Consider the following 51,268-nt stretch of genomic DNA (forward strand, 5'->3'; position numbering starts at 1 on the left):
TGAGCCACATCACTCGCAGTGTCTTCGCGCAAAGGTCTCCATCCTGAGCCGGCCGCGCAGCGGCCGAGTCGAAGGACGCAGGACCGTGCAGCGACGAGATGGTGCGTCCTTCGACTCACGGCCTGCGGGCCGTGGCTCAGGATGAGGGGCTTTGGTGGCTGGTTTGGAGGAAGTCTCACATCCTGTCAGGACCAGGATCAGAGTGGACGAAGAGAAAAAGGCCCCGATCCTTGAAGATCGGGGCCTTTGTTGTTGAAACTCAACACTCTTCCTCGTCCTGAGCAGGCCGCGCAGCGGCCGTGTCGAAGGACGCAGGACCTCTCAGTGCGTCCTCAGCCCTGCCAGGCGATGACCTTCTGGTTCTGCACGCCGAGGCCGTCGATGCCGACGCGCATGGTGTCGCCGGCCTTCAGGAACACCGGCGGCTTCATGCCGAGGCCGACGCCGGGAGGCGTGCCGGTGGTGATGATGTCGCCGGGATCCAGCTGCAGGAACTGCGAGATGTAGGCGATCGTGAAAGCGACGCCGTAGATCATCGTCTTGGTCGAGCCGTTCTGGACCTTCTTGCCGTTCAGCTCGAGCCACATGCCGAGGTCCTGCGGATCCTTGACCTCGTCGGTGGTCACCAGCCACGGGCCGACCGGGCCGAAGGTGGGCGAGCCCTTGCCCTTCATCCACTGGCCACCGCGCTCGGCCTGGAATTCGCGCTCGGAGATGTCGTTGCAGACGCAGAAGCCCGCGACGTGGGACAGCGCGTCCTTCTCGTCGATGTAGAGAGCGGTCTTGCCGATCACCACGGCGAGCTCGACTTCCCAGTCGGTCTTCTTCGAGTTCTTCGGAATGACGATGACGTCGTCGGGGCCCTGGATGCAGTTGGGGGTCTTGTTGAACAGGATCGGCTCGGGCGGGATCGCCGCGCCGGTCTCCGCGGCGTGGTCGGCATAGTTCAGGCCGACGGCGATGAAGTTGCCCGGACGGGCCACGCAGCTGCCGAGCCGCGTTCCGGCGGGCACGAGGGGCAGGGACGCCGGATCGATCTTGCCGAGCCGGACGAGGTTCGCCGGATCGAGCGCAGCCCCGGCCAGATCCGGAACGTGGGCGGACAGGTCGCGGATGCCGCCCTGGGCGTCGACGATGCCGGGCTTCTCCGCGCCGGGCTGACCAAACCGAACGAATTTCATGGGGTTTCCTCGTTGCTGCACAGTTGTTGCGAACGGCCTAAATCGTTTGAAATCCGCTCGTTGTCGGAAGATTGGCTGGATCATGGCCGGTCGGCAAGTCCGCTCCCGGTAGAACGGGTCTGCGCGGGCCGAGTGTCACATTTTTACAATGTCCCGCCGTGAAGTGCGCGATGCACCTGCACGATTGGCGCGTACACCTGACCAAGCTGCTCGCACGACTTGATCGTTCACGCCTGAACTGTCCACAAAATGCAGATATATGCACATTGCTGCACCAAATCTGGGCAAATCGGGCCATTTGGGGCGTTCCAGCGGCCGAAAGCGCCCGGATGCCTGCTCTTGATGCGACTCTACCAGAATGTAATCACAGTTCACGAAGGCTCGCAGAAGCCACCAGAGGGTCGAGGATCTTTTTCATGTCCAATCGTTTCTCGTCGTCGACACGCGCCGCCTTCGCGGCCGGCGTTTCCCTGATCGCTCTCGCCGGAGCCACCACGGCGCAGGCCGGATCCTTCGGATTGCGGGAGCAGAGCGCCGTGGGGCAGGGGCTTTCCTTCGCCGGCGCCGCGGCGGGCGGGGCGGGCCTGGGCTCCATGTTCTGGAACCCGGCCACCATCACCATGAACCCCGGCCTCCAGACCAGCACGACGCTGAGTGGAATTTCGCCCTACGCCAAGTTCAAGGACCAGGGGTCCTCGTCGCTGCCGTATCGTGGATCGACGAGCGGCGACGTCGGGCAGGACGCGCTGCTGGGGTCGAGCTACGGGTCATGGCAACTCAACGACGCCATCTGGCTCGGCTACCAGCTGACGACCCCGTTCGGCCTCGTGACCAAGCCGGATGCCACCTTCCCGGGGCGCACCTACGGCAACACGACCAAGGTGATGTCGATCGAGGCGGCTCCGACGATCGGCTACCGCGTCAACGACATGCTGTCCTTCGGCGCCAGCCTGCGGGTGATGGGCTTCAAGGTGAAGTACGCCTCGGTCACCGGCGGCGCGCTCGGCGCCCCCACGCTCGAGGGCGACGACGTGGGCATCGGCTACGCGCTCGGCGCGACCTTCACGCCCATGCCGGGCACCAGCATCGGCATCGGCTTCCGCTCCGCGGTCGAGCAGCAGCTCTCCGGGAACTTCACGTCCAATCTCGGGGTCGTGCCCTTCAAGGCCAACGCCCTGCTGCCGGAGCAACTCACCCTGGGCGTGCGCCAGCAGATTGGCGAGCGCTTCACCGCGCTGGCTGGCGTCGAATGGACCAACTGGAGCCGCCTCGGCTTCCCGCGGGTCTACAACCAGCTCACCGGCGCCCAGCTCGCGGCGGTCCCGGCCCTGCCGCTCGACTACAAGGACGGCTGGTTCTTCTCCATCGGCGGCGAATACGTCGTGAACCCGGAATGGACCGTGCGCGCCGGCCTGGGCTACGAGGTCTCGCCGATCGAGGACCGCACCCGCAACCTGCGCCTGCCCGACAACGACCGGATCTGGGCCTCGCTCGGCGCCACCTACACCTGGAGCAACCGCGTCTCCTTCGACGTCGGCTACACCCACATCTTCCCGCAGAGCACGCGGGTGGCCATCGCGCCCGGCAACCCGACCTACAACCCGCTGCTCGGCTCGCTCATCGGCAAGGTCGACGCGCATGTCGACATCGTCGCGGTCGCCTGGAAGTTCCGCTGGGACGACCCGTCGAAGCCGATCGGCGTCCTGCCGGTAAAGGCGAAGTACTGAGGCCGTCGGTCTCCTCTCGACCTGGATCTCTCCGCGTCATGGCCGGGCTCGGCCCGGCCACCCACGACTTACGCTTGTCCCCGGCAAAGTCGTGGATGCCCGGGCCGAGCCCGGGCAGGACGGCAAGAGGGGGAGCTCTTTGCCTCTTGACGATGCGAGAGACTACCGGTCTCAGGCCCTGACCTTCACGTAGGTCCCCGGCGCGTCGCACAGGGGCTTGAGCTTGCCGCCGCCGGGCTCGCGGGCCTTGACGAGGGCAGGGGCCTGGGCGCGGATCCACTCCATCCAGTGCGGCCACCAGGTGCCCGGGTGCTCCGAGGCGTTGGCGATCCACTGGTCGAGCGTTCCTTCGACCTTGCCGCCCGTCCAATACTGGTACTTCGGCTTTCCGGCCGGGTTCACGACGCCGGCGATGTGCCCAGAGCCGGCCAGCACGTAGGTGACCGGCCCGCCGAAGCACTTCGAGCCCTTGAACACCGACTTGGCGGGGGCGATGTGGTCCTCCCGGGCGGCGAGGTTGTAGATCGGGATCTTCACCTTCCCGAGGTCGAGCTTCTCGCCGGCGATCTCCATCTCGCCCTTGGCTAGGCGGTTCGTGAGATAGCAGTTGCGCAGGTAGAACGAGTGATTGGCCGCCGGCATCCGCGTGGAATCGGAGTTCCAGTAGAGGAGGTCGAACGGGAACGGGCTCTCGCCCTTCAAATACACGTTGACCACATAGGGCCAGATGAGGTCGTTGGGCCGCAGCATGTTGAAGGCCGAGGCCATCGAGGATCCCTCGAGGTAGCCGCGGGCATACATGCGGTCTTCCAGGCTCTTGATCTGGTCCTCGTCGACGAACACCGCGAGGTCGCCCGCGTGGGTGAAGTCGACCTGGGTGGTGAACAGCGTCGCGCTCTCGATCCGCCGGTCGCCGATCGCCGCCATGTAGGCCAGCGTGACGGAGAGCAGGGTGCCGCCCACGCAGTAGCCGATGGCCGTGACGTTCTCCTCGCCCGTCGACTCCTTCACCGCCTCGAGGGCGGCGAAGATGCCCTCGCGCATGTAGTCCTCGAAGCTCTTCTTGGCCTGGCGCTCGTCGGGATTGACCCAGGAGATGACGAACACGGTCAGTCCCTGGCTCACCGCCCAGCGGATGAATGACTTCTCCGCGTTCAGATCGAGGATGTAGAACTTGTTGATCCAGGGCGGCACGATCAGCAGGGGCCGCTTGTAGACCTTCTCCGTCGTCGGCTCGTACTGGATGAGCTCGATCAGGTCGTTGCGGAAGATGACCTTGCCCGGGGTCGTGGCCATGTTCTGGCCGACGGCGAAATTGCCTTCCGACGTCTGGCGCAGCTTGAGGGTGCCCTTGCCGGCCTCGATGTCCTCCGCGAGCATCTTCATGCCCCGGACGAGGTTCTCGCCGTTCTCCTTGAAGGTCGTGCGCAGGAGCTCTGGGTTGGTCGCCACGAAGTTCGTCGGCGCGAGCGCGCTGGCGAGCTGGCGGACGTAGAACTCGGCCTTGTGCTTGGTGTGCGCGTCGACCCCGTCGGCCTCCTGGACCAGATGCTCGGCCCAGCGCGAGGTCAGGAGATAGGCCTGCTTGATGAAGTCGAAGACCGGGTTGGCCGTCCACTCCGGATCCTTGAACCGCCGGTCGGACGGCTCGGGCGCGGCCACCGGTGCGATCTCCTCGCCGTTGAGCCGGCGCATGGTGTTCGTCCAGAGGTCGAGGAACCCCTTGGTCAGCGTGGTCTGGGACATGACCACCCGCTGCGGATCCATGGCCCAGTGCTCGACCACCTGGCCGAGCGTCTTCACCATGTCGCTCACCTCGTCGGAGACGCCGGGCTTCGCGCGCCCTTCCTCGACGGGCTTGAGGGCCGCGGCGGTCGCCCGCCCCATTTCCTCGATGAGCCGGGCCGAGTTGGCGGCGAGCGCCTCCAGGTCCGGCAGGGGCGGAACGCCACCGGCCCCGTCCTGTTTCTGCGACCCGCCCTCGGCCGGCCTGGGCGCCGGCGCAGGAGAGGCGGGCGGCGGCGATGCCGGCTTGGCCGTCAGGGGGATCTCGAGGCGCGGCGCGGGCGCCGGTTGATCCATGGTGGGCGTGGCCCGCCGGGCGGGGGCAGGGGGCTTCGGCGCGGCCGCGCGGGCGGGCTGCGGAGCCGGCGTGGGCTTCGCGGCGGCAGCTTTCGCCGTTGCAGCTTTGGCACTCGCGGCTTTGGCGCTTGAAGGCTTTGCACCCTTGGCCGGGCCCCGGGGCGCCTTGGCCGGGGCCGCAGTGGTCGACCTGGGGGCGCGGGCAGGAGCCTTTGGCGCCGGCTCCGTCACGCGGGTCTTGGCCTGGGCCTTCGTCGCGGACCGGGGCGGCGGAGGCGCGACCGTCCGTGCGGCGGGCTTGCCCGCAACCGCCCTGGCGCCGGCCGTTCGGGGGGCGGCTTCGCTCCGCCCCGCGGCCTTCGGGGGCTTGGCGAGCGCTTGTGTCGGCTTTCCGCTTGCCTGCGGCCGCTTGCCCTTGCCCAGCGACGGCTTTCCCTTTGTCTGCGACGGCTTTCCTTGGGTCTGCGACGGCTTGGCAGGCGCGGCGGGCGCCTTGGCCGCGGCCTTGCTCCGCGGCGAAGCCACGACGGCCTCGGCGGCCTTGCGCTTGGAGGCCGTTTCGGCGCGCTCCTTCGCGACAGCGGCTCGACCGCGCTTCGCCGATGTGCTGATCGTCTTGGCCGCCTTCATACGGTGCGTTTCCTCTGTCCGAGCTTTTCTTGCCCGCTCGATCTCGTTTCTACCATAATAACTCTCTACCCCGCGGCCCGGCCCACCGAAATTCGTCGAACGGCATAGACAACCGCATTGCATTGCAGCAAGACGACGACGTCTTTGAGGACACGCCCATGGAGCGCGCCACCGCCCACGAGACCCTCCGCACGCGCACGGCGACCCGCGCCGCGTCGGGGATGCGCCACGCCGCCTTCGCACTCGCCGCGGTCGCGGTCAGCGCGTTTGCCGGCGCCGGCTGTTCCCAGGCCGGCGATTCGGTCACCAGTGCGGTCAAGGCGCCCATTCGCGGTGCCGCCGAGATCACCGGCTTCGCGACGACAACCCCCGAGCCGAAGGACTTCGTGAAGCAGACACGCAGGCCCGATGCAGACTTCATGCCGGTGGGCGTGACGCCGCCGGCCCGCCCGCTGAAGGCCAAGACGCCGGAGGAGATCAAGGCCATGGAGGCCGATCTCGAAGGCACGCTGCAGCGCCACAACGCCGCCTCCGGCCGGGCCCCCTCGGGCGACAAGTTCAAGTCCGCCGCCAGCGAGACCAAGTCCACCCCGGCGCCACGCGGGTCCGATCGCTTCCTGATCCCCGCCAAGCCGAAGCCGACGCCCGCCCCGGCCGGCAAGGCGAAAGCCGACCAGAGCAAGTCCTGAGGCGAAAAAGGGGAACGGGGCTGCCCATGCGCCGCTTGCGGTGCTATAGGCCCCGCACCGACGCCGCGGGAGCATCGCTTCGTGTGGCGGACATCGATGGCCGGAGGAACAGGGCCCATGACGACCGATTTTCACCGCATCCGGCGCCTTCCGCCGTACGTCTTCGAGCAGGTGAACCGGATCAAGGCCCAGGCCCGCAACGGCGGCGCCGACATCATCGACCTCGGCATGGGAAATCCCGACCTGGCGGCGCCCAAGCACGTCATCGAGAAGCTGGTGGAGACGGCGGGCAAGCCGCGCACCGACCGCTATTCGGCCTCCAAGGGCATCGGCGGCCTTCGCCGCGCCCAGGCCGGCTACTACGAGCGCCGCTTCGGCGTGAAGCTGAACCCCGACACGCAGGTCATCGCCACGCTGGGCTCGAAGGAAGGCTTCGCCAACATGGCGCAGGCCATCACCTCGCCGGGCGACGTGGTGCTGGTGCCCAACCCCAGCTACCCGATCCACGCCTTCGGCTTCCTGATGGCGGGCGGCGTCGTCCGCTCCGTGCCGGCCGAGCCGAACGAGGAGATGTTCCGCGCGCTCGAGCGTTCGGTGATCCACTCGATCCCCAAGCCGATCGCGCTCGTCACCTGTTACCCGGCGAACCCGACCGCCTACGTCGCCTCGCTCGACTTCTACAAGGACCTGGTCGCCTTCGCGAAGAAGCACGAACTCATCCTGCTGTCGGACCTCGCCTATGCCGAGGTCTATTTCGACGAGAAGGATCCGCCCCCCTCCGTGCTGCAGGTGCCGGGCGCCATGGACGTGACCGTCGAGTTCACCTCGATGTCGAAGACGTTCTCGATGGCCGGCTGGCGCATGGGATTTGCCGTCGGCAACGAGCGGCTGCTGGCGGCGCTGGCCCGCGTGAAGTCCTATCTGGACTACGGCGCCTACACGCCGATTCAGGTGGCGGCGTCCGCCGCCCTCAACGGCCCGGACGACTGCATCCGCGAGATGCGGGAAGTCTACCGCAAGCGGCGCGACGCGCTAGTCGACAGCTTCGGCAAGGCCGGCTGGGACTTCCCCGCGCCGAACGCCTCGATGTTCGCCTGGGTGAAGATCCCCGAGCCCTTCCGTGAACTCGGCAGCCTGGAGTTCTCCAAGCTCCTCGTCGAGAAGGCCTCGGTCGCCGTGGCGCCTGGCATCGGCTTCGGCGAGCACGGGGACGATTATGTGCGCATCGCCATGGTCGAGAACGAACAGCGCATTCGTCAGGCGGCGCGCAACATCCGCCGCTTCTTCGACACCGCGGACCGGACGCTGCACAACGTCGTGCCTCTGTCGGCGCGAGGCTGAGCAGGATCCGGGACGAACTCATGGCTGAACCGCTTCGCATCGGCATCGCCGGCCTCGGGACCGTCGGCGCCGCCACCGTCGACCTGCTGCGCCGCAACGCCGCCTCCATCGCCGCCCGGGCGGGCCGCCCGCTCGAGGTGGTCGCCGTGTCCGCGCGCGACCGCCGCCGTGACCGCGGCGTCGACCTGACCTCGCTCGAATGGTTCGACGATCCGGTTGCCCTGGCGCGCGCGCCTGGCATCGACTGCGTCGTCGAACTGATGGGCGGTTCGGACGGGCCCGCCAAGGCCACCGTCGAGGCCGCGCTCGGGGCCGGGCGCGCCGTCGTGACGGCCAACAAGGCCCTGCTGGCGCGCCACGGGGCCGCCCTGGCCGCGCTGGCCGAGGCCAAGGGCGCCGGGCTGTTCTTCGAGGCCTCCGTCGCCGGCGGCATCCCGATCGTCAAGGCGCTGCGGGAGTCGCTCGCCGGAAACGCCATCACCCGCGTGTCGGGCATCCTGAACGGCACCTGCAACTACATCCTATCCCGGATGGAGCTGGAGGGCCTCGGCTTCGCCGAGGTGCTCGCCGATGCCCAGCGCCTTGGCTACGCGGAGGCCGACCCGACCTTCGACGTGGGCGGCTTCGACACCGCCCACAAGCTCGCGGTGCTGACGAGCCTCGCCTTCGGCGTGGAGATCGATGCCGACGCCATCCACGTGGAGGGCATCAGCGCCATCACGCCGCTCGACCTGAAGATGGCCGACGACCTCGGCTATCGGATCAAGCTCCTGGGCGTCGCCGAGCGCACGGCCACGGGCATCGAGCAGCGGGTGCACCCCACCATGGTGCCGAAGACGCGGCCGATCGCGCAGGTGATGGGCGTGACCAACGCCGTCACCGTGTCGGCCGACGCCGTCGGTGAGCTCACGCTGGTGGGCCCGGGAGCCGGCGGCAACGCCACTGCCTCCTCGGTCATGTCCGACCTCGTGGACGTGGCGCGCGGCGTCACCGTGGCTCCGTTCGGCCGGCCCTCGGCCTCGCTGGAAAAGGCCGAGCGCATGCCCATGCAGCGCCACGAGGGTGGCTACTACATCCGGCTCTCGGCGCTCGACCGGCCGGGCGCCGCCGCGGGCATCGCGACCCGCATGGCCGAGAAGCAGATTTCCCTCGAGAGCATCGTCCAGCGCCGGCCGTCCGGCGCCTCGACGGACCGCAGCGGCCGTTCGGGCACGCCCGTTCCGGTCGTCCTCATCACCTACGCCACCACCGAGGCCGCGATCCGCGCTGCCCTCGACGCGGTGCTGGCCGACGGCCACATCGCCGAGCCGGCCCAGCTGATCCGCATCGAGCGCGACCTCGATTGACCCTTTCGACCGCACCGGGGAGACCGTCATGAGCACGACCACCGACCTGAACGTCAAACAGAAGGACGTCATCGAGCGCGTCCTCTCGATGGAGCTGGTGCGGGTGACCGAGCGCGCCGCCGTGTCGGCCGCCCGCCTGCGCGGCCACGGGAACGAGAAGGCCGCGGACCAGGCGGCGGTCGACGCCATGCGCCGCGAGCTCAACAAGCTGCCCATCGACGGGACCATCGTGATCGGCGAAGGCGAGCGCGACGAGGCGCCGATGCTGTTCATCGGCGAGAAGGTGGGCAACGGCTCCGGGCCGAAGGTCGACATCGCCGTCGACCCGCTGGAAGGCACCACCCTGTGCGCCAAGGACATGCCGGGCGCCATCGCCGTCATGGCCATGGCCCAGGCCGGCTCGCTGCTCTACGCCCCCGACGTCTACATGGACAAGATCGCCATCGGCCCGGGCTATCCCGAGGGCGTCGTCGATCTCGACGCCGCGCCGATCGACAACGTCAACGCGCTGGCCAAGGCCAAGGGCGTGAAGCCGCACGAGCTCAACGTGCTGATCATGGACCGGCCGCGCCATGCCGACCTGATCGCCGCCGTGCGCAAGACCGGCGCCTCGATCCGCCTCATCACCGACGGCGACGTGGCGGGCGTGATCTTCACGACGATGCAGGAGAAGACCGGCATCGACCTCTATCTCGGCATCGGCGGCGCCCCCGAGGGCGTGCTGGCCGCCGCGGCGCTGCGCTGCGTGGGCGGGCAGATGCAGGGTCGCCTGATCCTCGACACGCAGGAAAAGGTCGAACGCGCCCGCACCATGGGCATCACCGATCCGAAGCGGAAGTACTCGATGACCGAGCTCGCCGATGGCGACGTGATCGTGTCGGCCACCGGCGTCACCGACGGCGCGCTGCTCGCCGGCGTGCGCTTCGGCCGCGACGTGATCGAGACGGAGACCATCGTCTACCGCTCGATCACCGGCACCGTCCGCAAGATCCAGGCCGAGCACCGCGAGTTCGAGAAGTTCCGGCTCGACTGAGCCTAGCCGACAAAGGGGCCGATCTCTCCGCCGTCATGGCCGGGCCGGTGCCCTTCGGCATGCACACTTCTGATGCGAAATCGGGGGAAGGGCGCTCTCCCTCCCCTGCAGGGGAGGGTGGCAGCCGCGCAGCGGCTGACGGGTGGGGACCGCGGCGAAGAACGAGGCGGTCAAGTCGGGGCCGGTCCTGTCGTCGTACAAACGCCTGCCGCACCGTCCCCACCCGTCTCGCGCTTCGCGCGATCCACCCTCCCCTGCAGGGGAGGGAAACCGCGCTCAGCCAGCGAGAACCAGATGTGTGAATCTCGGAGGGCCGGTGCCCGGGCAGAACGCGGAGAGCGAGCATTCCTTCCCCCGAATCCGGTGCAGAACCCGCCCCGGTTGATCCGGCCCGGGTGACAAATCACCTGCTCCGGCGCTATCGGGAGGCATGACCCGCTCCTTCCTCGGCGTCGAGCGCTCGCTCACCGGCCGCCGCTGGCGCGATCGCCTGGACGACGCGGCCCGCGCCAGCGCGCTGACGATGGTCCAGCATCATGGCCTGGACGACGTCGTGGCGCGCGTGCTCGCCGGCCGTGGCGTCGAGACCGGGCAGGTCGAGGCCTTCCTCGACCCGAAGCTGCGCACGCTCCTGCCCGAGCCCTTCACGCTGGTCGACATGGAGGCCGCCACGGGGCGCCTCGCGGACGCCGTCACGCGCGGCGAGACCATCGCCGTCTTCGGCGACTACGACGTCGACGGCGCCTGTTCCTCGGCCCTCCTCGGCGGCTTCCTCGACGCCTGCGGCACGCCCTGGCACCTGCACATCCCCGATAGGCTGGTGGAGGGCTACGGCCCCAACGTCGAGGCGATCCGCGGTCTTGCCCGCCGCGGCGCGACGCTGCTGGTCACGGTGGATTGCGGCACCACCAGCCACGAGCCGTTCGCCGAGGCGAAGGCGCTGGGCATGGACGTGGTCGTCCTCGACCACCACCAGGCGCCCGAGCAACTTCCGGAGGCGGTCGCCATCGTCAATCCGAACCGGCAGGACGACCTGTCGGGGCTCGGTGCCCTGTGCGCCGCCGGCGTCGTCTTCGTCGCGCTGGTCGCGCTCAACAGGGAGCTGCGCCGTCGCGGGTTCTGGCAGTCGCGGCCGGCGCCCGACCTGATGGCCGCGCTCGACATCGTGGCGCTCGCCACGGTGGCCGACGTCGTGCCGCTCACCGGCCTCAACCGGGCCTTCGTGCGCCAGGGGCTCGCCGTGATGCGCCAGCGCGGGCGCCCGGGCCTGCGCGCCCTCACCGACGTGGCCCGCCTCGATGGGCCGCCGCGCCCCTACGACCTGGGCTTCCTGGTCGGTCCCCGGATCAACGCGGGCGGCCGCATCGGCGACGCCGCGCTGGGCGCGAAGCTCCTCCTCACGCCCGACGACGCGGAGGCCGGCCGGATCGCCGTCGACCTGGACCGGCTCAACGGCGAGCGCCAGGTCATCGAGCAGGCGATGGTGGCCGAGGGCGAGGCCCAGGCGCTGTTGCAGGTCGGCCTCGACGAACAGGCGGGCTCCCTGGTCTGCGTGCGGTCCGACGCGTGGCATCCGGGCGTGGTGGGCCTCGTGGCCTCACGCCTGAAGGAGCGCTTCCAGCGCCCGGCGCTGGCGCTGGCGATCGGCGCCGACGGGTTCGCCACGGGCTCCGCCCGCTCCGTGCCCGGCGTCGACCTGGGCCGCGCCGTCCGCGCCGCCGTGGATGCGGGGCTGGCGGTGAAAGGGGGAGGGCACGCCATGGCGGCCGGCGTCACCGTGCCCAGTGCCGGGATCCCGGCGCTGCACGCCTTCCTCGAGGAACGGCTCGCGGCGGGCGTGTCCGAATGGCGGGACGACCGGGCGCTCGCCATCGACGCGGCGCTCACGGCCGCGGGCGTCAGGCCCGAGCTCATTCACCGGATCGAGGCCGCCGGACCCTTCGGTTCGGGACATCCCGAGCCCACCTTCGTCCTGCCCGCGCATCAGCTCGTGGAGACCGCCGAGGTCGGCCGCGGGCATCTTCGCCTGAAGCTGCGCTCGCGCGATGGCGCGGCGGTGGACGGCATCGCCTTCCGCGCCGTCGGCCAGCCGCTGGGCCAGGCGCTCTCCGGCGCGAAGGGCGAGGTCGTGCACGTGGCCGGCCAACTCGGCATCAACCGCTGGAACGGCAGCGAACGCGCCCAGATCCGCGTGACGGACGTGGCGAAGCCGTGAGGGCGTCGAGCTCGTGAATCGTTCAGCGCCTCTCTTCTCCTCATCCTGAGCCGGCCGCAACGCGGCCGAGTCGAAGGACGCAGAGTGGTGAAGTGGCAGCTTTGTGCGTCCTTCGACTCACGGCCCTGCGGGCCGTGGCTCAGGATGAGGAGATTGAGGAAACCAAGCGAGGTCCGCGCTCAAGCGCCTGGGCGCCGCGCCAGCGTCTGCTCGCGCATGAAGATGTAGAGGCCCGCCCCGACGATGATCGCGGAGCCCACGTAGAGGCCCGTTTCCGGCACGTCGCCGAAGACCAGCCAGCCGAACAGCACGGCCCAGACGATCTGCGTGTACTGGTAGGGGACGACCACGGCGGCCGGCGCGAGCTTCAGCGACCTGTTGACGCACATGTGCCCGCCGAGCGCCACGACGCCGAGCAGGGCGAGCAGGACGAGGTCGCCCGGACCGGGCGTCACCCAGGACCAGGGAGCCGTGACGGCGCCCATCCCCATCGCCCCCACCGTCGTCCAGGTGACGAGCGTGATGTCGTCGCAGCCGCGCACCTTGCGGGTGATGATCATCAGCAGGGCGAAGAAGAAGCTGCCGCCGAGCGCCACGAGCGCCGGCAGTCCCAGCGCCGCCGACGTGGGCCGCATGGCGACGACGACGCCGACGAACCCCACCAGCACGGCCGTCCAGCGGCGCCAACCGATGATTTCGCCCAGCAGCGGGCCGGCGAGCGCCGTCACCCAGATCGGCCCCGCCAGGTAGAACGTCACCACGTCGGCGAGCGGCAGGTAGGCCACGGCCCAGTAGAAGCACGACACTTCCAGCGTCGCGAACAGCACGCGCAGGAGGTGGTATCCGGGCTGCGCCGGCATGGCCACGTGCCGCCACCCGGCGCGCTGGATCAGCGGCGCCAGGACGATCAGCGCGGCGATGCTGCGGATCAGCAGCACCTGGCCCACGCCATAGGTGGTCACCAGCCACTTGCCGATCAGGTCGTTGAGGACGAACAGCAGGATGCCCAGAAGCATCAGGCCAATGCCGGGCAGCGGCGAAGCTTGGGGCCGATCCTCGGCGGTGGACATGGGCGGCGGGCTCGGCAGGCTGAGTGGGCGAACGGGAGGCGTCTTGTAGAGCCTTTGGGCCCGACATGCGAGGCCCCGCGGGCGGCCGTGGATGCCCGCACCATCGGGCTTGTCCGACGCCGCGAAGCCCCGTATAAGCCGCTCACTCCGGCGCTGACGCGCCCGAAGCGGTCTTCGTCTATCGGTTAGGACGGCTGCCTTTCACGCAGCAAAGACGGGTTCGACTCCCGTAGACCGCGCCAATCTCAAAAACTTAACGATTTCAAGCGCTTAGTGATCTGCAACGGGCCGAATAGGCACACCTTTAGGCACAGTTTTCAGGCGCAGCCCTTCAGCCTCTTCGAGCCGATTCTCGGTCGAGAAAGGCCGGGAACTGCCACGAAGTCAGGTCCGTCACGTCGGCCGAGCCACCCTTCCGGCCGAACATGATCGCCTTGATCTGCAACCGCGTTGCCCCGGCAGGAACGGTGCCCAGACGCAGCCGGTGGCTCAGCCGCAGCGGATGCCCTTTCTGCTTCCGGCGCCTGTAGGTCCCCTTGATCGGATTGCGGCGCTTCACAGCTTCTCGGTCCCATCGTCCCGGAGGTCGTCATAGACCTCCTTGTAGACCCCGTCGATCTCGGCCAGCGCCACGCCTCGGGCCAGCAGGTTTACGCCAGCTTGCGCCTGATCGAAGTTGTAGATCGAGACGAACGCTGCCCACGCCATGGCCGGCGTCATCTGCCCTGACCGTTCGCCCTCGATGAGGAGGTCGATGCTTGGCACCACCGTGCGAGAAAGTGAAACGTGAGCAGAAAGGCCGTCCCAATGACCAAGTTCATCGCGTACCTGAGAGTCTCGACGCAGTCGCAGGGTCGGTCGGGCCTCGGCCTCGAAGCTCAGCGGGAGATCGTCGAAGCCCACGCTCGTCAGCACGGTGGTGAGATCGTCGCCGAATACGTCGAGGTCGAGAGTGGCCGCAAGGACGACCGCCCACAATACGCAGCCGCTCTGAAAGCCTGCCGCAAGGCCAAGGCGACCCTGCTCATCGCCAAGCTCGACAGACTCTCGCGTCGCGTGTCGTTCGTGGCCAACCTCATGGAGTCGAAGGTCAACTTCGTGGCCTGCGATCAGCCCCACGCTACGCCCTTCACCATCCACATCCTCGCTGCCATGGCCGAGTTCGAAGCTGCCCAGATCAGCAGCCGCACGAAGGCGGCTCTCAAGGCCAAGAAGGCCCGTGGGGAGCGTGTCGGTGGCGACATGACCAACGTGACGCCCAAGGGTCTGGAAGCCCGTCAGGAGAGTCGAATAGCAGACAAAGCTCGTCGAGCTTCTGCTGGTCTTCATGACTCATCCGAATGGCCTTGTTGAAGCGCGGAGCGATCACGTGTCGGTTGTAGACCGTGGTGGGATTGCGCCCATAGACCTGCGGCCAATCAGGACCGAGGACCTCGGTGCACTTCTTGGCATGGTATCGGTCTTGGGGTCTGGTCCTCATCATCCCACTGCTATTTATCTGGCCAGATAGCCCCGGCAGCTTGTCCCGACGACCCTGTAGCGAACGAACCTACAGCCGTGCCAGAATTGGGTTGGGCTAAGGGGGAGTTTTCGATGAACCCACTCAAGGTGTTTTGGAAAGAATTTAGGAGTTCTCGGTCGACACTTGTGCCGAGTATGGGAATAGCTTTTGGCGTGGGGATAATAGCAGCCGCTCTAGACCCATCTTTGGAGCGGATAAGGTCCGTATTGTTAATGCTAGGGGTGTCGGCGATATTGATATCGCTGATGAAATACGCAGCGGATTACCTAAGAAATCTTGATGCTTTGCGTGCGTATCATACGTTGACAAAATACAACGCTGAAAGGGCAGAAGTTATCATACAAAATCTCGGCAAAACGGCGACTGAGCGGGCGACATTGGAATCCGCTTTGAGCAGGTTGGCTGAGGAAAACGGACACGATCAAAAGGTAGGAGAGCCGATAAAGTACCTTCAATCGGATCTTCAAGACAGGCTTCGTGGCGAAATAAGCGCACTTGAGAAGAGAGCCAATTTGAACCTGTTGATCGGTCTATTCATAAGTTTATTTGGATTGGCCGCGTTATTCTGGTTTGTAACGCAGACGATCATCGAAACAGAGCCAAACACGCCGTGGGTCCAAACAGCCATACGATTTGCGATGCGATTCTCATTCGTTCTATTCTTGCAGGTATTTGCGTATTTTTTCCTCAGATTATACAGGTACAGCTTGTTTGAGTTAAAATACTTTCACAATGAGCTTACGAACATACAAATGGCTATTCTTGCGTTTGAGGCTGCGAGGGAAAGTCGAGATAAGTCGCTATTGGCATCCTTGGCAAAGACGATGGTCAAGACCGAGCGGAATTTCGTCATCAAAAAGGGCGAGCAGACAGTGCGCCACGAGAGTGACGATGCTGAGCGGGACTATGACAGAGGCGTATTGGACGCCATGACCAGCATCTACGGGCGCCCCTCTGGGCGCGGCGACCATGAACATCAGGATGATCCGCCGCCGCGCAGGCGGCCGAAAGCTCCGCCGAAAGGCAAGTAACTGGTATTGGGGGTGGCCTTGAACTTGCTCGTTCGCGTCGTCGCGCTGTTGTGGACGTGCTGCGCTGCGCATCCAGCGTTGGCCTCGGACTGGATTTTTGAGGAGACCAAGGACCGGCTCACTGACGCGGTGAAGCGTTCCTCAACACTTGGCGGGGGCTCGGCCGACGAACAATAGTCATCCTCGCAGCCGTCCACTGTGAGCGAGGCAAGAAGATCACCTTCCTGTTCTACACGAGGGGCTTTTTTCGCACCGGCTGGACACCCATAACGTACCGAATCGATCAGGACAAGGCCGAGACCCGCAAGTTCCTGACTCTGGTCAAGAGGGCCTTCTACGAGCGTCCTGAACCGTTCTTGGAGTGGCCAAGGCCCAGAGCCTTCTCGTTCGGATCAGGTACGCTGACCTCAAGCAGGTCGAGTACTCCAGAAGTTGCAGGCAGCGCTCTCGCAGAAGTCGACCTCGATCCTGACCTCGGCCCGTAAGCAGCGGCTGCCGCAACGAGGGCGCCTTCCAATACGTGCTCGCACTGCGCTCAGCCGGCTGTGACGCGAACGAGGCCCGCAGCCTCGTTGCCCAGACCATTCGCAACAAAAAGGGGCTCGCTGATGCGAAACGGGCCATCAAGAAATTGATGTGAGGCTGTCGGCGCAGGTCTTGTACTCTAACTGTGTGCCCACAGCGCACTGCAAGATGGGGAGCACGGCTCGATGAAGCATAGCGGCCGATCTCATGAAAGATTTGCGGCTCTCTTATAGCGTTCGCGTACGTCTTCTGGGATTTGAAGCAAAGCGGAGTCTCGAACATCGGGCTGCAGCTTCCGCAGGATCAATAGCTCCGCCGCCCTATGCTCACTTGGACTTGAGGAAAATCTTTGAAGCCGATGCCACCTGCGTACCGCCCAACGGCCGGCAGCCATCACCATAAAGCCTGCGGGAACGGTAACGAACAGTGCCACAGTCCGTACGAGCTTGGCATACTCAAACGGAAGCACGTACTCGCGAATGGGCGCATTCTCGTAGTAACCAATTGAACCGACAATGATCAGGAGTGTGATGCCCCAGATCAATATTAGGATAGCAACATCAAGGTACCTGTAAATTAGGGTTCCGCTCACAAGGCTACGAACATCCTCGTTGAACTCCTTGATTCGAAATTTTGCGATTGTCTTCCGATAAGGCCCGCTAATTTGCGGCCAGTACCGAACAATCCGCTCAGCCGCGAAGCTCAGAACTGCTCCGCCCACCATCTGCGCGATGGGGTCCTTGAAGAATTCTCGAACAGCTTCCCACATCCGACACCCCCAATGTGCTGGATGAGAGCGGAGGGTGGTCGAGAGTCAAGGCTTACGGCATACGACACACGCTTATTCACCTGACGAACAGCCCAACAACCAGCAGCACGATAATCGCCCACAGCGGCCAGCGCAGCCATGAGACGGCGCCCGCCAGCATCTTGGCGTGATCGGCCGGGCTGAGGACGGGCACAGGGGTAGGGGAGGGAGGTTGGACTTCGGGAGCCTTCCGGGGCTCGTCCTCTTCCTCGTCTCCGGTGATCGGGACGCTGGCCGTGGACTGGTTGCGCAAGGTGATCTCGATTTCACCGATCTCACCAAGCCCCGGCGGCTGGCTCTCCATGCCTTCGGGCATCTCAACTTTGTGGTCCTTGGCGTTGACCAGCACCTTGACGATGTTGGTCCGGATCGAAGGCGACCAATGCGAATAGAAGCCTGACACCCGCCCCAGCCGCACGATCCCGGCCACGGGTCTGCCGTTGGTGATCGTGGCCTTCAGGGTGTCGAACTTCTCGGGCGCCATGCCCACTTCGAGGCCCATGCAATCGTTGGTGGTCTCGGTCTCGAAGTAGGCACACAAGGAACGTTGAAAATTAAGGAGAAAGCGTCTGTTTTGGGGGTAGGGTTGCCCTCCCGTAGACCGCGCCACTCTCCCAACGCTCCATGTCCCGTGCCGCCGCGGCGCTCCGCCGCCGCAAAGCAGTGCTCGTCATCGCCAGACACATTCAGGATAGCGCACGTTTTCCTTGAGCGTTACAATTTCCGGGAAAGGTTAAGGCCCATTCACGGATTTTTCCGTCCAAATGAACCGGGGCATTAAATCGTTCAACTTTAACGTGTCGACATTCGAGGAGTTGGTCCATGCGAATGTTTACACGCCTTCTCGCCGATCGACGCGGCGGACTCTCCCCCATCTTCGCCCTGATCCTCCTGCCCATCGCCGGCGCGGCCGGCATGGCGGTCGACTATGGTCGGGCCGTCTACACGCGCGAGGCCCTGCAGGCCGCGGCCGATGCGACGGCGCTCGCCGTCATCAGCCCGCGCTACTCGCAGGCCGAGGTCAAGACGGCGGCCCAGAACATCTTTGCGGCGCAGCTGAGCGAGAAGCTCGGCCTCACCATGGACACCAAGATGGAGGCCTCGCTGTCGAACGACGGCAAGTCGGTCACCATCGCGGTGCTGGGTTCCGTGAAGAACTCCTTCATGCAGATTCTCGGCCAGCCCTACACGCCGGTCGGCGTGGTCTCGACCGGCCTGCGTGGCCTCGACAACTCCCTGGAGCTGGCGCTCGTCCTCGACAACACCGGCTCCATGTCGGAGAACAACAAGCTCTCCACGCTGAAGTCGTCCGCCAATCTTCTGGTGGACACGCTCACCGCCGACGCCAATGCGAAGGTGAAGATCGGCGTGGTGCCCTTCGCGACCTACGTGAACGTCGGCATGGGCAACCGTGGCGCGTCCTGGCTCTCGGGCTCGCAGGACTATTCGACGTCGTCGACCACGACGAGCTGCACGACGCCCACCACGACCTGCAAGACCTACGGCACCACCAACGTCCAGGCCTGCGTGAAGGTGAACTGCACGACCGTCCAGTCCTGCACGACCAATGACGGCGTGAAGACCTGCACGCCCGTCCAGCAGTGCCAGAACCAGTGCACCGTCACCGGCACGACGCAGACCTGCACCGCCTGGAACTACGGGCCCCAGGTTTGCACGCCCAAGACCACCGTTACCAACTACAAGTGGTCGGGCTGCGTGCAGTCGCGCAACTATCCGCTGAACCTGTCCGACGACAACCCGACGACGCCCTATCCCGCGCTCATGAACCAGACGTGCGGTTCCGCCATCGTGCCGCTCACCACCAACAAGACCACGGTGAAGAGCGCGATCAACGCCATGACGGCCAGCGGCGAGACCTACATTCCAGCCGGGCTGGTCTGGGGCCTGAACCTCCTGTCGCCGTCGCAGCCGTTCACCGAAGCCGACCCCTACGACAGCGCCAACCGCAAGCCGCGCAAGGCCCTCGTGCTGATGACCGACGGCGTCAACACCAAGTCGATGACCTCGACGACCGTGGGCACGCACACGGGATCGAGCACGACCCAGGCCAACGACTACACCGCCAAGATCTGCGCCAACGTGAAGGGCAAGAACATCGAGGTCTACACCATCGCCCTGATGGTGACCGACTCGGCGGTCCAGTCCATGCTCCAGGCCTGCGCCACCAGCGGCGAGAACTTCTTCAACGCCACCGACACCGCGGCGCTGGAAACCGCCTTCAAGAAGATCGCCATGTCCTTGCAGACGCCTTATCTCGGGCACTGACGGCAGGCTGCACCCGGCCGTCCAAGTCGAAAGGCCTGAATTCGAAAGGCCTGGGAATCGAAAGGCCCGGGGTCCCTTCGGATCCCGGGCCTTTCGGCATTCAGGGGCTGAAGCGCAGCGCCTTACTTGCAGTTGGCGCCGCCGCCCGACTGGCCGGGCGTGTTCATGTTCGAGGCCATGCCGCCGGCGTTCTGGCACTTGGTGTTGGCCGACTCGCGGCCGGCGCCGTTGACCGAACCCGTGGTGTCCGCCGCCGGGTTGTTGATCCCGGTGCCGTTGCCGGCGCCGGTCCCGGCCGTGCCCGGGTTGACCGCGCCGCCGGCCGCCGCGCCGCCGCCAGCCGCCGTGCCGGCCCCGGTTGCCGAGCCGCCGGCCGTGCCGGATCCGCTCGCGGTCTGCGCCATGGTGGGAAGCGTGAAGGCCGCGAGAGCCGCGGCGACGATGATGGGGGTGAGCATCCTGGTCATGGTCGTCTCCTTGGACAGTGGACGTTCTTGGACAGTGGGAGTGCGCCCAACGTCATGGCGTTGCACATGTTCCCCGAAATATTGGACGCGCAGGGTTGCCCGGGAGGGCTTGGCCTGTAATGTGCGCTTTGCGCACGGAGAACGGCATGGACCGCACGACGACCAGCGACAGGGACCTGGTGGGGGGCCTGCAGAACGGCCTCGCCGTCATCGAGGCCTTCGACGACACGCGTCCGCGCCTCAGCATCTCCGACGTCGCCCAGGTCACCGGGCTGACGCGCGCCGCCGCGCGGCGCTACCTGCTCACCTTGACCCATCTCGGCTACGCCGAGCACGACGGCAAGTACTTCTCGCTCACGCCCCGCGTGCTGCGGCTGGGCTATGCTTTCCTCTCGTCGCTGACGCTGCCCACCCGCGTGCAGCCGTTCCTGGAGCGAATCGCGGAGGAGCTCGGCGAATCCTCCTCCGCCGCCGTGCTGGACGACGGCGACGTGGTCTATGTCGGGCGCGCCGCGACGCGGCGCATCATGTCGGTGGGACTGGCGGTCGGCAGCCGCCTGCCGGCCTATTGCACTTCGCTGGGGCGGGCTCTGCTTGCGCACCGCGACGCGGCCTGGCTCGACGCCTATCTCGCCCGCACCGAGCGCCGCGCCATGACACCGCGGACGGTGACCGCGCCGGCCGACCTGCTCGCCCTGCTGGAAGGGGTCCGGGCATCGGGCTACAGCCTGGTCGACGAGGAACTCGAGCTCGGCCTGCGGTCAATCGCCGTGCCCGTCATCGACGGGCGCGGGCGCGTCGCCTGCGCCATCAACGTGGGGGTCCAGGCGGCGCGGGTTCCGGTGGCCGACATGACGGACCGGATCCTCCCCGTGCTGCGCCGGGCGGCCGAGGACCTGCGCCGCGTTCTCTAGGGCTGCCCTGAAACGACCGAGGGCGCCGCGGCCTGTCGCCGGGCGCCCTCGCCGTGGCGGCACCGGCTTGCGCCGGGGCCGATGGGAATGGTGTGGAGCGGCCGCCGCCGTCGCAGGCGCGGCCTCGCGCTCAGTTGCAGACGCGGACGCGCTCGTAGCGGATGAACCGGCCGTAGGCGTCGTAGACCGGCTGGCGCTCGAACCAGCAGCTCGGCTCGTCGTAGTAGTAGGCGCGCGGCGCGCCGTAGGCGGGCTGGCTCATGGCGCCGGCGGCCAGGGCGCCGATGGCGAGGGCACCGACGGCGCCGGCGGCGAACGCGGCATGACGGCCGTTGGCGGCGGAAGCGGGCGCCGAGGCGAGCGTGGTGGCCAGCGTCAGGGCGGCGAGGGCGGCGGTGGCGGCTTTCAGGACGGACATGGTCTCTCTCCTTCGGATCTTGGGGCCGGCGGCTTGGCGTCCGGCGATGAGGAGACCCTAAGCGGGAGCGGCGCCTGGCGATGTGCGACGCCGCACACGGCCACCAGACGTCGCAGCGTCGTCGACAGTGGCGGTGGAGCGACGCCGGTCGGGGGAGCCATGCCCCGTATTAAGCACCACCTTGAGCTTATCTTGCCGAGCCCCTTGGCTTCAGGCATTGTGCAACGGTGACGGACGCGATCTCGGCTTCCATCGGTGGTACCACGCACGTCACGCCGCTCGGTCAAGAAGCCCACCGGGCCCTCCTGCCAGACCTGCCGCCCGACCGCCGGCCGCCGCCGCGCCCGGGCATGATGTCGCAACCGGCGCCACTGCGCCCGGCGACGGCTCAGCCAATGCTGGACAACGGGGCGGACCCGGTCCTAAGGGGGACGGGCGCGCTCCCGCACGCGCCGCAGGACCTCCCATGACAGCAGCGTCTCCCGCAGCCCGGCCTCTCGAGCATTCCGAAATTCGTCTCATCCTGGCCGGCGTGCTGCTGGCCATGGCGCTCGCCGCCCTCGACCAGACGATCGTCGCCACGGCGCTGCCGACCATCGGCCGCGAGCTGGGCGACACGGACCTGCTGCCGTGGATCGTGACGTCCTACCTCGTGACCTCGACGGCGATCGCGCCGCTCTACGGCAAGATCAGCGACATCCACGGCCGGCGCCCCGTGCTCATGGCCGGCATCCTGATGTTCGTCCTCGGCTCCGTGGCCTGCGCGCTGGCGCCCACGATGCTCGTGCTGATCCTCGCCCGCGGCCTGCAGGGCCTGGGCGGCGGCGGGCTGATCGCCATGGGGCAGACGATCATGGCCGACATGGTCTCGCCGCGCGAGAGAGGCCGCTACCAGGTCTACTTCGCCTCGATGTTCGCCACGGCGAGCCTGCTTGGCCCGGTGCTGGGCGGCCTCTTCGCCGAGCACCTGCACTGGTCCGTGATCTTCTGGATCAACCTGCCGCTGGGCGCGCTCGCCTTCGCGCTCTCCAGCCACTTCCTCAAGCGCCTGCCGCGTCACGAGCGCCCGCATGCTCTCGACGTGCTGGGGGCCGTGCTGCTCGTGGCGGCCACCGTCTCGATGCTGCTGGTGCTGAACTGGGGCGGGATCCGCTATCCCTGGCTGTCGCCGCAGGTGCTCGGCCTCGCCGGCGGGTCGCTCGCGCTGTGGCTCGTCTTCGCCTACCGGCTCGGTTCGGCGGACGAGCCGCTCGTGCCGCTGGCCCTCTTCGCCAACCCGGTCATCCGCTGGGCCTCGCTGGCGGCGCTGTTCGGCATGGGGACCTTCATCGGCCTCACCGTCTACGTGCCGGCTTATCTCGAGGTGGTGAAGGGGATGTCGGCCGGCGACTCGGGCCTCGCCCTGATCCCCCTGATGGTGGGCAGCGTGGCCGGCGCCAGCACGGCCGGACGCGTGATGCTTCTGGTGAAGCACTACAAGTGGGTTTCGGTGATCGGCCTCGGGCTCGCCGCCACCAGCGCCCTGACGCTGTCCTTCCTGCCGGCGGGCACCCCGCTGTGGCAGCTCGAGATCCTGTTCGCGCTCTCCAGCGCCGGTGTCGGCACCATCTTCCCGGTCACCACGGTGTCCGTGCAGAACGCCGTCAGCCCGCACCAGCTCGGCACCGCGACCGGTACCGTGAACTTCTCCCGCAGCATGGGCGGGGCGCTATTGGTGGCCATCCTGGGCGCGATCCTGCTGCAGGGCGGTGTCGCCGCGAACCTGCACGGCCTCGGCTCAGGCGTACGTCCGGAGCCGTCGGAGGCCGCCATCGCCGCCTTCTCCTGGATGTTCCGCGCCGCCGCGCTGTCCGCGCTGCTCGGCTGCCTGGCCCTGCTGCAGATGGAAGAGCGGCCCCTGCGCGGGCGCGGCATGCCCGTCCCCGCGGCGGACTGACGATGCCCCGCCTCGTGGCCGACGGGGACGTCCTGGTCTGGACCGCGGCGCGGGCAGAGATCCTCGCCGCGGACGGGCCGGCTCCCGACCCGGCCGAGACGGAGCGGGCGCGGGCCATGAGCCACCCGCGCTCCCGCGAGCGCTTCCTGGCCGGCCGCCTGCTGCTGCGCCGCGCGCTGGGACCTCTCCTGGGCCTCGCGCCGGCCGCCGTGCCGGTGCTGGGCGGGGAGGGGGAGGCGCCGCGCCTCGCCGCCCCGCATGACGGCCTGCATCTCAGCGTGAGCCATGGCGAGACGGTCGAGGCCGTCGCCGTCGCCGCGGCCCCCGTGGGCGTGGACGTGGAGGAGAGCTGCCCGGCCGACTTCGCGGGCGTGGCGCCGGTCGTGATGCACGAGGACGAACTGGCGCTCTTCCGCCGTCTCGACGAGGACGAAGCCCGCCTGGCGTTCCGGCGGCTCTGGACCCGCAAGGAGGCCGTCCTGAAGGCCGCGGGCCTCGGCTTCTCGCGCGATCCCCGCAGCTTCGCCGTTGGCATCGCGGCGGCCGCGGGCCCCGTCAGCCTGGACGGGCGCGTCTATGCTTTGGCCGAGCTTCCCGGCGGCGTCGGAACGGTGGCGCTCGCCGCCGAAGCCCTGCGCCTGCGGGGGATGGCGCTGCGCTGAGCGCGCTCAGGGCGTCGCCGGCTTCGGCTTCTGCTTGCGCAGCAGCAGAAGCAGCGGGAAGGCCAGCAGGCTGATGCCGGTCATCAGCTTGAAGTCATTGGCGAAGGCCATGATCGTCGCCTGCCGCGTCACCATCTGCTCCAGGAGCGCCCGCCCGGCATCGGTGGTGGGGTCGAGCATGGCCCGCCAGTCCGGCATCTGCAGCGCCGGGTTGAACGGCGTCACGTGCTCGGCCAGCTGGCTGTGGAACAGGCTGGTCTTGTTGACGAGCTGGGCGAAAACGATCGACACGCCGATCGAGCTGCCGAGGCTGCGGATGAGCGACCACAGCGCGGCCCCGTCGGTGCGCAGCTCCGCCGGCAAGGTGGCGAAGGCGATGGTGTTGAGCGGCACGAACACGAAGCCGAGGCCGAAGCCCTGCACCAGGCTCACCACCCGGATGAAGTTGGCCGAGCTGTCGGGCGACAGGTCGATCGAGGCATAGAGCGACCAGGTGGACAGCGTGAGGCCGAACAGCACCAGCAGCCGGCCGTCGATGAACTTGAGGAGCCGTCCCACGAGCATCATCGCCACCAGCGTGCCGATGCCGCGCACGCCCAGCAGCATGCCGGCGGCCAGCACCGGATAGCCCATCAGGTTCTGGATGTAGGGCGTGATCAGCGCGATGCTCGCCAGCAGGATGATCCCGATGATGAACATGAAGATCACCCCGACGGTGAAGTTCGTGTCCTTGAAGATGTGGATCGGTACGAAGGGCTTTTCCGTCGTCAGCGCGTGCGCGACGAAGAGGTAGAGCCCCGCGATGCCGATCGCGCACTCGACGATGATCTCCATCGAGTCGAACCAGCCCACCTGCTCGCCGCGGTCGAGCATGAGCTGGATCGCGCCGATGCCGAGGCTCAGCGCGATGAAGCCGAACCAGTCGAAGCTCAGCCCGCGCCGGATCGGCGTCTCCTTCATGAAGACCAGCAGCCCCAGCACCGTGGCGATGCCGAAGGGGAGATTGACGAAAAACACCCAGCGCCAGCTGTAGCTGTCGGTCAGCACGCCGCCGAGCGTCGGCCCCATGATCGGGCCGAGCATCACGCCCATGCCCCAGATCGCCATCGCCTGGCCGCGCTGCTGCACCGGATAGGCGTCCAGCATCACCGCCTGCGACAGCGGCACCAGGGCGGCGCCGAACACGCCCTGCATGAGCCGGAACAGCACCATCTGCTCGATGTTCTGGGCCGCGCCGCACAACATCGAGGCGACCGTGAAGCCGATGGTGCAGGTGACGAACAGGCGCTTGCGGCCGAAGCGGCCGGCCACCCAGCCCAGCGGCGCCGTCATGATCGCGGCCGCGACGATGTAGGAGGTGAGGATCCAGCTCGCCTGGTCCTGGGTCGTGCTGAGGCTGCCCTGCATGTAGGGCAGCGCCACGTTGGCGATGGTGGTGTCCAGCGCCTGCATGATGGTGGCCATCATGACGCAGAGGGTCAGCAGGGCCCGCTTGAGCCCCGCGCCGTCTGCGGCGGCCTGTGGCGTTGCGGCTGCGGCGGCGGACAACGGGCGCGTCCTCCCCGTCAGCGCGAGGCGCTGCCGGCGGGACGCGCCGTCGCGAACAGGCCCAGGAGCGAGGCGAGGCTGCGCTCGCGCCGCGTGTCGATCTCGACGTTCGTGCTCATGCCGGCCCGCAGCTCGCGGGTGTCTTCGCCCGGCGCGAACTCGATGCGCACGGGCACGCGCTGGACCACCTTCACCCAGTTGCCGCTGGCGTTCTGCGGCGGAAGGATCGCGAACTGGGCCCCGGTGCCGGGGCTGATCGCGGCGACCCGGCCATGCCAGACCCGGTCGGGATAGGCGTCGACCGTGATGGTCACGTCCTGGCCGAGCTTCATGTAGGTGAGGTCGGTTTCCTTCGGGTTGGCGTCGATCCACGCGTCGGCATCGGACACGATGGAAAAGACCGGCGTTCCCGCGGACAGGTAGCGGCCCATCTGGATCGCGGTCACCTGGGTCGCCGTGCCGGCGATCGGCGCCTTCAGCAGCGTGTTGTCGAGATCCCGGCGGGCGCGGTCGAGCGCGGCCTGCGCGTCCATGTGCGGAGGATAGGCGACCAGCGGCAGGTCGGGCTGGCCCTGCAACTGGTTGAGCGCCGCCGCCTTCTGCTGCTCGAGCTGCTCGAGCTGCGAGCGGGACGCCGTGGCGTTGATCTCGGCGTTGTCGACGTCGGCCCGCGAGCCGGACCGGTTGCCCAGGAGCTCGGTCTTGCGCCCGGCATCGGCCTCGCGCAGGGCGACCGTCTGGCGCGCGTTGACGATGAGCTTGTCGACGCTGGCCAGCGTCGCCTTCAGCGTGGCGAATTCGGTCTCGGTCTGGGCGAGCTTGGCCCGCGCCTGCTGCACCGCGATCCTGTAGGGCTCCGGGTCGACGGTGAACAGCGCATCGCCGACGGCCACGTGCTGGCCCTCGCGGACGGCGATGTCCGTGACCTTGCCGGACACCTCCGGCGTGATCAGAACCTTCTGCGCGCCCACATAGGCGTTGTCGGTCGAGATGTAGCGCCCGCCATTGAGCCAGGCATAGAAGCCGCCGCCGGCGGCGATCCCCGGGATCAGCAGCAGCAGGACGAAACGCAGCCCGCCGCGCTTGCGGGGCGCCGCCGCGGCGGCGGGGGCAGCCGCCTGCGCGGGCTTGGCCTCGGCGGCGGACTTGGTGTCGGGGGCGGACTTGCTCTCGAGGGCGGAGTTGGCCTGGCTCATGACGCCCTCCGGTCCGCGGCGGTGTCGTCGTCGCCTGCCTGGGTTCGCTTCAGGTTGGCCTTCAACTGGCCGAGCGTCTCGAACAGGGCGCGCTGGTCCTGCAGGGCAATGCCGCGAAAGGCTTCCTCGAGGAGGCCGTTGCCCAGCACCGACAGACTGTCGATGACGGGGTAGGCCTTGTCGGTCAGATGCAGGCGGCGGACGCGCCGGTCGGCGGGGTCGTGGCGGCGCTCGACCAGTCCTTCGTCGCACAGCTTGTCGACGAGCCTGCCCAGCGTGATCGGCTGGATGTCGAGGATCGCGGCGAGATCGTTCTGGCTGAGGCCCTGGTGGCGCTGGATGCGCACCAGCACGGCCCAGCGGGCGCGCGACGTGCCGAGCTCGGCGGCCTTCTGGTCCGTGGCCGTGCGCATGAGGCGCGCGGCGTCGGCGAGGAGGAAGGCGATCTCTCGCTTCAGGTTGGGCGTTGCTGCGGGCATGGATCCGGAAACGGCTCGAGGGTGCGCGGCAATGGCCGCACGCAAAACATAAGCCAGCTTAATATAGGGTGGCTGTCTAACCTTCAACACGCGCCGGGGTGGCGCCGGCGCATGGCTCGTGCGAGCGGCACGCGGAGCTGCCGCGGCCGACGTTGCAAGCCAAGACGCTTGCGCCATCTTTGGTGGAGGCCGCCCGATCCATGGCCTGCAGGGACCCGACACCGGAATGACCGTCATCACGACCGCGCAGGAGGGGGCCAGTGCCCTCGCCGAGGTGATCCGCGGGGCCGAGCGGATCCTCGCCTTCACCGGCGCCGGCATTTCGACCGAGTGCGGGGTCCCGGACTTCCGCTCCCCGGGAAGCCCCTGGATGGTGAACAAGCCCATCCCCTACGAGGCCTTCCTGGCCAGCGCCGAGGTGCGCCGCGAGGCGTGGCGGCGCAAGTTCACGATGGACGATCACTACCGCGGCGCCCGCCCGGGTCGCGGCCACCGCGCGCTCGCCCGCCTGCATGAGGAGGGGCGCCTCATCGGGGTCGTCACGCAGAACATCGACGGGCTCCACCTCGCCTCGGGGATCCCGGCCGAGCGGATCGTCGAGCTGCACGGCAACGGGACCTATGCCACGTGTCTGGATTGTGGCCTTCGCCACGAACTCGCCGACATTCGCCCGGTGTTCGAAGCAACCGGCGCGGCGCCCGTCTGCCAGGACTGCCGCGGGCCGGTGAAGTCGGCGACGGTGTCCTTCGGGCAGGCCATGCCGGAGCAGGCGATGCGCAAGGCGCTGGCGATGGTCGCCGCCTGCGACGTCTTCATCGCGATCGGCTCGTCACTGGTGGTGCAGCCCGCCGCGCGCCTGCCGGTGATGGCCCGCCAGACCGGGGCGGAACTGGTGATCCTGAACGGCGAACCGACGCCGGTGGACGCCGTCTCGAACCTCGTCGTCAGGGCCGATATCGGGGACGTTCTGGAGGCCGCCACAGTCCCACAATGAGACACTGTGACCGCGATGCCATACGGTTGTGGACATTGTGGCGACATGAAGCTTTCGCGTGAAGAATCATGTTGCATATGGTTAACCTGAGGTTGACGGCGGCGGTCTCACTGGTGTTTCCCGATGGCGGACGAATTTCCATTCAAGCCTTTGCGCGTTCAAGACGCGGGTGGCCTCGACAAGCGCGAGGCCGGCCTTGATGAGGCAGGTCTCGAACTCGTCGAAGTGACGGGCACGATCAAATGGTTCGACGTGTCGAAGGGCTACGGTTTCATCGTGCCCGACGACGGCACGCCCGACGTGCTGCTGCACGCCACGTGCCTGCGGCGCGACGGCTACCAGACGGCCTATGAAGGCGCGCGCATCGTGTGCGAGGCGCAGCGTCGGCAGCGTGGCCTGCAGGCCTTCCGCATCGTCTCGATGGACACCTCCACGGCCCTTCATCCCTCGCAGCTGCCGCCGGCCCGGACGCATGTCTCGGTGGCGCCGACCAGCGGCCTGGAGCGCGCCGAGGTGAAGTGGTTCAACCGCCTGCGGGGCTTCGGCTTCGTGTCGCGCGGGGAGGGCACTCCCGATATCTTCGTGCACATGGAAACGCTGCGCCGCTACGGCATCACCGAGCTGAAGCCTGGCCAGATCGTGCTCGTGCGGTTCGGCGACGGCCCGAAGGGCCTGATGGCCGCCGAGGTGCGTCCCATCGAAGGCAGCGTCATCCCCTCATCACACTGAGGCGACCCGGCTCGCGGATCGTTGACCCTGCCCGCGAGGCGGAGCAAGGTGCCGCTCCCGTTCAGCCCGGAGCACGCGTGATGCGTCTTGCCTGTCTCGTCCGTCTCCTGCCCGCATCGCTGGCCACCATCGCGGCGGCGCTGGCCTTCGTGTTTCTCGCGGCCGCTCCCGCCGCGGCCGACGCCGCCCTGGAGAAGCTCGTCATCGTGACGGCCCAGGGCCCGAAGAGTTTCGACGTCGAGGTCATGCGGACGGACGAGGAGAGGGCGCGCGGCCTGATGCAGCGCCGCTATCTCCCCGAGGACCGGGGCATGCTGTTCGACTTCAAGAAAGAGGGTCCGGTCATGATGTGGATGAAGGACACCTTCATCCCGCTCGACATGGTGTTCATCCGCAAGGATGGGACGGTCGCCCGCATCGCCGAGATGACCGAGCCGCACTCGTTGCGCACGATCCCCTCGGGCGAGGACGTGCTGGCCGTTCTCGAGATCAACGGGGGCATCTCCGCCAAGCTCGGCATCAAGGCGGGCGACAAGGTCCGGCATGCGCTGTTCGGCACGAAGCCTTGAGCGTGGCGGCGGCTCGGACCTTGCTCCGCCGCCGCACCCCATGCTAGGCGAGGACGGCGGTCGCGAGCCGTGCCTGTCCAACGGCCGATGTTGGTGCGGCGGGGTATAGCGCAGCCTGGTAGCGCGGAAGTTTTGGGTGGTTCCGTTCACCCGGTTTGAGCACCACCTCAACTACTTGGCCCGCTTCGCTTTTCCGTCGATGACGGGCGTTTCGCGCATCACCCCTACGGGACTTTCTACGGGACTCGATGTCGCCATCGCGTCGAGCGCGTCGCGAAGGTCGTCGTGCAGGACGTGCGCGTAGCGGACCGTCGTCGTGATGTCCTCGTGCCGCAGCAGCACCTGGGCCATCTTCAGGTTCCCGGTCTTCTTCACCAGGCGCGTCGCGGCCGTGTGCCGGAGGTCGTGGAACCGGAGGCTCGTCAGGCCGGCTTTCACCTGGGCCCGGCCGTAGGCGGTGTCGACGCCGCTCGTGGTCATCGGCCGCCACGCCGGCTCGGGGACGGCCTTGGTCGGCTCGGGCCGCCAGCAGAACACCCGCTCCGTGATGGCGCCGCGCTGCAGCCGCATCCGCTGCAGGCGGTCGCGCACGTCGACCGGCATCGGGATCGTGGCGGTCTTGTCCCCCTTGCCGGTGATGGTGATGCTCCTCGAGCTCCAGTCGATCGCCGCCCACTCGAGGCCGACGACCTCGGCCAGGCGCAGGCCCAGGCGCAGGGTGACGAAGACGATGTCGTGGTAGCGCGGGTTCAGGGCGGCGAAGAGCCTGGCCTCCTCCTCATCGCTGGCGGACCGGATCCGCTCCTGCGGCTCCTTCAGCATCAGCGTGCGCCACGGGATCGGCTGGATGGTCTTGTCCCCCCACACCTCCCGGGCCCGGGTCAGCAGCTTGCGGAGCGGCTCGGTCACGGACCGGTTCACCGTCGAGGGGGAGACGCGCTTGGGCTCCTTCCGCGGCCGCCGGCGGCGCTGGTGCTTGGACACGGTCTCGGCCGCGCGGTTGATCACGAACTCGCCGCGGCGCTTTGCAACGATCTCGGCAATTTTTCCGCCGGAAATGGCGCTGAGCAGGGTGTCCTTGCCCAGGTGCTCGATCAGGTAGGCGAGGGACCATTCCGTCTGGTCCGGCCGGGCGTGGTGCTGGCCGACCTCCACCCAATAGCGCTCGCACGCCTCGTCCAGCGTCATGCCGGCGGCCGGCGGCGGGGCGCTCAGTTCCGCCCGGGCTTCGTCGCGCTTGCGCTTCTCGACGGCCTTGGCGTCCCGTTCATTCGAGCAGCCAGTCGAGCCGTAAAACCGACGACCGTTGAGCCAGAAGTCGTAGACGTAGAACGGCGTGGCCTTGGTGCGATAGACGGACATTCCGTCCTCCTCCGCGCTGCCTTGAAGGATTCAAGGTCGGCAGCATCGAACCGGATCTGCTTCCGATGCAAGCCGCGTCCGACGTTGATGTAGGTGATGTCCCCGTTTCGCACGTGCTCACGGAGCGTCCGCGGGGCGATGCCGAGCGCCTCGGCGGCCTCGTCCAGGGTGAGAAGGGGCGTCATGGGCCCCCCTCCGAATAGCCCCATTCCCCGTCCCGGACCGCCTCGCGCTTGCCATCCGCGTAGGCGACGCAGATGTGCCCCTCCTCGCTGAAGACGCCGACGATCGTCGCGGGGATGATGATTTGCTCCACCTTCGGGGAAATGGGCACCAGCATCGCGTCTTCGCTGAACGCGACCGGCTCCATGAACGATCGCACCTTGATCACCACGACGGGGTCGCCGATCGCCGGCTGGCGTTTCGTCATCATCGCGCGCCGACCATTCGCCGGTAGACCCTGATCGCCTCGACGGGGTCATCCCCCGATCCGAGAACCTGCTCGTGGAAGACGGAGCACAGGTTCTTCACGAGGTGCCATCCTCCGCCCTCGGCCGGCTTCAGCGCCAGCTGCCGGCGCTCGGCCCACTCGAAGTCCGCGTAGATGTCGTCGAGCTCGTCCTGAGGGTTTGCGACGGGGCGCCTCATGGCACATCCCCGACCATCATGAGGACCGGCGGGTGCATGGTGCCAGCCAGCTTCAGGATCACCGGCGCGCCGGCGTTGAGCCGCATGAGCTCGTCCGGCGTCGGCTCCCAGGACGTCACCATGACGCTCGCCTCGAAGCCCGTCCCCGGGAGGATCTCGAGCGTCTCGTCGCGGATGGAGAGGCCGGTGAAGCCCTGCGACTTCCCGACGATGCGGGTGCAACCGCTGATGTGCTTGGAGATCATTCCATCACCGAGAAGCAGTTCGGGGTTGTGCAGTAGGCGTGGAGATGGCCGTTCGACCGGGCCCGGGCCCAGCGGATCGTGCCGCCGCAGACATGGCAGGGCACCTCCCCGCTGGTGCCCCGCCCCTTGTTCGGCCCGGGCGGCGGGATGGCGGCCATCCCCTTGGCGAGGCGCTCCATGCTGGCGACGCGCTCCAGGCGCTCCGCCTCGACCTCCTCCGGCGTGTATTCGGCCCGATGCGAGCAGCTGCCGGCGTAGAGGTCGCTCGTCTTAGGCATGCAGCGGCGCCAAAAGTGAGCCTCCGCGTTGTCGACGCCAGCAGCGCACGTCGGGTTGCCGAGACCTTCAGCGTTCGGCAGCGTGTGGCCGTAGTGCCGGCAGTGTCCTGATATCGCGCTCATCCCTTGGCCTCCGGCGCGAAGAAACACGGCGGCTTCCCGTTCGGCTGGATCACCGGCATCGTCGCGTAGCGAGGGAAGGATCGGCACCAGTGGAACTCGTCGTCGAGCGACGGGCGCGCCTGATCGAACGGGATCACCTGACCGGTCGGAAGCACCCATCCGTCATCGGATCGACGAACGGTCTGGGCCGAGATCATCTCGCAGTCGGCGTCTGAGCAGCATTCGCTCGGATACCAGGAGTGCGCAGCGGCGGGCCCGGCGGCCAGGATGAGGAGGATGGCCAAGCGCTTCACAGCGACCACCTCCCTGCGATGAAGGCGGAAGCGATGCAGAAGGCCACGAGTGCGAACGCCGAGAGGAAGTAGCCCTTGCCTTCGTGCGTAGGGTCGTGCCGCTCGGCAATGGCGCCGAGCGAGACAGCCAGAACTCCTGTGATGACAGCCAAGGCGGTGCATACCGCTACGATCATGGCGCGTCTCCGTAGTCGTGCAGCGCCCGTGAGGCGGTGAGAGCGGGGTAGGGGCAGGCGGCCGCGATGCGCCGGAGCGCCTCCAGCAGGGCCGTGACCCTCGGATCGGTCTGCTTGTCGACCAGCATCAGCTGGGTGCGCCGGGTCACGCCGAAGTGCCGGAGCAGCTTCTTCACGTGCACCTTGACGGTCGCATCGGCGATGCCGAGCTCGCGGGCGATCGCCTTGTTCGGTGCGCCCCGCTGGAGGTGGCCGAGCACCTGGAGCTCGCGCGGCGAGAGACGCTTCCTCATGGCTTCACCTTCGAGCGCTTCGGGAACGGCCGGCTGGGCCAGGGCTTCTTCGCCCGGCGCGCGCCGCGGTCCTCGTGGTCTGCAGGGAGGAAAGCGGGGTTGTCGCGCTCCAGGAGGCGGGTGCGGAACTCCTCCTGGCGGGCGGACAGCCGGCGGACCTTGGCGATCTTGTTGGCATCGCTGCCGGCGGTCGTGATCCGCTTCTCGCCGCCGCGCCCGAACGTCTTCTCCCGATGCTCGGCGATGCGGAGCATCTGGATGTGCACGGGGTCGTTCGCTGGCGGGATCGTGTCCTTCTTCTCCGGATCCCACTCGCGCAGGGCGAGCGGCGGCTGGTGGTCCCATTCGACCTGTTCGACGGTGAGCCCCATGGCCTCAAGCGCCACGATCAGCTTCACTCGGTCGGGGATGGCCTTGCGGCGCTTCTCCGTCATGGCGCCACCCGCGGAACATGCTTCCAGGAGCGGCCCTTCCGGACAGAGTCGATCGTCTGGTAGCGCACGCCATATTGGGCGGCGAGCGCGGCCGTCGGCCGGTCGCTCCGAAGGATGTCGCGGACCTTGGCGTCTGTCAGCTTGGCCTGATGCTGCTCTTGGCCGCATGTCATGGCGAAGTTCGTGCGCCGTCCGCGCTCCATCACGTCCTGAGAATTGTCTTTTGGCGTCCCAGGCTTGAGATGCAGCGGGTTAACGCACGGCGGGTTATCGCACCGGTGAAGGACGAAAAGACCGTCCGGAACGGGGCCCACGTTCATGACGTATGAGTGACGATGGGCCAGGGTGCTCGTCGCCCCCTTCACCACGAAAATGCCGTAGCCCCTCCGGTTTAGCCCCCCGACCCACGGCCAGCACTCCTCGGGACCCCGGCGGTCGACCTTGGACCAGAAGCGTTCCGCGACGCGCTGATCAGCTAAACGTCGGCAGTGCGCTTTGCGGCATGGTTTCGAGCAATAGGAGCGCGGGCCCTTGCTCCTGCGCGGCCGTTCGATCGTTGCGCCGCAATTCGAGCACGTCATGACAATCATCGGACGCCCCCACGATAGGGCGACGCATCCCCCTCCGCCTCACGCCGGAGAGCGGAGGGGTCCATGCCCGGGCAGACCTCTTCGGTCACGTACACGATCAGCTGCTCGATGAATTGGGAGAGCTCCTCCCGGTCCAGGTCCGCCATCGAGCGCACTTCGACTATGACGCGGTCGCCCTCGACCACGGTCTCGTTCGTGAACCAGCCGTAGCGATGCTTGACTTCGTGGATGATTCGATCTCTGGAGGTTGGGGTCGCGGAGTTCTCTGCTGCCCGATGGGCCAGCGCATTCGCGAACCGCATCTGCTTCTCGCTGGCGCCGCGGTAGGGCTTCAGGATGAAGAGGCATGGCTCCATCTTCCGGAGCTCACGCAGGTCGATCGGCGCCGCGTAGGTGAGCCGCTCCCCGTCCCAGCGAGCGATTACCTGGGGCCCCTTCATCGCCCGCTCCACCAGCCGGTCGCACCCAGGAAAAGCTCGATCGCGCCGACCACGGTCACCACGCCGCCGAAGAACCAGTGCGATGCGTGCGGCGCCCGGATGAACCATTCGACGAGCATGCCCAGGCCCTGGGCGGCGATGACCGCGCCGATGATCACGAAGGAGAAGTCGAGGAGGGAGAGGACGTCGGTCATGTCCGGATGCCCTCCTTCGACTTCGCCCACGCGCGGATCTCGGCGTAGGTCCGGCCCTGCAGCGCCAGCCACGCGGCCCGGCACTGCTCGATGTCGAAGTGCCCGATGTGGCACTCCTCAGTCGTCAGGCCCATCCTCGCGGCCAGGAAGGCGTAGACCCGGCCGCGGGCCTTCTGCCGGATGCGCTTGCGCTGCCGCGAGGTGGTGTCCGCGTAGCCGCCGCTCTCGGCCGCCGTCTTCCACAGCGGGTCGAACATCTGGTCGTGGAGCTTCGAGCGCGCGGCGCGGAGCTCGGGGCCCGCCGGCGTGCCGACGGCCTTCGTGGTCCCGGGGTGGCACCCCACGTGCGCGCCGCACTCGTCGCAGAGGTAGCGAGGGTTGGCGCGGAGATCGGGGCGCTTCGGGTAGACCTCGGCGCCGGTGGTCAAGCGGGTCGGCTTCCCGCAGCAGATGGGTGCGGTCATGCGTCGATGTTCCGGAGCTCGGGGTCGAAGGTGTAGGCGGCAACCCATGGGTTGGCGTCCCAGGCGTCGGGGCCGTTGATGCTGTCCCAGAGGCGGTGAAACCACGCCCGCGGGCTCTGCGTGATCCACGGCCGGTCCGACAGGCACATGACCGGGTTGCTGCCGTCCTGAGAGGTGTCGCGGTGGCTGGGATCCACCGGTGCCCCTTCGTCCAGAATGTCAGCCTCGCTGATCTCCTGCAGCCGCTGGACCCGCACGTCGGAGACGGTGAGCGTCAGCCGGCTGGCCAGACGGGGCATGTGGATGGAGGGCCTCCACATGCATCCGCAGCACGCCCCGGGTTGGCGCTCCCCGTCCGCGCGGTAGATCACGCCACCTTGAACCGGGGCGAATGCCTCACGGACCCACAGCCGGTCTCCGACGGCGTAGCGGACCGGGAGGAAGTCGAGGGCATCACCATCCTCGTCGGCGGTTGCCCAGATGCCGTTGTGGGTGATGATCGACGAGAACGGCTGCACAGGCTGCGGCTTCAGGATTCGCCGGGTCTGCTTCTTTCGGCCGTCGATCAGCGCCAGCACCATCGGTGCGCTGAAGAGGATGGGGAGATCAGCCACGGCGGACCTCCTCCAGGTGCGGCCAGGTTTTCCCCCTGACCAGCATGCTGATGGCGGAGGCGCTGACGTTAAGGTCGGTCGCTATGTCAGAGAGCAGATCGCCATTCCGTCGGCGCATGATCGCAGACCGGGCTTGCTCGTCTGTCAGCTTGCTGCCTGGGCTCTTGTCTCCGTGTCCGCGCGTACCGTGCCGGAACTTGTCATGCTCGTTCTCGCGGCGCGTCGCCCACCTCAGGTTTTCGGCGCTATCGTTCGATTTATCCCCGTCGTTGTGGGCGGCCTCGTGCTTGTCGCTCGGTCGCTGGCCATGGAAGGCAGAACAGACCAGCACGGCCACTTTGATGAACGTCTTGGTGCAGTTCTCCGACAGGTTGACGTAGGCATATCCGTGAGTCCTGGTCGGGCGGAGAACCCGGCGAGGAACGGCGCCACGTGCCGCCGCCACGCGGCGAACCCTCCCGTCGTCGGACACCTCGTAGGAGGGGAAGTTGTCGCAGGATCGCCACTCCACCATCACGCGCCCTCCGCCGGCCGGGCCTTGTCCGCGGCGTCCGCGGCGGCGTAGAGTTCCTTGTCGAATTGCCGGAGGTGATCCCGGTCAGCGGGTTGCAACTTTGCAAAATAAAAGTTGAGCCGCTTCCGCCCCTCGAGCGCCTTCGCGCGCGCCTGGGTGAGCAGCGGATCGGGGTCGACAGCCTCCTGCGGCGGCGCGGGCGGGCCGTCGGTGGCCTCCGTCGAGGAGGCAGGCTCGGGAGTTTGCCCGGTCTGTTCCGGGGCTCCCTCGCCCTCCGCCGGGGCGGCGTCGCCGCGCGCATCCCCGGGGATCTCGTTCGCTGAATCCTTCGCGACTTCCGCCGCGGCTTCGGCCTGGGCCGCCGCCTCGTCCGGGTCGACGGCCGCGGGCTTCTCCTCGGGCGCCTTGACCTTCGAAGCGGCCCGGGCCTCCTCGATGTTCCGCAAGCGCTGGGCGACCCGCTCGCGGTTCTCCGCGACCATCTTGTTCGCTTCGTTGTAGTAGTCGTCCGGCGACTGCTTCACCTCCATGGCGAAGTTGCTGACGGTGGCGTCGATCTGGTCCGACGTCAGGCACTTGTCGAGCTCGGCGCGGAGATCATCCAGGAGCTTGTCCCAGCGTTCATCGCCAGCCTGCTGCTGCTCCTTCGGGGCCGTGGCCTGCGGCTTGGCGGCCTGCTGCTGGCCCATCTCGCCGTAGGCCTGGTCGGTGCGCCCCGTCGGCGCCGGCGTCTGCCGGTTGACGTGGACGGCCGTCGGCGGCGCCGCGGACTTGTCCTCCAGCGCCGCCGGCGGGGCGGGCGGGCCGTCGATCGCCGGCGTCACGTCCCTGGCGATCGCCGCCGGGTCCATGATCTGCTGCCCTTCCATCTCCTCGGCCGTGTAGTCGTTTCCGAGCTCCTCGGGGAAGGCGCGGCGGAGCGCGGCGGCCTCGGCCACCTTCTCCAGCTGGCCGCGTGGCCGCTTGGCCCACATATCGTTCGGGAGATCGGTGTTGCCGACGCGGGCGTAGCTCTCGGTCCAGTAGACCTTCGGCCCGACGAAGGCCTTCGTGTGTTCGCCGAGAACCCTGTGCACCGTCATGCGGCACCACTCAGGGAACCGCACCGTCACCGACCTGGTCCCCTTTTTCGTGGTGCCGGTGAACGTCTGCTCGACATCCGGGCCGAAGATCGCCTCGTCGATGCCCGCGTACTGCTTCGTCCGGAACGCCGTGGTCCGCACCTCGGAGATGCCGGGCCACACCGTCTCGATGTAGCCCTGCTTCTCGCTCGACCACATCGGGACGACGTGGACGGGCTTCTTGAAGATGTCGAGGTTGCGGGCGCGGCAGTAGCCGAGAGCCATGATCACGGCTTGGGCCGACTGCGCCATCGGGAAGATCGCTTCGGTGAGCACCTTCCACTCGCCTTCATCCACCTGGTAGGTGGTCAGGGCGGACTTGTCGTATGGGAGCCGGACAGCCGGCAGGTTGCGTTCGGCGCTCATCAGGCGGCGATCCTCTTCTTCGACTTGTTGCGCTGTTGCGTCGAGCGGTCGGCCCACCGGCAGTTGCCGGGCTCGTAGTGGCCATCCGGGTCGATGCGATCGATGGTCAGGCCGGCCGGGCGCTCACCCATGTCGGCGAGGAAATTCTGGAAGCCGTCGTCGCCGAGCCACTGTTCGCAGACACGGATGCCGCGGCCGCCGTAATGGCGAAAGTTGTCTGCGTCGGGATCCGTGCAGCGGACCCGCATCGCGACCCATGTCGAGTATGTCGGTGATTTCCGTTCCGTTCGGGCGTGCCCGTGATCGGCGCGGTTCAGCGAAACGAGCGCCCCCGTTGCGCACCCGCAGGACCGGCACCGACCTGCGCGGACCAACCATCCATCCCGACGGATCTCGGCCCCACAGTCGCAGCGAAACAACCACATCGTCCGCTTTCGGCCGTTGTGCATGTCCCCGTCGCGGCGGACCCCCGTCAGGAATCCGAACCGCTGCCCGGTGATGTCTATCGCCGCGTACGGGGTCTTCATGGTTCACGCCTCCGCGGTTGGGGCGTGGACTTCGGGACGGCCGGCGCCGATGCTGGGCCGGGCCTTGTCGGGGTGCTGGCGCATCCAGTCCTGGACGAACCACAGCTGCCCGCACCCGCCGCCGATCGTGTCCTGGCCGGCCGGGTCGAAGACGCGGACATCGAATCCGCGCTGGACCAGCATCGCGCCGAAGTCGGTGGCCAGCTTGCGCTGGCGCTCGTTCGTGGCCGGGAGCCCGTCGGAGCGCTCGCACACGACGGACACGGTCGCGCACCAATAGTCAGGGTCGAACAGGCAGAGGAGGCGATCTGCGTCATCGGCGGCCGAGTTGCCGTCGTGCGCGCAGTAATTGAAGAAGGGCCTGCGCCCGGTCGCCGCGTACCAGTGCATCCCCTGGCGCACGATCTGGGAGAGCGTCAGCTTCTTGCGAAACGGGATCAGCTTGTCGCGTTCGTGATCCAGCGTCTCATGCACGGAGAACTGCAGCCCGACAGGCGGAACGTCCCAACTCAGATTCTCGATGGCGGTCCACGCATCCGGGCCCACATCCGGGGCCGACGTAGAGATCAGCAGCGCGGCGTTCGGGTAGAGGACGTGCAGCGTGCGGATCGCCACCTCGAGGTTCAGAGCGTTGAGCATCGGCTCGCCCATGCTCATGAACATGATCTGCAGGCGCTTCATCGACGCCGGGTTGACGCCGGTCTCCTCGATGCACTTCTCCACCTGGGCGACGATCTCGCTGGAGGTGAGGTTGCGGACGAAGTGATCGCCGGCGCCGCAGAAGCGGCATCCCATCGGGCACCCGGACTGCGTCGAGCAGCAGATGACCGTGCGGTCCTCGTAGGTCGGGTAGCGGTAGAGCACCGCCTCGGCGACCGCGTCATCTCGGGTGAAGACGAACTTGGCGACGTTCTGGGCCGCGTCGTCGATACGACGGACGTCCGACCACGTTGGGGTGAGAGTGTTCATCGAGCGACGTCCTCCTCGTAGACCTCAGTTCCTGGGATGGGGATCGCGGAGCTCGGGCCGTTCTTTTCGGCCCAATCCTTCGCGGCGAATTCGCCGGCGGGTGTCTGGATGAACGCCTGCTTCACGGCGCTCATGTCGAGGATGCGGACCCGCTTCACGCTCTTGAGCCCGGTCTTGCGGGTGCCCGCGCCGCCGGCTCGCACCGCGGTCGTGGGCACGGTCGGCGCGACAGGGGCCGGGGCAGGGGCCTGCTGCGGTGGATCCTCGCCGCGCTCCGCTGCCGCGGCCGCCGCCGCTGCGGCACGCTCCTCGGCGGCCTTCTTTGCAGCCGCCGCGGCCTCGTCCTGCATCCGCTTCTTCTCGGCCTTCAGGAACTCGCCGATGGCGTCGCGCACGGTGACCTTCAGGGCGGCGGCATCGGCGATCACGTCGCGCCACTTGTCGTCGACCGCCCGGCCGGCGAGGAGGTGAGGCTCCTTCTCGTCCTTGCGCACCTCATCCGCCCGGGCCTCGAGCTTCGTCGCCCGGTCGCGGTACTCCGCGGCGAGATCCGCCTGCTCCTGCGTCAGGATCTTGCCGCCGATCGTCGCCAGCCACTCGTCGAAGGCCTTCTTCGCGGTGGTGACCGCGTCGACGGCGAGCTCGTGCTTCGACGGGCCGTCGGCCTTCTCGGAGTTGTCGCCGATGCCGCGCTCGTCGGTCGCCGGCTTGTCCTGCAGCGCGGCCGTCGCCTTCTCCTGGACGTCGTCCGGGAGATCAGCGGGCCACACCCGGTGCTTCTGGACGTGCTGGTAGTGCTCGTAGGAGATCGGCGTCTTGCAGCAGGACTCGAAGATCCCGTAGACCTCGTCCTGCCCGGAGATGCGGCGCGCCTCGACGCCGATACCTACGAGGGCGCTCCACACTCCATCCGGCGACTTCCAGGTCGCCACAGGATCATCCGACCCCGGACGCGTCTTGGTCGCCTTGAACTTGCGCCGCCAGTAGCCCTGCTGGGGCTCACCCATGACGACCGACTGGCGATGCCCCTTGAGGGCCATCTGCCACCACAACCAAACGCTCGCCTCCGGAGCCGCGCTCATCAGAACTGCTCCGCGGGGGAGCCGCCGACCGCGGCGATCGCCTCGGCCGTATCGGTGATCGATGGTGGGGCAGCTGGGTAGAATTCCTCGACGGGCGGCGGCGCTGGCGCGGGCTCCAGGGGAGGGGCCGGGCCGTCGATGATCTTCGGTGTGGTCAGCGCCTTGAAGATCTCGCCGGTCTGCGGCGGGCACCGCTCGACATCGCCAGCGGACACCACAATCGGGGGCATCCCGTCTTCGATGGTGCAGACGACCCAATCGCCCACGATGGCCTGGACAACAGCAGCGCGCTTCATCGGCTGCGCCAGCGTGTGCACCATAACCACTTCGCCCACGTCATAGTGGCGCGTGATGACGTTGTGGATTTCCTCAGGGAGGACCGACAACGTCCGGTATCCGATCTCCACGAAGACCGATGCACCTGGCCGCGGGTCGCTGGTGACGATCGCGCGGATGGCAACGACGTCACCCTTCCGCAATGGGTGGATGCTCATGATCAACCTCTGGATGTTTTGTCGTTCGAGTCGTGGGGTGGACGCCGCGCCGGCTCATCATCGGCGCGGCGTCGCGCCGTCACTCCGCGGCTGCGGGAAGGGGTTCAGCCTGCGGAGGGACGGGAGGCGCCGCCTCCGCGGCAACCGGGGCAGGGGCGCGCTTCGGCTTGCTCTTGAAGTCGCCAGCTGCGTAGCGAGCGTTCCGGCAGAACCGAGCAGCCGCCTCAATGTGCTTGGCGAGCTCGGGCCTCTTGCCGGCCATGGCCTCGAGGAAGTCTTCCTGGGTGGCCTCGGACAGAACCTCGGCGGCGCTCAACTCCGGCGGCTTCGTCTCGGCGGCCTTCTTCAGCGACTTCTCGTACTCACGGCACTCCTTGGCCGTGTCGAAAACCTTGCCGTCTTCAGCGGCGTACTTCATCGGATCAACCTCGATCAGCGGTAGGTGTGATGGTCGACGGGGCCCGGCAGATCGCCGTAGGCCTCGTCAAGGTCGCCTGGTTCATCGCGACCGCTTTGCGCGTGAGCCCAGACAAAGACGAAGATCAGGAAGAGGACGACCGCGACGGCGAGCATCGGGGCGACGACGAACAGCAGCGCCGCGCGTGCGATCTCGAGCCAGGTCATGCCGCGCTCCTGGCGCGGGCGGTGGCGTCAGATCGGATCTCGCCAAGCCGGAGGTTCAGCCACGCGGTGATGCGCTCGATCTGGCCAGCGTTGAATGTCGGTCCGCGACGGAAGAACGGCACATCGTCCTCGATGGCCATCCATTCGCGAAGGTCGGCGCGGTACAGCGCCCAATAGGAAATCCGCTGGTTGATCTCGACGGCCTTCATCCCCGCGTCGGGAATGCCGTCCAAAGCGCGCTTGCAGTCCGCCAATACGGACAGGACATCGCTCGCGTCTGCTGGCACGAAATCAGATGGCATCACAGCGCTCCTGCGAGAAGCGAGTTCAGCCGGCGGATCTCGACAACGAGCGTGTTCAGCAACGGGATGAGCGCGGTCGGCGCAGCTTCTGGTAGCGCCTCCTCAGCAGCGAGGCCGATCAGCCACGCTGCATCACATCCAAAAGCACTGGCATAGTGCGCTGCGCTCGCAGCAGGGATTCCATTCTGGGTATTCTCGTGTGCCGCGTAGGTCGAAATCCGAATACCAAGCGCGCGCGCGGCCGCTGCGGCGGTTTCATAACCAGCACTCTTCCTCGCCTGGCGAAGACGGCTCGCCACGTTTTCGGCCTTCTGTCGCAAATCGGAGGGCTGCGGCATGTCGATCTCCGTTTCTGAAGCCGAATATAGGCGCATGCGCATAACGTCGCAACAAAAAAATGCGAATGCGCCTATTATGCCTTGCCAATGTGGCGGGTGCGACGATAGGAGTCGAAAGCCCCCCGGCTGGAACCGGAGGGCTTTGAAAACGAGGGCGGAGGGTCGGAAGACCGTGGCGCCCAAACCTGTACGAAACAGGAACTTCCCTACCACGGGGCACGGCCAAGGGAAAGCCCAGTCCGAAAGGGTGAGGGGCGGCCGTCGGAGAGCAGGTTCTCCGTGATAGCAGCACCCAAGTCGCAGGGGCCCTGCAGCCACCTTCGGCGCCAGTGAACGGCCCCGGCTCCGGCCAGCATGTTCACGGCATAGGGAGAACCTCGTGGTGCCGCAAGGCCCAGGGGCTTTCTCGTCCTATGCCAGATCCAGCCCCTCACCAACCAGCATGAAAGTTGAGATCTGGTGTCGAATCACCAAGCTCGAGAAGCGCGACCCGCCATCAGATCGCATCTGCGCCGTAGGCTGATATTCGCTTTATGGCCTTGTCGTAGACCACTGAGGCAATAACGACGCCGAGCACCTCAGCCTCTTGCTCCTGACTGAACTCGTCGTGATTCGCCCTATACGGAATGGGCGATTGGTGGATCGGATTGGTCGACCGGGGCCAAAGCCACACGCGCCCCTTCTGATCGAGAACGACCTCCTTCACCGTGGCTTCGAAGTCGCCCGACTCACCAGGCTGGATAACCACAACCTTGTCTCCGTTGGCGAGCTCCCAATCATAATCGTGCACACGCGCCACGATGATGATCGCACCTTCGGGATAGACGAGGTTCATCGAGTCTCCGCGGACTTCGAATGCAGAAAAGTCCGTCTGGATCAGACCAGACGGTGCGGGGATCTGGATTTTGTACTGGCGATCCTCAGGCCACTCGATCGCGGGCACCCAATCGCCAGCCTGCACATGCCCCACAACCGTAGCGTATAAGCTCCACGTTTTTTCGGTATCTTGTTCCGCTTCCGTCAACTCCTCAAAGCTGATGCCAAGCGCTCGCGTTATGGCGTCGTAATTCCTGAACTGAGGCGTCTCGGTCCCGCGTTCCCATTTTGAAATCGTGGATTGGTCGACGCCGATCAACTGAGCGAACTCGACCTGCGTCATTCGACGCTCGCGGCGGATCTTCCTGAGAAGTGCGGGTAACTTGTTCATGGCCCGCTCTACTCCCTACGCAGCACATGCAGCAAATGCGGATACGCCTTAAATCGGTTGCCACCTTATGCGAATGCGCCTATATTCGACCCATGAGCCCGATCAAAAACATCCGCGTTAACCTGTTCAAGCTCACGCAGCCCGAGTTCGCCCGTGTGATCGGCGTGGACCAGGGGACGGTGAGCCGTTGGGAACGAGGCATGGACCCCACGCTAGGCCAGGCCCTCAAGATCAAAGAAGCAGCGTTGGCACGCGGCCTGGAGTGGGACAGCGACCTCCTGTTCCAGGTCGCCCCGGATAATCAGGCTGCCGAGTGACCGACGTGGTGGCCCTCTCGCATTCTGCTCAACCGCTGCCATCGCCGTCTCCATTCGGGGTGGGGAAGCCGCGTTGCAGCGCTGGCGTCCCTGCTGACCTCGCCGCCCGTCTCAAGCGGCCTTCGATGAACAGATCATCGGAGGTTCGCGTGTCGCAGTCGCCTCGTTCCGCAGGTTCAGTTGAACCCGGACGGATCTTCAACTTCCTGCGTTCGGTCCACCCCTCGAAGACGGCGGAGCATGTGTCCGCTGACACCGGCATCCCCCGCGAGACGATCCACACCTGGTTCGGCCGCGGCTCGGCGCCGTCGTGCGCGCATGTCCTGGCGCTGATCACCGCCTACGGCCCCGCCTTCCTCGCCGCGGCCCTGCCGGCCCGGCCCGCGTGGCTGGATGGCGCCGTGCGGGAGGAGAGGCGGCAGCGCCTCGAGGCAGAGATTTCCGCTCGGCAGGCCGAGCTCGACGCGCTCCGGAGCGCCCTGTGAACGACAACATCCAGATCGACCTCGACCACCAGTCCTATGCGCATCTCCAGCGCCTGTCGGACGAGACCGGGCGAAGCGTCGAAGAGCTCGCCGCCTCGCTGCTGGCCGAAGTGCTGCACGACGACGCGGAGGCGCACCAGCCGCCACCGCAGCCGATGAAGGTCTTCATGGAGAACGGGCAGCAGATGCAGCTGCCGGAGATCCGCGTGACCATCACGCCAGGGAGCCCGCCGCCGAACGAAGGCACATCGGCGAGCCGACCAAAGCTCAGCGAGGCGGGGCTTGCGGCGAAACTGCCGAAGCTCCGGAAGACGGCCGCCGAAATCCGCCACGAGGCGCGCACCCGCGACCCGATCCTGGTGGAGAAGGAAGCCCGCCTGCTGCAGGAGAAGGTTCCGCTACCGGCGAAGCGCGGCCCGGGCCGGCCCTCGGGCGCCAAGACCGACAAGCCCGCGCCGCCGGCGCCGGCGGGCATCGTTCCGAAGGTGACCACGCCGACGACGGACTGGACTGCCGGCGAGGATTCGACGCTGAAGCTTCTCCGGTCGCTCGGCAACGGCCCCTACGATATCGCCAAGACGTTGAAGCGAGACGTCAACGACGTCCGCAAGCGCATCTCCGAGTTGTGGGTGAAGAAGTGAGATGCGGCGGAAGACCCATAGCCGGGCCGACCGCGGCGCCGACGCCTACTTCACCCCACCTGTCGGGATCCTCTCGCTCCTGCATCTGGAGGAGGGGAAGATCCCGCAGGTTGTCCTCGAGCCCGCGTGCGGGGATGGCGCCATCGTCCTTCCCATGCGCGCCGCGGGGTTCCGCGTCATCGCCTGCGACCTCATGGAGCGGCGGTGCCCGGACATGACAGCAGGGCTCGACTTCCTGGCGGCCGACGGCATCACCAGCGCCCCGGCGATCGTGACGAACCCGCCCTACGGCATCGGCACGAAGTTCATGCGCCGGTGCGTGGAGATCGCACCCTATGTGGCAGCGCTCCTACCGATCAACTTCCTGGCCGGCATCAACCGCCGGCCATGGCACGAGACTTCACCGCTCGCGCGGGTGTGGGTCGCCAGCCGGAGGCTCCCGATGATGCACCGGGAGGGCTGGGACGGCCCCAAGGCGTCGAGCTCCATGGACACGGGCTGGTTCATCTGGAGCCGCGAGCATCGCGGCGCGCCGGCGATCCGCTTCTACGACTGGCTGGAGATATGCGGCGATGGGCCCATGGCATGCGACGCGAGCGCTACTCGCGACCGGGCTCACCAGATTGGCGGAAGCGACGAACTGGTTGACGTCGAAGCTGATCTGGTTGTCACGACGGGTTGATCCGGAGACACGGCTGTGAGCAGGCGAGATCTCCCTCCGGAAGACCCCATCCTGGCGCACGTCGAGCTCGTGACCCGCGAGCACCAGGCGCACCTCCTCCAGGCGATCGGCAAGGGTATGCAGGACAAGCGCGTCATGCACGCCATGCTGCTCGGGCACCTCCATGCCTACGCCGACTTCCTCCGGGTGACATACGGCCCAGAGAAGGCGGCCGAGACGTTCTTCGTGCTCGCCGACGATATCATCGCGAAGGCGCGCCCCGACGACCTGCCGCCGCCGCCGCCGGCCCGCAAGCGCTGGCCCTGGACATTCGGCAAGCGCTGAAGGGCAGGACGATGTCGCACCTGATCAACGGGATGGAGACGGAGCGCCCCAAGCGCATGCACCCGGACATGAGCCACTGGCGCCAGCTTCGGCAGACTGTGTTCGCGCGGTTCGGAGGGTTCTGCGCAGCCTGCCCGTCGCCGGCCGATGACCTTCATCATCGGCACTACGACCGCTTCGGCTGCGAGGAAGAGGGGGACGTCGTCCCGCTCTGCCGCGATTGCCACGAGGCGATCACATCGAGACTTCGGGCCGCACGGTACGCCGAGCGGGCCAAGCCGGCACCGGCCGTCGAGCCTGTAGAGAGGGCTCCTAGGCCGGTGCCGCGGAAGGCGGTCACCCCCACGCCTGTCATTGGGGGCTTACCGGTCGATCGGCCTGCACTGCCGTCGCCGGGCCTGACGAGGTTCTGACATGGCATACCGCACTTTCCAAGTCGAGATCGGCGGCAGTTCGCTGATCATGCACAACGGCCGCTCCGCCAACCCGGCGGACCAATTCGCCAAGGCGATGAAGGCCATCTCGTCGAAGAAGAAGAAGACCGACGCCGACTACGAGCATCTCGCGAACCTGGAGTTCCGTGCCGGTCTCTATGCAAACCACAAGGGCGAGGTGGTGCTCCCGGGCCACGTGCTCGAGGCCGCGATACACGGCGGTGCGAAGAAGTCCAACGAGGGCAAGCTCGCCCTGTCCGGTCTCTTCGTCGATGGGGATGCTGAGTTCCGCTACGACGGCGCGCCGAAGACCGTCGAGGAGCTCGAGGCAGATCCGGACTTCCGGATAGTGGCGCTGGTGAAGGTCGGGACGGCACGTGTTGCGCGCACCAGGCCGCATTTCAAGAACTGGACAGCGACGTTCAGCGTCTCGGTCGACCTCGCGGTCATCAACCCCGATCAGCTTCGACGCTGGCTCGTCGACTGCGGCGACTACGTCGGGATCGGCGATTGGCGCCCGCGTCACGGACGTTTCGCTGTTCAACGGATCGCCGCGATCGAGCCGAAGCCGGCTCTGCTCGCGGCCGAATAGTCGATCAGGGCGTGCCACGGCGAGGTGGGGTGCGGCAAGGCTAGGTAGGGCGTGGCTGGGTGTGGCGAGGCGCGGTTCTCATGGCGAGGCACGGAACGGCCCGGTTGGGCGAGCCGTGGCATGGCGAGGCCAGGCAGGGGATGGCATGGCGAGGTTTTCACGGCAAGGCGAGGCTGGTCGAGGCCAGGAATGGCGCGGCAAGGCACGGCTTGGCAAGTCCCGGCGGAGTGAGGCGGGGGCGAGGCAGGGTTTCTATCAGGCAATGTCTGATCAACACGGAAGGTAAATGAAATGGCACGCACACTAAAACCAGGTGACGGCGGCTCGACGGCCGCCAAGATCACCCTGACCGACCTCGACCGGTTCCTCGCGGACGCCAACCGCCACAAGGCGAACGCGTCGGAGCATGCCGGGTTCCTGGGCCAGGCGACCTCGCAGTTCTGCGATCGCTTCGGCCTGTCCCGCAAGGCGGTGACGTGGACCCGCACGCTGGCCGGGCTCGAGCCGGCGAAGCGGACCGAGATTGTCGCCGAGCTCCTCATGCTGTTCGGCGTGAAGGGCTGGATGGACGAGAACACCCTGTTCGGCACGCCGCAGGAGCAGGCGAAGGCCGACGTCGACAAGCAGAAGGCCAAGGGCAAGAAAGGTGACGGCGCCACCGGCGCGGACATCCAGAAGACACTCGACGCGGAAGCCTCGAAGGTCGTCCCGCTGAAGACCGCCGCGCCGACGGAGGCCGCCAAGCCCATCGACGAGTTCGACGCCGCCGCGCCGCCGGCCCCGCCCGCGCCGCCGCCGGCCCCCACGGCGCCCGCCACCGGCACGGTGCAGTAGGCCATGAGCATACCCCACGACGTCCTCTTGAGCCGGCTCAGCTACGACAAGGAGACCGGCGATTTCCGTTGGCTGATCAAGCCTTGCGCGCAGGTCGAGATAGGGGACGTCGCGGGGACGATCGCCAATACCGGGTATCGGGTGATCTCGCTCCTAGGCCGCACCTATCTGGCTCACCGGCTGGCTTGGTTCTATGTGACCGGCGAATGGCCGAAGGGGCTCATCGACCACAAGAACCGCACCGAGGCCGACAACCGGTGGGACAACCTGCGGCCGGCTGGGAGGCCTGAGAACGGTTTCAACGCCGTCGTCCATCGGGACAACCGGTCCGGCGTCAAAGGTGTGTGGTGGTCGCAGAACAGGTGGTGCGCCGGCATCTGCGTGCGAGGCAAGCGCATCCACCTTGGCCGGTTCACCTCAATCGAAGATGCGGCGGAGGCCTATCGAATGGCTGCAGAGAAACACCACGGCGAGTTCGCGCTTGCGGGACAGGCGGTGGCATGATGGCCGAGTGGACCAAGGGGCCAATCCTCTCGCTCGACATAGGGTCAGCCCTGGGCTGGTGCTCCGGAAAGCCCGGGTGCGTGAAGCCGCTGTTCGGCACGGTCCGGCTCGGCAGTGAAGGCGCGACGCCCGAGGACAAGGGCGTCGCGTTCTGCCGCTGGTTCGACGACATCGTGGCCGTCGAGCAGCCCTACGCTGTCTGCGTCGAATCCAGCATGGACCCCGCGGTCATGCTCCGGGTCGGCAACGGCTCGAAGGGGCTCCGCCTCGCGCTGGGCCTCAACTATCTCGCGTGCACCTATGCGCAGATGAAGGACATCACCCTCATCCGCCAGGTGAACGTTGATGACCACCGCCGCCACTTCCTGGGCCGAGCCCGGTTCAAGGGCGGGAGTGACGAGGCGAAGCGCTCCTGCGTGGCGCGCTGCCATCAACTCGGGTGGAAGGTGCCAGACAACAATGCGGCCGACGCGTGCGCAATCTGGGACTACGCGTGCGCCGTGTGGGCGCCGCGAACTTCCGCCCAGCAAGCGATAGACCGCATGGCGGCGGGGGTGCGCTTCTGATGCACCCCGGCGAGGTCACGGTCCCAGCGAACGTCGACACGGAGCAAGCGCTCCTCGGCGCGCTCCTGCTGCAGAACGGGCTCTATGCCCGGATCTCGCGCCTGGTGTCGGAGGACGACTTCTATGAGGACGTCCACCAGAAGATCTTCAGCCTGATCGTCTCCGCGATCAGCCAAGGCCGCTCCGCCAGCCCGATCACCATCAAGAGCTACATCGAGGACACCGACCTCGGCGGCATGCGGGTGTCCGAGTACCTGGCGCTCCTGGTCACGAACACGGCGACCACCGGCAACGTCGAGGAGTACGCCAAGACGATCCGCGACCTCGCGGCGCGCCGGGTGCTCATCACCATCGCCGACCGCATGAAGTCGGAGGCCTACACCGCCGGCATCGACGTCCCCGCCGTGGAGATGGCCCGGGAGGCGATGAAGGACATCCACGAGGCGGTGTCCAGCAACGGGGAGGTGAAGCAGGCGGCGTCGATCGGCGCGATCGCCGCGCGGGTCACCCAGATCACGACCGACCGGCTGCAGGGCAAGGAGCAGAACCTGCCGACCACCGGTCTGGTCGACCTGGATAAGGCGCTCGGCGGCGGGTTCCGGCCAGGGCGTCTCATCGTCCTCGCCGCGCGGCCGGGCGCCGGCAAGACCGTGCTGCTCACGTCGACCATGCGCCAGAGCGCGGCCGTCGGCTGGGGCGGGCTGATCTTCAGCCACGAGATCGACGAGGAGGAGATCGGGGCCCGCATCCTGGCCGACGAGTCCTTGGACAGCGAGATCGGGAAGATCGAGTACCAGCGGATCATGAACGGCTGGGTGAGCGCCGCCGAGGGCCAGAAGATCGGCGAGCTGCACCGCGTCGTGCGCGACTACCCGCTGCGTGTGGACTGCTCGTCCGGCCTGACCATGGCCGAGATCGAACTCCGCACCAGGATGGAGATGGAGCGCATGGACCGCGCCGGCCGGCCGCTGAAGGTCGTCGGGATCGACTACCTCCAGCTGATCAAGGCGTCTGGCGAGTACCGGGGCAACAAGGTTCTGGAGCTCGGCGGGATCGCGCTGCACGCGAAGGAGATGGCGAAGCGGCTCGGCATCTGCGTGGTGATGCTCTGCCAGATCAGCCGCGGCGTCGAAGGCCGCGAGGAGAAGCGCCCGACGATCTCTGACCTCCGCGGATCCGGCGAGATCGAGGAGACCGCCGACGTCGTCGGGCTCCTCTACCGCGAGGCCTACTACATTGAGAAGTCCCCCGAGTACCAGCGCGGGGAGGAGGGCTCGATCAGCCTCTACCTCTCCCGCCAGCACGACCTCGAATTGATCCTGGCGAAGAACCGGCTGGGCCCGGTCCGCACGGTCAATCTCTGGGCCGACATGAAGTTTTCCGCCATCCGAAGCGCGAGTCTGCCGGTATGAAATTCGACCCAAGATTGATCGCACTGCGAAACACCGTCGGCACGGACATGACCGTCGTCGTGTCGTGCGTGGCCCTCGCCGACAACAAGCTGGATGCGGTCGCGATGGCGGCCATCCTGGAGATCGACCCGGAAGTGGTTTCCGGCGTCATGGAGACGGCCCGGGAGATGGGGCTCATCGCCGCCGTGAAGAAGGATGCGGCGAAGAAGGATGCCGAAGCGAAGGCAGCGCGGTTGCCTGAGGACTGGCGCCTGATGAGCAAGGACGGGGAGTACGCCAAGCAGTTCGGGTTCTCGTACGACGAGATCCTGTCGATGGCGCAGAAGTTCAAGAACTACTTCCTGTCGAGCGGCGCGAAGAAGGTGTCGTGGTCGCGGACGTGGATGAATTGGGTCCAGACCGAAGCCGAGCGGAAGGGCAAGAAGGTCCATCATGATCAGACCCTCTTTGCCGCCCCGCCACCACCAACCGACAGCCGCGCCGGCACCTACCGGATCGCGGTCGACGCCTGGAGGAAGTCCCGCACGTGGAACCACGCGCTTGGGCCCGAGCCAGGTGAGCCGAACTGCCGGGTGCCGCCGGAGATCCTGCGCGAGTTCGGGGTGGCGTGACGTGGCGGTGCACCTGGGGCGCATCCGAGTTCCCGTGAAGGAATGGCACCTGGAGGCCTATCGGCGGTGGAAGGCCGGCGCCGACATGGGCACCCTCGCCAGGGAGTTCAAGGTCGATCGCACGACCGTCGAGAACGCCATCCACCGCGGGAAAGAGCGGGAGGAGAAGGAAGAGCGGGAGCGAGCGCGTGCGGTGCGCGGTGAGCCCCTGATCCCGCTCCCGTCCCGCGACAAGATCAATGAGGCATGCCGGCTGTTCGCCGCCGGCGAGATCGACATCGGCGAGCTTGCGAAGCGATTGCGGGGAAGGCACGGGGCATGAAGAAGCGAACACCGACGCCGAGCGGCGGCGTGCGGCGGGCCGCTCGTGACACACGGCGCCGGCAGAACAGGATGACGGAGCTCCTGGCGAAGAAGGATCGCGGCATGCTGTGCGGCGCCGAGCTCCGCCAGCTGGCCGACCTCGAGGCCAAGGAGCGGCGCGGCGCCTACCTGCGCTCCCTGGAGAAGAAGCGGGCGGACCTGACCGGCAAGAGCGGCAAACAGACGAAGGCCTTCCAGGCGGCCGCCTACGCCGCCCTGGGCCTTGATCTCCAGGCGGGCTACGACGGCCGTCCGCCGACCTTCCTGCCGGACCAGGACATCAATGAGGCCACCGCCGGCGGCAAGGGCTTCCGGAACGCCGTCCGCGATCCCCTGGCGCTGCTGCACCGCAAGGGCTCGATCGACGATGGCCAGTACAAGGCGGCCAACGACTACATCGCGCTGCG

At 67.2% G+C, this 51,268-nt stretch carries 65 protein-coding genes, 1 tRNA gene and 1 pseudogene (1 of these 67 cut by a window edge); 29 read left to right on the forward strand and 38 right to left on the reverse strand.

The features are described from left to right. Nucleotides 1-332: 332 nt before the first annotated feature. Nucleotides 333-1,181, reverse strand: a complete 849-nt coding sequence (locus Q0Q47_RS16545) for a fumarylacetoacetate hydrolase family protein (RefSeq protein ID WP_293862198.1) — start codon at nt 1,179-1,181, stop codon at nt 333-335. Between the two features lie 416 nt (nt 1,182-1,597). Here Q0Q47_RS16545 and Q0Q47_RS16550 point away from each other — a divergent pair, with 416 nt between their 5' ends. Next, entirely contained in the window at nt 1,598-2,908 is a 1,311-nt protein-coding gene (locus tag Q0Q47_RS16550; protein WP_293862200.1) for an OmpP1/FadL family transporter, read from the forward strand. A 171-nt stretch (nt 2,909-3,079) separates the two neighbouring features. On the opposite strand, the gene Q0Q47_RS16555 is transcribed toward Q0Q47_RS16550, so the two are convergent. Then, complete coding sequence (locus Q0Q47_RS16555) at nt 3,080-4,990, reverse strand: class I poly(R)-hydroxyalkanoic acid synthase (RefSeq protein ID WP_293862201.1); 1,911 nt, start codon at nt 4,988-4,990, stop codon at nt 3,080-3,082. Nucleotides 4,991-5,778: 788 nt separating this feature from the next. Here Q0Q47_RS16555 and Q0Q47_RS16560 point away from each other — a divergent pair. The 5 genes from Q0Q47_RS16560 to recJ all read left to right on the forward strand — a co-directional run bounded on the left by Q0Q47_RS16560 (nt 5,779) and on the right by recJ (nt 12,244). Then, nucleotides 5,779-6,309: a hypothetical protein gene (locus Q0Q47_RS16560; RefSeq protein WP_293862202.1), complete on the forward strand. Its 531-nt coding sequence runs from the start codon at nt 5,779-5,781 to the stop codon at nt 6,307-6,309. Nucleotides 6,310-6,426: 117 nt separating this feature from the next. Further along, a complete protein-coding gene (locus tag Q0Q47_RS16565; RefSeq protein WP_293862204.1) occupies nt 6,427-7,650 on the forward strand; it encodes an LL-diaminopimelate aminotransferase in 1,224 nt (407 codons plus the stop codon). 20 nt (nt 7,651-7,670) lie between these two features. After that, complete coding sequence (locus Q0Q47_RS16570; RefSeq protein WP_293862206.1) at nt 7,671-8,996, forward strand: homoserine dehydrogenase; 1,326 nt, start codon at nt 7,671-7,673, stop codon at nt 8,994-8,996. Nucleotides 8,997-9,024: 28 nt separating this feature from the next. Next, nucleotides 9,025-10,029: a class II fructose-bisphosphatase gene (glpX, locus tag Q0Q47_RS16575; RefSeq protein ID WP_293862208.1), complete on the forward strand. Its 1,005-nt coding sequence runs from the start codon at nt 9,025-9,027 to the stop codon at nt 10,027-10,029. A gap of 430 nt (nt 10,030-10,459) precedes the next feature. After that, nucleotides 10,460-12,244 carry a single-stranded-DNA-specific exonuclease RecJ gene (recJ, locus tag Q0Q47_RS16580; protein ID WP_293862210.1) on the forward strand — a complete coding sequence of 595 codons (1,785 nt, stop codon included), beginning with the start codon at nt 10,460-10,462 and terminating at the stop codon, nt 12,242-12,244. A gap of 179 nt (nt 12,245-12,423) precedes the next feature. On the opposite strand, the gene Q0Q47_RS16585 is transcribed toward recJ, so the two are convergent. After that, entirely contained in the window at nt 12,424-13,314 is an 891-nt protein-coding gene (locus Q0Q47_RS16585) for a DMT family transporter (RefSeq protein WP_293862212.1), read from the reverse strand. A gap of 167 nt (nt 13,315-13,481) precedes the next feature. Here Q0Q47_RS16585 and Q0Q47_RS16590 point away from each other — a divergent pair. Then, nucleotides 13,482-13,556 (forward strand) — tRNA-Glu (locus Q0Q47_RS16590). Nucleotides 13,557-13,645: 89 nt separating this feature from the next. Here the strand turns inward: Q0Q47_RS16590 and Q0Q47_RS16595 are convergent. Both Q0Q47_RS16595 and Q0Q47_RS16600 read right to left on the reverse strand, forming a co-directional pair. After that, nucleotides 13,646-13,873, reverse strand: coding sequence for a hypothetical protein (locus Q0Q47_RS16595; RefSeq protein ID WP_293862214.1), 228 nt, complete (start codon nt 13,871-13,873; stop codon nt 13,646-13,648). After that, entirely contained in the window at nt 13,870-14,022 is a 153-nt protein-coding gene (locus Q0Q47_RS16600) for a hypothetical protein (RefSeq protein ID WP_293862216.1), read from the reverse strand. The genes Q0Q47_RS16595 and Q0Q47_RS16600 overlap by 4 nt, the downstream gene beginning before the upstream one ends. Before the next feature lie 99 nt (nt 14,023-14,121). Between Q0Q47_RS16600 and Q0Q47_RS16605 the strand changes: the two genes are divergently transcribed. Then, nucleotides 14,122-14,667 carry a recombinase family protein gene (locus Q0Q47_RS16605; protein ID WP_293862218.1) on the forward strand — a complete coding sequence of 182 codons (546 nt, stop codon included), beginning with the start codon at nt 14,122-14,124 and terminating at the stop codon, nt 14,665-14,667. A 240-nt stretch (nt 14,668-14,907) separates the two neighbouring features. Beyond that, a complete protein-coding gene (locus Q0Q47_RS16610) occupies nt 14,908-15,867 on the forward strand; it encodes a hypothetical protein (RefSeq protein ID WP_293862221.1) in 960 nt (319 codons plus the stop codon). A gap of 730 nt (nt 15,868-16,597) precedes the next feature. On the opposite strand, the gene Q0Q47_RS16615 is transcribed toward Q0Q47_RS16610, so the two are convergent. Together Q0Q47_RS16615 and Q0Q47_RS16620 are read right to left on the reverse strand one after the other, a co-directional pair. Continuing rightward, nucleotides 16,598-17,161 carry a hypothetical protein gene (locus Q0Q47_RS16615; protein WP_293862224.1) on the reverse strand — a complete coding sequence of 188 codons (564 nt, stop codon included), beginning with the start codon at nt 17,159-17,161 and terminating at the stop codon, nt 16,598-16,600. A 76-nt stretch (nt 17,162-17,237) separates the two neighbouring features. Next, nucleotides 17,238-17,702: a hypothetical protein gene (locus Q0Q47_RS16620; RefSeq protein ID WP_293862227.1), complete on the reverse strand. Its 465-nt coding sequence runs from the start codon at nt 17,700-17,702 to the stop codon at nt 17,238-17,240. A 320-nt stretch (nt 17,703-18,022) separates the two neighbouring features. Between Q0Q47_RS16620 and Q0Q47_RS16625 the strand changes: the two genes are divergently transcribed. Further along, on the forward strand, nt 18,023-19,486 hold the full coding sequence (locus tag Q0Q47_RS16625; RefSeq protein ID WP_293862230.1) for a pilus assembly protein TadG-related protein: 1,464 nt from the start codon (nt 18,023-18,025) through the stop codon (nt 19,484-19,486). 122 nt (nt 19,487-19,608) lie between these two features. On the opposite strand, the gene Q0Q47_RS16630 is transcribed toward Q0Q47_RS16625, so the two are convergent. After that, nucleotides 19,609-19,953: a hypothetical protein gene (locus tag Q0Q47_RS16630; protein WP_293862233.1), complete on the reverse strand. Its 345-nt coding sequence runs from the start codon at nt 19,951-19,953 to the stop codon at nt 19,609-19,611. Nucleotides 19,954-20,099: 146 nt separating this feature from the next. Here Q0Q47_RS16630 and Q0Q47_RS16635 point away from each other — a divergent pair, with 146 nt between their 5' ends. After that, nucleotides 20,100-20,867 (forward strand): IclR family transcriptional regulator C-terminal domain-containing protein, encoded by a 768-nt coding sequence (locus tag Q0Q47_RS16635; protein ID WP_293862236.1) that lies wholly within the window; start codon nt 20,100-20,102, stop codon nt 20,865-20,867. A gap of 130 nt (nt 20,868-20,997) precedes the next feature. On the opposite strand, the gene Q0Q47_RS16640 is transcribed toward Q0Q47_RS16635, so the two are convergent. Then, entirely contained in the window at nt 20,998-21,285 is a 288-nt protein-coding gene (locus Q0Q47_RS16640) for a hypothetical protein (protein ID WP_293862239.1), read from the reverse strand. A 466-nt stretch (nt 21,286-21,751) separates the two neighbouring features. Here Q0Q47_RS16640 and Q0Q47_RS16645 point away from each other — a divergent pair, with 466 nt between their 5' ends. Further along, nucleotides 21,752-23,221, forward strand: a complete 1,470-nt coding sequence (locus Q0Q47_RS16645; RefSeq protein ID WP_293862242.1) for an MDR family MFS transporter — start codon at nt 21,752-21,754, stop codon at nt 23,219-23,221. 2 nt (nt 23,222-23,223) lie between these two features. Then, nucleotides 23,224-23,883 carry a 4'-phosphopantetheinyl transferase superfamily protein gene (locus tag Q0Q47_RS16650; protein WP_293862245.1) on the forward strand — a complete coding sequence of 220 codons (660 nt, stop codon included), beginning with the start codon at nt 23,224-23,226 and terminating at the stop codon, nt 23,881-23,883. A 6-nt stretch (nt 23,884-23,889) separates the two neighbouring features. On the opposite strand, the gene Q0Q47_RS16655 is transcribed toward Q0Q47_RS16650, so the two are convergent. Genes Q0Q47_RS16655 through Q0Q47_RS16665 form a run of 3 tightly spaced genes read right to left on the reverse strand, consistent with a single transcriptional unit; the run spans nt 23,890 to nt 27,106 of the window. After that, nucleotides 23,890-25,431: a DHA2 family efflux MFS transporter permease subunit gene (locus tag Q0Q47_RS16655; protein WP_293862248.1), complete on the reverse strand. Its 1,542-nt coding sequence runs from the start codon at nt 25,429-25,431 to the stop codon at nt 23,890-23,892. Nucleotides 25,432-25,448: 17 nt separating this feature from the next. Continuing rightward, complete coding sequence (locus Q0Q47_RS16660; protein ID WP_293862251.1) at nt 25,449-26,627, reverse strand: HlyD family secretion protein; 1,179 nt, start codon at nt 26,625-26,627, stop codon at nt 25,449-25,451. After that, nucleotides 26,624-27,106 (reverse strand): MarR family transcriptional regulator, encoded by a 483-nt coding sequence (locus tag Q0Q47_RS16665; RefSeq protein WP_293862254.1) that lies wholly within the window; start codon nt 27,104-27,106, stop codon nt 26,624-26,626. Before Q0Q47_RS16665 ends, Q0Q47_RS16660 begins: the two co-directional genes overlap by 4 nt. Nucleotides 27,107-27,332: 226 nt before the next feature. Here Q0Q47_RS16665 and Q0Q47_RS16670 point away from each other — a divergent pair, with 226 nt between their 5' ends. The 3 genes from Q0Q47_RS16670 to Q0Q47_RS16680 all read left to right on the forward strand — a co-directional run bounded on the left by Q0Q47_RS16670 (nt 27,333) and on the right by Q0Q47_RS16680 (nt 29,398). Next, complete coding sequence (locus Q0Q47_RS16670; RefSeq protein ID WP_293862257.1) at nt 27,333-28,100, forward strand: Sir2 family NAD-dependent protein deacetylase; 768 nt, start codon at nt 27,333-27,335, stop codon at nt 28,098-28,100. A gap of 123 nt (nt 28,101-28,223) precedes the next feature. Beyond that, nucleotides 28,224-28,829 (forward strand): cold-shock protein, encoded by a 606-nt coding sequence (locus tag Q0Q47_RS16675; RefSeq protein WP_293862260.1) that lies wholly within the window; start codon nt 28,224-28,226, stop codon nt 28,827-28,829. An 80-nt stretch (nt 28,830-28,909) separates the two neighbouring features. Next, entirely contained in the window at nt 28,910-29,398 is a 489-nt protein-coding gene (locus Q0Q47_RS16680) for a DUF192 domain-containing protein (RefSeq protein ID WP_293862263.1), read from the forward strand. A 171-nt stretch (nt 29,399-29,569) separates the two neighbouring features. Here Q0Q47_RS16680 and Q0Q47_RS16685 read toward each other — a convergent pair whose 3' ends face one another. From Q0Q47_RS16685 to Q0Q47_RS16805, 26 genes and pseudogenes are all read right to left on the reverse strand, one after another. Further along, nucleotides 29,570-30,760: a site-specific integrase gene (locus Q0Q47_RS16685; protein WP_293862266.1), complete on the reverse strand. Its 1,191-nt coding sequence runs from the start codon at nt 30,758-30,760 to the stop codon at nt 29,570-29,572. Nucleotides 30,761-30,783: 23 nt separating this feature from the next. After that, nucleotides 30,784-30,969, reverse strand: a pseudogene (locus Q0Q47_RS31155) (helix-turn-helix domain-containing protein); the annotation flags it as partial. Next, nucleotides 30,942-31,193 carry a hypothetical protein gene (locus Q0Q47_RS16690; RefSeq protein WP_293862269.1) on the reverse strand — a complete coding sequence of 84 codons (252 nt, stop codon included), beginning with the start codon at nt 31,191-31,193 and terminating at the stop codon, nt 30,942-30,944. The pseudogene Q0Q47_RS31155 and the gene Q0Q47_RS16690, both read right to left, overlap by 28 nt. Further along, nucleotides 31,190-31,408: a hypothetical protein gene (locus Q0Q47_RS16695; RefSeq protein ID WP_293862272.1), complete on the reverse strand. Its 219-nt coding sequence runs from the start codon at nt 31,406-31,408 to the stop codon at nt 31,190-31,192. The genes Q0Q47_RS16690 and Q0Q47_RS16695 overlap by 4 nt, the downstream gene beginning before the upstream one ends. After that, the gene (locus tag Q0Q47_RS16700) at nt 31,405-31,653 is read right to left on the reverse strand and encodes a hypothetical protein (protein WP_293862275.1); all 249 of its coding nucleotides are present in this window, start codon (nt 31,651-31,653) and stop codon (nt 31,405-31,407) included. Before Q0Q47_RS16700 ends, Q0Q47_RS16695 begins: the two co-directional genes overlap by 4 nt. Beyond that, nucleotides 31,650-31,931: a hypothetical protein gene (locus Q0Q47_RS16705; RefSeq protein ID WP_293862278.1), complete on the reverse strand. Its 282-nt coding sequence runs from the start codon at nt 31,929-31,931 to the stop codon at nt 31,650-31,652. The genes Q0Q47_RS16700 and Q0Q47_RS16705 overlap by 4 nt, the downstream gene beginning before the upstream one ends. Nucleotides 31,932-32,050: 119 nt before the next feature. Beyond that, nucleotides 32,051-32,347: a hypothetical protein gene (locus Q0Q47_RS16710; protein WP_293862281.1), complete on the reverse strand. Its 297-nt coding sequence runs from the start codon at nt 32,345-32,347 to the stop codon at nt 32,051-32,053. Continuing rightward, a complete protein-coding gene (locus Q0Q47_RS16715; protein ID WP_293862284.1) occupies nt 32,344-32,523 on the reverse strand; it encodes a hypothetical protein in 180 nt (59 codons plus the stop codon). The genes Q0Q47_RS16710 and Q0Q47_RS16715 overlap by 4 nt, the downstream gene beginning before the upstream one ends. Beyond that, on the reverse strand, nt 32,520-32,816 hold the full coding sequence (locus tag Q0Q47_RS16720) for a response regulator transcription factor (RefSeq protein WP_293862287.1): 297 nt from the start codon (nt 32,814-32,816) through the stop codon (nt 32,520-32,522). The genes Q0Q47_RS16715 and Q0Q47_RS16720 overlap by 4 nt, the downstream gene beginning before the upstream one ends. Then, entirely contained in the window at nt 32,813-33,250 is a 438-nt protein-coding gene (locus Q0Q47_RS16725; protein WP_293862290.1) for a hypothetical protein, read from the reverse strand. Before Q0Q47_RS16725 ends, Q0Q47_RS16720 begins: the two co-directional genes overlap by 4 nt. Then, nucleotides 33,247-33,840, reverse strand: coding sequence for an HNH endonuclease signature motif containing protein (locus Q0Q47_RS16730; RefSeq protein WP_293862292.1), 594 nt, complete (start codon nt 33,838-33,840; stop codon nt 33,247-33,249). Before Q0Q47_RS16730 ends, Q0Q47_RS16725 begins: the two co-directional genes overlap by 4 nt. Next, nucleotides 33,837-34,280 carry a hypothetical protein gene (locus Q0Q47_RS16735; protein ID WP_293862295.1) on the reverse strand — a complete coding sequence of 148 codons (444 nt, stop codon included), beginning with the start codon at nt 34,278-34,280 and terminating at the stop codon, nt 33,837-33,839. Before Q0Q47_RS16735 ends, Q0Q47_RS16730 begins: the two co-directional genes overlap by 4 nt. Further along, a complete protein-coding gene (locus Q0Q47_RS16740; RefSeq protein WP_293862299.1) occupies nt 34,277-34,474 on the reverse strand; it encodes a hypothetical protein in 198 nt (65 codons plus the stop codon). Before Q0Q47_RS16740 ends, Q0Q47_RS16735 begins: the two co-directional genes overlap by 4 nt. Further along, the gene (locus Q0Q47_RS16745) at nt 34,471-34,938 is read right to left on the reverse strand and encodes a zinc-finger-containing protein (RefSeq protein WP_293862302.1); all 468 of its coding nucleotides are present in this window, start codon (nt 34,936-34,938) and stop codon (nt 34,471-34,473) included. The genes Q0Q47_RS16740 and Q0Q47_RS16745 overlap by 4 nt, the downstream gene beginning before the upstream one ends. Then, a complete protein-coding gene (locus tag Q0Q47_RS16750) occupies nt 34,935-35,552 on the reverse strand; it encodes a hypothetical protein (protein WP_293862305.1) in 618 nt (205 codons plus the stop codon). Before Q0Q47_RS16750 ends, Q0Q47_RS16745 begins: the two co-directional genes overlap by 4 nt. Beyond that, on the reverse strand, nt 35,545-36,066 hold the full coding sequence (locus Q0Q47_RS16755) for an HNH endonuclease (RefSeq protein ID WP_293862556.1): 522 nt from the start codon (nt 36,064-36,066) through the stop codon (nt 35,545-35,547). The genes Q0Q47_RS16750 and Q0Q47_RS16755 overlap by 8 nt, the downstream gene beginning before the upstream one ends. Then, a complete protein-coding gene (bet, locus tag Q0Q47_RS16760) occupies nt 36,066-37,553 on the reverse strand; it encodes a phage recombination protein Bet (protein ID WP_293862308.1) in 1,488 nt (495 codons plus the stop codon). Before bet ends, Q0Q47_RS16755 begins: the two co-directional genes overlap by 1 nt. Further along, on the reverse strand, nt 37,553-38,080 hold the full coding sequence (locus Q0Q47_RS16765) for a hypothetical protein (RefSeq protein ID WP_293862311.1): 528 nt from the start codon (nt 38,078-38,080) through the stop codon (nt 37,553-37,555). The genes bet and Q0Q47_RS16765 overlap by 1 nt, the downstream gene beginning before the upstream one ends. Nucleotides 38,081-38,083: 3 nt before the next feature. Further along, complete coding sequence (locus Q0Q47_RS16770; protein ID WP_293862314.1) at nt 38,084-39,049, reverse strand: radical SAM protein; 966 nt, start codon at nt 39,047-39,049, stop codon at nt 38,084-38,086. Next, nucleotides 39,046-40,131, reverse strand: a complete 1,086-nt coding sequence (locus tag Q0Q47_RS16775; protein ID WP_293862317.1) for a hypothetical protein — start codon at nt 40,129-40,131, stop codon at nt 39,046-39,048. The genes Q0Q47_RS16770 and Q0Q47_RS16775 overlap by 4 nt, the downstream gene beginning before the upstream one ends. Continuing rightward, on the reverse strand, nt 40,131-40,625 hold the full coding sequence (locus tag Q0Q47_RS16780) for a hypothetical protein (RefSeq protein WP_293862320.1): 495 nt from the start codon (nt 40,623-40,625) through the stop codon (nt 40,131-40,133). The genes Q0Q47_RS16775 and Q0Q47_RS16780 overlap by 1 nt, the downstream gene beginning before the upstream one ends. A 79-nt stretch (nt 40,626-40,704) precedes the next feature. Then, the gene (locus Q0Q47_RS16785; protein WP_293862323.1) at nt 40,705-41,043 is read right to left on the reverse strand and encodes a hypothetical protein; all 339 of its coding nucleotides are present in this window, start codon (nt 41,041-41,043) and stop codon (nt 40,705-40,707) included. 14 nt (nt 41,044-41,057) lie between these two features. Further along, nucleotides 41,058-41,249 (reverse strand): hypothetical protein, encoded by a 192-nt coding sequence (locus Q0Q47_RS16790; protein ID WP_293862326.1) that lies wholly within the window; start codon nt 41,247-41,249, stop codon nt 41,058-41,060. After that, nucleotides 41,246-41,551, reverse strand: a complete 306-nt coding sequence (locus Q0Q47_RS16795; protein WP_293862329.1) for a hypothetical protein — start codon at nt 41,549-41,551, stop codon at nt 41,246-41,248. Before Q0Q47_RS16795 ends, Q0Q47_RS16790 begins: the two co-directional genes overlap by 4 nt. Next, nucleotides 41,551-41,889, reverse strand: coding sequence for a helix-turn-helix domain-containing protein (locus Q0Q47_RS16800; protein ID WP_293862332.1), 339 nt, complete (start codon nt 41,887-41,889; stop codon nt 41,551-41,553). Before Q0Q47_RS16800 ends, Q0Q47_RS16795 begins: the two co-directional genes overlap by 1 nt. Before the next feature lie 496 nt (nt 41,890-42,385). Beyond that, complete coding sequence (locus Q0Q47_RS16805; protein WP_293862335.1) at nt 42,386-43,096, reverse strand: LexA family transcriptional regulator; 711 nt, start codon at nt 43,094-43,096, stop codon at nt 42,386-42,388. Between the two features lie 92 nt (nt 43,097-43,188). On the opposite strand from Q0Q47_RS16805, the gene Q0Q47_RS16810 reads away from it, so the two are divergent. The 13 genes from Q0Q47_RS16810 to Q0Q47_RS16870 all read left to right on the forward strand — a co-directional run. Then, the gene (locus Q0Q47_RS16810; protein ID WP_293862338.1) at nt 43,189-43,413 is read left to right on the forward strand and encodes a helix-turn-helix domain-containing protein; all 225 of its coding nucleotides are present in this window, start codon (nt 43,189-43,191) and stop codon (nt 43,411-43,413) included. A 149-nt stretch (nt 43,414-43,562) separates the two neighbouring features. Continuing rightward, entirely contained in the window at nt 43,563-43,898 is a 336-nt protein-coding gene (locus Q0Q47_RS16815; RefSeq protein ID WP_293862341.1) for a hypothetical protein, read from the forward strand. Next, a complete protein-coding gene (locus Q0Q47_RS16820) occupies nt 43,895-44,539 on the forward strand; it encodes a hypothetical protein (RefSeq protein WP_293862344.1) in 645 nt (214 codons plus the stop codon). Before Q0Q47_RS16815 ends, Q0Q47_RS16820 begins: the two co-directional genes overlap by 4 nt. A 1-nt stretch (nt 44,540) precedes the next feature. Then, nucleotides 44,541-45,221: a hypothetical protein gene (locus Q0Q47_RS16825; RefSeq protein ID WP_293862347.1), complete on the forward strand. Its 681-nt coding sequence runs from the start codon at nt 44,541-44,543 to the stop codon at nt 45,219-45,221. 15 nt (nt 45,222-45,236) lie between these two features. Next, nucleotides 45,237-45,545 (forward strand): hypothetical protein, encoded by a 309-nt coding sequence (locus tag Q0Q47_RS16830; RefSeq protein ID WP_293862350.1) that lies wholly within the window; start codon nt 45,237-45,239, stop codon nt 45,543-45,545. Nucleotides 45,546-45,959: 414 nt separating this feature from the next. Further along, nucleotides 45,960-46,571, forward strand: coding sequence for a hypothetical protein (locus tag Q0Q47_RS16835; protein ID WP_293862353.1), 612 nt, complete (start codon nt 45,960-45,962; stop codon nt 46,569-46,571). Nucleotides 46,572-46,862: 291 nt separating this feature from the next. Next, nucleotides 46,863-47,405 (forward strand): hypothetical protein, encoded by a 543-nt coding sequence (locus Q0Q47_RS16840; protein ID WP_293862356.1) that lies wholly within the window; start codon nt 46,863-46,865, stop codon nt 47,403-47,405. Between the two features lie 3 nt (nt 47,406-47,408). Beyond that, nucleotides 47,409-47,909, forward strand: a complete 501-nt coding sequence (locus Q0Q47_RS16845; RefSeq protein WP_293862359.1) for an HNH endonuclease — start codon at nt 47,409-47,411, stop codon at nt 47,907-47,909. 80 nt (nt 47,910-47,989) lie between these two features. After that, entirely contained in the window at nt 47,990-48,475 is a 486-nt protein-coding gene (locus Q0Q47_RS16850; protein WP_293862362.1) for a hypothetical protein, read from the forward strand. Next, nucleotides 48,475-49,887, forward strand: coding sequence for a DnaB-like helicase C-terminal domain-containing protein (locus Q0Q47_RS16855; protein ID WP_293862365.1), 1,413 nt, complete (start codon nt 48,475-48,477; stop codon nt 49,885-49,887). The genes Q0Q47_RS16850 and Q0Q47_RS16855 overlap by 1 nt, the downstream gene beginning before the upstream one ends. Nucleotides 49,888-49,934: 47 nt before the next feature. Next, nucleotides 49,935-50,498 carry a hypothetical protein gene (locus tag Q0Q47_RS16860; protein ID WP_293862368.1) on the forward strand — a complete coding sequence of 188 codons (564 nt, stop codon included), beginning with the start codon at nt 49,935-49,937 and terminating at the stop codon, nt 50,496-50,498. Nucleotide 50,499: 1 nt separating this feature from the next. Further along, nucleotides 50,500-50,820 (forward strand): hypothetical protein, encoded by a 321-nt coding sequence (locus tag Q0Q47_RS16865; protein WP_293862371.1) that lies wholly within the window; start codon nt 50,500-50,502, stop codon nt 50,818-50,820. A gap of 71 nt (nt 50,821-50,891) precedes the next feature. Then, a protein-coding gene (locus tag Q0Q47_RS16870; protein WP_293862374.1) for a hypothetical protein crosses the window boundary here: on the forward strand, nt 50,892-51,268 show its 5' portion. Its footprint extends 283 nt past the window's final position; 377 of the gene's 660 nt are visible here — the first part of the coding sequence; the start codon lies at nt 50,892-50,894; its stop codon lies beyond the right edge, outside the window.

It is taken from the genome of uncultured Alsobacter sp. (genome assembly GCF_945952055.1).
Taxonomy (GTDB): Bacteria; Pseudomonadota; Alphaproteobacteria; order Rhizobiales; family Beijerinckiaceae; genus Alsobacter.

Coding starts and splice junctions, on each gene's coding strand:
- Q0Q47_RS16775 (WP_293862317.1), bottom strand. CDS start 40,131: ATGAGCGCGGCTCCGGAGGCGAGCGTTTGGTTGTGGTGGCAGATGGCC.
- Q0Q47_RS16565 (WP_293862204.1), top strand. CDS start 6,427: ATGACGACCGATTTTCACCGCATCCGGCGCCTTCCGCCGTACGTCTTC.
- Q0Q47_RS16720 (WP_293862287.1), bottom strand. CDS start 32,816: ATGAGGAAGCGTCTCTCGCCGCGCGAGCTCCAGGTGCTCGGCCACCTC.
- Q0Q47_RS16730 (WP_293862292.1), bottom strand. CDS start 33,840: ATGATTGTCATGACGTGCTCGAATTGCGGCGCAACGATCGAACGGCCG.
- Q0Q47_RS16795 (WP_293862329.1), bottom strand. CDS start 41,551: ATGCCATCTGATTTCGTGCCAGCAGACGCGAGCGATGTCCTGTCCGTA.
- Q0Q47_RS16620 (WP_293862227.1), bottom strand. CDS start 17,702: ATGGGCCTCGAAGTGGGCATGGCGCCCGAGAAGTTCGACACCCTGAAG.
- Q0Q47_RS16625 (WP_293862230.1), top strand. CDS start 18,023: ATGCGAATGTTTACACGCCTTCTCGCCGATCGACGCGGCGGACTCTCC.
- Q0Q47_RS16560 (WP_293862202.1), top strand. CDS start 5,779: ATGGAGCGCGCCACCGCCCACGAGACCCTCCGCACGCGCACGGCGACC.
- Q0Q47_RS16765 (WP_293862311.1), bottom strand. CDS start 38,080: ATGAAGACCCCGTACGCGGCGATAGACATCACCGGGCAGCGGTTCGGA.
- recJ (WP_293862210.1), top strand. CDS start 10,460: ATGACCCGCTCCTTCCTCGGCGTCGAGCGCTCGCTCACCGGCCGCCGC.
- Q0Q47_RS16610 (WP_293862221.1), top strand. CDS start 14,908: ATGAACCCACTCAAGGTGTTTTGGAAAGAATTTAGGAGTTCTCGGTCG.
- Q0Q47_RS16780 (WP_293862320.1), bottom strand. CDS start 40,625: ATGAGCATCCACCCATTGCGGAAGGGTGACGTCGTTGCCATCCGCGCG.
- Q0Q47_RS16690 (WP_293862269.1), bottom strand. CDS start 31,193: ATGATGACGAAACGCCAGCCGGCGATCGGCGACCCCGTCGTGGTGATC.
- glpX (WP_293862208.1), top strand. CDS start 9,025: ATGAGCACGACCACCGACCTGAACGTCAAACAGAAGGACGTCATCGAG.
- Q0Q47_RS16555 (WP_293862201.1), bottom strand. CDS start 4,990: ATGGATCAACCGGCGCCCGCGCCGCGCCTCGAGATCCCCCTGACGGCC.
- Q0Q47_RS16635 (WP_293862236.1), top strand. CDS start 20,100: ATGGACCGCACGACGACCAGCGACAGGGACCTGGTGGGGGGCCTGCAG.
- Q0Q47_RS16700 (WP_293862275.1), bottom strand. CDS start 31,653: ATGATCTCCAAGCACATCAGCGGTTGCACCCGCATCGTCGGGAAGTCG.
- Q0Q47_RS16630 (WP_293862233.1), bottom strand. CDS start 19,953: ATGACCAGGATGCTCACCCCCATCATCGTCGCCGCGGCTCTCGCGGCC.
- Q0Q47_RS16705 (WP_293862278.1), bottom strand. CDS start 31,931: ATGCCTAAGACGAGCGACCTCTACGCCGGCAGCTGCTCGCATCGGGCC.
- Q0Q47_RS16825 (WP_293862347.1), top strand. CDS start 44,541: ATGCGGCGGAAGACCCATAGCCGGGCCGACCGCGGCGCCGACGCCTAC.
- Q0Q47_RS16805 (WP_293862335.1), bottom strand. CDS start 43,096: ATGAACAAGTTACCCGCACTTCTCAGGAAGATCCGCCGCGAGCGTCGA.
- Q0Q47_RS16695 (WP_293862272.1), bottom strand. CDS start 31,408: ATGAGGCGCCCCGTCGCAAACCCTCAGGACGAGCTCGACGACATCTAC.
- Q0Q47_RS16650 (WP_293862245.1), top strand. CDS start 23,224: ATGCCCCGCCTCGTGGCCGACGGGGACGTCCTGGTCTGGACCGCGGCG.
- Q0Q47_RS16585 (WP_293862212.1), bottom strand. CDS start 13,314: ATGTCCACCGCCGAGGATCGGCCCCAAGCTTCGCCGCTGCCCGGCATT.
- Q0Q47_RS16640 (WP_293862239.1), bottom strand. CDS start 21,285: ATGTCCGTCCTGAAAGCCGCCACCGCCGCCCTCGCCGCCCTGACGCTG.
- Q0Q47_RS16740 (WP_293862299.1), bottom strand. CDS start 34,474: ATGACCGACGTCCTCTCCCTCCTCGACTTCTCCTTCGTGATCATCGGC.
- bet (WP_293862308.1), bottom strand. CDS start 37,553: ATGAGCGCCGAACGCAACCTGCCGGCTGTCCGGCTCCCATACGACAAG.
- Q0Q47_RS16810 (WP_293862338.1), top strand. CDS start 43,189: ATGAGCCCGATCAAAAACATCCGCGTTAACCTGTTCAAGCTCACGCAG.
- Q0Q47_RS16660 (WP_293862251.1), bottom strand. CDS start 26,627: ATGAGCCAGGCCAACTCCGCCCTCGAGAGCAAGTCCGCCCCCGACACC.
- Q0Q47_RS16790 (WP_293862326.1), bottom strand. CDS start 41,249: ATGACCTGGCTCGAGATCGCACGCGCGGCGCTGCTGTTCGTCGTCGCC.
- Q0Q47_RS16770 (WP_293862314.1), bottom strand. CDS start 39,049: ATGAACACTCTCACCCCAACGTGGTCGGACGTCCGTCGTATCGACGAC.
- Q0Q47_RS16755 (WP_293862556.1), bottom strand. CDS start 36,066: ATGGTGGAGTGGCGATCCTGCGACAACTTCCCCTCCTACGAGGTGTCC.
- Q0Q47_RS16840 (WP_293862356.1), top strand. CDS start 46,863: ATGGCACGCACACTAAAACCAGGTGACGGCGGCTCGACGGCCGCCAAG.
- Q0Q47_RS16570 (WP_293862206.1), top strand. CDS start 7,671: ATGGCTGAACCGCTTCGCATCGGCATCGCCGGCCTCGGGACCGTCGGC.
- Q0Q47_RS16600 (WP_293862216.1), bottom strand. CDS start 14,022: ATGGCGTGGGCAGCGTTCGTCTCGATCTACAACTTCGATCAGGCGCAA.
- Q0Q47_RS16685 (WP_293862266.1), bottom strand. CDS start 30,760: ATGTCCGTCTATCGCACCAAGGCCACGCCGTTCTACGTCTACGACTTC.
- Q0Q47_RS16605 (WP_293862218.1), top strand. CDS start 14,122: ATGACCAAGTTCATCGCGTACCTGAGAGTCTCGACGCAGTCGCAGGGT.
- Q0Q47_RS16745 (WP_293862302.1), bottom strand. CDS start 34,938: ATGACCGCACCCATCTGCTGCGGGAAGCCGACCCGCTTGACCACCGGC.
- Q0Q47_RS16785 (WP_293862323.1), bottom strand. CDS start 41,043: ATGAAGTACGCCGCTGAAGACGGCAAGGTTTTCGACACGGCCAAGGAG.
- Q0Q47_RS16670 (WP_293862257.1), top strand. CDS start 27,333: ATGACCGTCATCACGACCGCGCAGGAGGGGGCCAGTGCCCTCGCCGAG.
- Q0Q47_RS16800 (WP_293862332.1), bottom strand. CDS start 41,889: ATGCCGCAGCCCTCCGATTTGCGACAGAAGGCCGAAAACGTGGCGAGC.
- Q0Q47_RS16725 (WP_293862290.1), bottom strand. CDS start 33,250: ATGACGGAGAAGCGCCGCAAGGCCATCCCCGACCGAGTGAAGCTGATC.
- Q0Q47_RS16645 (WP_293862242.1), top strand. CDS start 21,752: ATGACAGCAGCGTCTCCCGCAGCCCGGCCTCTCGAGCATTCCGAAATT.
- Q0Q47_RS16835 (WP_293862353.1), top strand. CDS start 45,960: ATGGCATACCGCACTTTCCAAGTCGAGATCGGCGGCAGTTCGCTGATC.
- Q0Q47_RS16680 (WP_293862263.1), top strand. CDS start 28,910: ATGCGTCTTGCCTGTCTCGTCCGTCTCCTGCCCGCATCGCTGGCCACC.
- Q0Q47_RS16735 (WP_293862295.1), bottom strand. CDS start 34,280: ATGAAGGGGCCCCAGGTAATCGCTCGCTGGGACGGGGAGCGGCTCACC.
- Q0Q47_RS16855 (WP_293862365.1), top strand. CDS start 48,475: ATGCACCCCGGCGAGGTCACGGTCCCAGCGAACGTCGACACGGAGCAA.
- Q0Q47_RS16860 (WP_293862368.1), top strand. CDS start 49,935: ATGACCGTCGTCGTGTCGTGCGTGGCCCTCGCCGACAACAAGCTGGAT.
- Q0Q47_RS16665 (WP_293862254.1), bottom strand. CDS start 27,106: ATGCCCGCAGCAACGCCCAACCTGAAGCGAGAGATCGCCTTCCTCCTC.
- Q0Q47_RS16545 (WP_293862198.1), bottom strand. CDS start 1,181: ATGAAATTCGTTCGGTTTGGTCAGCCCGGCGCGGAGAAGCCCGGCATC.
- Q0Q47_RS16675 (WP_293862260.1), top strand. CDS start 28,224: ATGGCGGACGAATTTCCATTCAAGCCTTTGCGCGTTCAAGACGCGGGT.
- Q0Q47_RS16845 (WP_293862359.1), top strand. CDS start 47,409: ATGAGCATACCCCACGACGTCCTCTTGAGCCGGCTCAGCTACGACAAG.
- Q0Q47_RS16715 (WP_293862284.1), bottom strand. CDS start 32,523: ATGATCGTAGCGGTATGCACCGCCTTGGCTGTCATCACAGGAGTTCTG.
- Q0Q47_RS16550 (WP_293862200.1), top strand. CDS start 1,598: ATGTCCAATCGTTTCTCGTCGTCGACACGCGCCGCCTTCGCGGCCGGC.
- Q0Q47_RS16615 (WP_293862224.1), bottom strand. CDS start 17,161: ATGTGGGAAGCTGTTCGAGAATTCTTCAAGGACCCCATCGCGCAGATG.